Raw genomic sequence first — 57059 nt, forward strand, 5'->3', positions numbered from 1 at the left:
ACCGGCCCCCCCCCCCCGGGGCGCCCCCCCCCCCCCCCCCCGGCCGGCCCCCGGGCCATGGGCTCACCTGGCCATGGGCTCACCTGGCCGGGCGCCGGCCCGGGCCGCCGTGGCGTGGGGCCGGGCGGCTGCCGAGCCTCGCAGCCGCCGGGCCTGCGCCCGGCAGGTTCCTCTCCTCGGCCGGGCCTGCGCCCGGCGGGTTCCTCTCCTCCTTACCTCGGTGGCTGCGGCTGCCAGAGGCACCCGCAGTCCGGATGTCCGCGCAGTCGCAGACGTCGTGGCATCCCTTCGCCGGCCGATACCTCGCACCATCCGTCCACGCTCGGCGGCCGCCCGCCGTCCAGGTGGATCTGGACGTGCAGTGCCGCCAGGCCGGCCACCATCGTGGCCAGGGCCGTGTCGCAGGCCGGGGTGCGCGCCCGGCCGGGCCCGCCGTCCGCCAGCTGGGCCAGGATCCGGGGCCAAGCGGCGTCCTCGTCCTCCCGGCGCAGGACCAGGCAGTGTCCGCAGGCCGACACCCCTGGCAGCACCAGGGGCCCGACCACCCCGAACTCCTCGACCACTCCGACGTACAGGTGCGGCACCCCGGCCCGGAGCAGCAGTCGGGCCTCGTACGTCCCGCCGGCGAACGCCCCGCTCCCGTCCCGGGGCGCGAGCACCACGAGGTCGGGCGGCGGCCCGTCGGGCTTTCGCCGGGGCACGGGCACCAGTGGTCGGCCCGACGCCCGTTGCACGGCCTCCCGGGCGGCCGTCAACCGCAGCCGCCCGACGTCCCCCGGCGGCAGTCCTGCCGGGGAGCAGTCCCCGGGGCGCACCCGGCCGCCGTCCACCACGGTGACCGTGCCCGCCCCGCCGGCCGAGAGCACGGCCGCCACGGCGGCGCCCACCCGGCCCGCGCCGCGGACCTCGATCCGGGCGCCGGCCCGTCGGGCCAGGACCGCCGGTGCGGCGCCGGGGCCGGAGTGGACCAGGGACAGTGAGGCGAGGTCCGGCCCGAGCAGGTCCCGGTGGGGCTGGGGGAAGCGGGCCAGCGCGGTGCCGGTCGCCTCCGCGTCGTCCAGTAACCCGGTCTCCTCCAGGTCGGTCAGCAGTGCGTCGGCGGGCTCCCGGCCCAGGCCGAGCTGCTCGCCGGCCTCCAGCAGTTCGGGGCGCTCCCTGGTCCCGTCGACCAGGCCGAGGAAGTCGCAGAGGGTCTTGTCGGCCTGGCCGAGCACCCCGGCGTAGCGGGTGATGGTCCCGAACTGCAGGGTGTCGGAGTCCCGCCAGCTGCGGGACAGGGCGGGCTTCAGTACGAGGCGCACGGCGATCTCCCTTCCGATCGTTTCCGGACGGCTGACCGCAGCATGCCCCATCGCGCCGACGTCGTGCGCAAAGTTATCCACAGGCTCGGGCTCATGATCACATCATCTGTTCGCAGACCCTGTGGATAACTGCCCATCCGCTCCGGCGCCAGTTTCCGGACACCCGCCGTCGACTTTTCGTTCCCGATCACTCCACGAAAGATTTCGGCCACGGCACCGGACTTCTGTCCGTGGTACCGGGTAACGTCGTGTGCCATGGCAGCCGAGCGGGACTCCCATCCACCGGCGTCGCGTCGGCGTGCCCGTGCAGCGTCCGGGTCGCAAGTGGCGGCGCCCGGCACGCGTGGGCGTCGGGACCAGGATCAGCAGGCGAGGCCCGCGTCGCCGCAGCACCCACCCGCCGCCGCGCCACCGGAGCCGCACGACCGCGGCCGGGTGGAAGTGCGCCGCAGCGCCCGCCGCAGTCGCACCGTCTCGGCCTACCGCGAGGGCGACCGCACGATCGTGCTGATCCCGGCCCGGATGTCGCACGCCGAGGAGCAGCGCTGGGTCGCGCAGATGCTGGAGAAGCTCGCCGCCCAGGAGAGCCGCCGGATCCTCGGCGACGACGCGCTGATGGACCGGGCCCGCGGGCTGTCGGCCGCCTACCTGGGCGATCGCGCCCGGCCCGCCCAGGTCCGCTGGGTCACCAACCAGAACTCGCGCTGGGGCTCGTGCACCCCCAGCGAGGGGACGATCCGCCTCTCCCACCGTCTGCAGGGCATGCCGGAGTACGTCCTCGACTACGTGCTGCTGCACGAGCTCGCCCACCTGCTGGTGCCGGACCACGGCCCGGCGTTCTGGGCCCTGCTGGAGGCCTACCCCCGGACCGAGCGGGCCCGCGGCTACCTGGAGGGCGTGGTCTCGGCGGCCCGGCTGCCGCACATCCCCGGCGCCCGGCACGCCGACCGGGATGCCGATCCGGCCTGTTCCTGCGGCTGACGGCTTGACGCCCGGCCGGTGGGCGCGGGGTATGTGGGGGGCTAGGCTACCGCGGGGGGCACCCAAACGCGGGGGGGCGGGCCGTATCGGCCCGCGCCCCCTCTTCGGGTTTCACCTCAGCTGGTCAGCCGGCGGGCCCGTGCCACCAGGTCCCGCACCGAGTGGTCGGTCAGCTCCGGCAGCCGGTCGTAGTCGAACCAGCGCAGGTCCAGCGACTCCTCGCTGATCAGCGCCTGTGCACCGGCCGGGGCCACCGCGATGTACTGGACGTCCAGGTGGGTGTTCTCCGGCCGGTCCTTGCCGGTGCAGCGGACCAGGTGCCGGTCCAGCTTGGCCGGCACCGGGACGCCGTCCACCTCCAGCAGGGCCAGGTCGGGGATGCCGGACTCCTCGACGGCCTCCCGCAGCGCCGCCGACGCGAGGTCCCGGTCGTCGGGCTCGCAGTGCCCGCCCATCTGCAGCCAGATGCCGACCTTGGGGTGCAGGGTGAGCAGCACCCGCCCGGCCGCCGGGTCGACGACCGCCGCGCTCGCGGTGATGTGCGCGGGCAGGCAGGACCGGTACAGGCCCTCGGGCTGCTCGGCCAGGTGCGCCAGGTAGTCGAGCCGCAGCCGGTCCTGCTCCTCGTCGGCGGGGCGCCACCCGGTCAGGGTGCGCACGGCGTCCGCGTGCAGGGACGTCGCCCCGGTGTCGGTGGCCGTCATGCGGTGGGCTCGCCCTTTCCGTCGGTGCCGTCGCCGTCCTGCTTCGGCTCGTCGCTCTTCGCCGGCCCGTCGTTCTTGGTGAGGTCCGGCTTGGCGGCGGTGCCGCCCGCGGCGGCCTCGCCGAGCAGCTTGTCGATCGCGTCGAAGTCGAGGCCGCCCTCCAGGTCGCCGGTGCCCCGGTGCACGAAGGCGTCCGGGTCGTCCAGGTCGGCGGCGGTGGGCAGCATGTCCGGGTGCTGCCAGAGCGCGTCGCGGCCCTCGACGCCGCGCGCGTCGGCGAGCAGCGCCCACAGCCGGGCGGCGTCGCGCAGTCGGCGCGGGCGCAGCTCCAGGCCGACCAGGGTGGCGAAGGTCTGCTCGGCGGGCCCGCCGGCGGCGCGGCGGCGGCGGACGGTCTCGCGCAGCGCGCCGGCCTGCGGCAGGTGCGGTTCGGCGGCGGCGTGCACGACCGCGTCGACCCAGCCTTCGAGCAGGGCGAGCGCGGTCTCCAGGCGGGCGAGCGCGGCCTTCTGCTCGGGGGTGTCCTCGGGCTGGAGCAGCCCGCCGGCCAGCGCCTCCTGGAGCGCCTCCGGGTTGTTCGGGTCGAGCTGGCCGACGAGCTCCTCCATCCGGGAGGTGTCGACCTTGATGCCGCGGGCGTAGGCCTCGACGGCGCCGAGCAGGTGGGCCCGCAGCCACGGCACGTGGGCGAAGAGCCGCTGGTGGGCGGCCTCGCGCAGGGCGAGGTAGAGCCGGACTTCGTCGGCGGGCACGTTCAGGCCCTCGCCGAACTCGGCGACGTTCTGCGGCAGCAGTGCGGCCTTGCCGGCCGGGGCGAGCGGCAGGCCGACGTCGGCGGAGCCGACCACCTCGCCGGCGAGGGCGCCGAGCGCCTGGCCGATCTGGGTGCCGAACATGGCGCCGCCCATGGAGCGCATCATGCCCATCAGCGGGCCGGCCATGGCCTGCATCTCCTCGGGCAGGACGCCGCCCATGGCGTTGCCGACCCGCTCGGCGACCGGGTCGACGAGGTCCTTCCAGACCGGGAGGGTGGCCTCGATCCACTCGGCGCGGCTCCAGGCGACGGCGGAGGCGGCGCCGGAGGGGAACTCGGTGACGCCGTCGAGCCACAGGTCGGCGAGCCGGACGGCCTCGGCGACGGCGGAGTGCTCGGCGGCGCTGACCGAGCGGTCCTTGCTCTTGCCCTCGGCGGGTTCGGCGACGACGCTCTGGCGGGCGATGTTCTTGGCGAGGTCCCAGTTCACCGGGCCGCCCTCGAACGAGAGCATCTGCCCGAGCTGCTGGAACGCGCTGCCGAGGTCGTTGGGGTTGAGGCCGCCGAACATCGCGGCGAACGGGTTTTCGGCCCCGCCGGGGCCGCCCGGGGCTCCGCCGCCGGGCATGCCGGGCATGCCGAACAGGGCGCCGAACGGGTTGCCGGCGCCGAAGCCGAACGGCTGCGCGCCGCTCTGGTCGGAGCCTGCGGGGCCCTGGTCCTTCTTCTGCTGCTCGTTGTCGGGCTTGGCCTTGCCGTCCTCGGGCTCCTCGGGCGGAACGCCGAATCCGAAGGGAAGGTCGCTCACGGGGTCCTCGATCCGGTCGGCCGTCATACGGGTGTGGCGGGAAGTGCTGCCCGCCCGGGGCACCGGCGGAGTGGGGGACTCGTGGGCGGCTCCAGTGCGGCAGGCCCGCGCCGGGTGCACCGCCGGGCCTTCGCCTCGGGCAGGATGGACGTACGTGACACACGTCCGTACGCACATAAGCTAACCGTGGAGGATGGTCGGTGAGTTCCCCGCCTTCGGACGTTCGCTCTGGGCTGACCGGAGACGAGGACGCCCCGGACATCACGGCGTCGCCGCCTCCAGCCTACGGCGGACGGCCGCTGACCGTGGCCGTCACCGGTGCCGCCGGCGTGATCGGCGAGCGGGTCGCGGCCCGTCTGGTCGCCTCGCCGCACGTGCGCAGGGTGCTGGCGGTGGACGACCGGCGCGGTGAGGTGCCGGGTGTGCAGTGGCGGGTGCTGGACGTGCGGGACCCCGCGGTGGCCGAGCGGTTGTCCGGGGTGGACGTGGTGGTGCACCTGGCGATGGACTTCGGCATGGAGTCGGATCCGCGCGCCCGCAGCGCCTACAACGTGCGCGGCGCGCAGACCGTGCTGACGGCGGCCGCGGCCGCCGGGGTGCACCGGGTGGTGCTCTGCACCTCCGCGATGGTCTACGGCGCGCTGGCCGACAACGAGGTGCCGCTGGCCGAGGACTCCGAGCTGCGGGCGACCGAGGAGGCCTCGCTGGTCGGGGACCTGCTGGAGATCGAGCGCCTGGCCCGCCGGGCGCCGCGCGCCCACCCGGGGCTGCAGGTGACGGTGCTGCGTCCGGCGGTGGTGGTCGGCCCCGGCGTGGACACCGTGCTGACCCGGCACTTCGAGGCGCCGCGGCTGCTGGTGGTGGCCGGTTCCCGCCCGTGCTGGCAGTTCTGCCACGTGGACGACCTGGCGGCGGCGCTGGAGTACGCGGCGCTGGGCCTGGTGGAGGGCGAGGTGACGGTCGGCTGCGACGGCTGGCTGGAGCAGGAGGACGTGGAGCGGCTGTCGGGGATCCGGCGGATGGAGCTGCCGGCCTCGCTGGCGCTGGGCACCGCGGCCCGGCTGCACCGGCTGGGCCTGACCCCGGCCCCGGCGGGGGACCTGGCCTACACGATGTACCCGTGGGTGGTGTCCGGCAGCCGGCTGCACGAGGCGGGCTGGCGTCCGGAGCACAGCAACGAGCAGGTGCTGGCCGAGCTGCTGGGCCAGGTCGCCGGGAAGCACGCGGTGGCCGGGCGCCGGCTGGGCGGCAAGGAGGCCGCGACCAGCCTGGGGGCGGCCGGGGCGACGGTGGCGCTGGTCGGTACGGCCGCGCTGGTGCGCCGGGCCCGCAAGCGGCGCCGCTTCTGAGGCCGGTGGCCCCGAGGGGGGAGCGGATTTTCTCACGATGCGGAATCCCGCCATCGTGATGCGGAACCTGCTTGCCTCAAACCACCCGGGATGGGGAATCATGGGGGCATGCCCGAGAACCAGGACCCCATCCGCCTGCTCGCCGTCCGCGACACCCCGCTCTCGCTGGACGAGGTGTACGAGGCGGTCGGCGACGACGCGGCCGGCGGGACGACCGTCTTCGTCGGGACGGTCCGCGACCACGACGGCGGCAAGTCGGTCACCGCGCTGGAATACAGCTGCCACCCCACCGCCGAGCAGGAGATGCGCCGGATCGCGGAGAAGGTCGTCGCCGACTTCCCGGTGCGGGCGCTGGCCGCGGTGCACCGGGTCGGCCGGCTGGAGATCACCGACAAGGCGGTGATCGTCGCCGTGTCCTGCGCCCACCGGGGCGAGGCCTTCGCGGCCGCCCGGCGGCTGATCGACGACCTCAAGCACGAGGTGCCGATCTGGAAGCACCAGGTCTTCGCCGACGGCGAGGAGGAGTGGGTCGGCGCCGGCAGCTGCTGACCCGGGCGCCCCCTGTGGGCCGGACCGGATCGGACCGGCCGCGACCGGACGGGGCCTTAAGGGGTCCGAGGGGGCCGATCGGCTGCGGAGAGTCGCCATCGGTGCACGGAATGCGACGAGCATGCCGGACGGGCCGGGCTCTCACTCGAACGGGTCCCGGTCAGTGGGCCGAATACTCCCTGGCAGTGAGCCGATCGGCCGTCCCGTAACCCGGACGGCGCCGCCCGCGTTGTCCGCCGGAGTGGTTAATCTGCTCATAGACACGACGAGCTGGGAGTACTGATATGGGTGCGCTCGCCTGGTTGATCATTCCGGTCATCGCCGTCCTGCTCGCCGCCTTGTGGGCGGGCTGGGCCCAACGCGCCCCGAGGGCCACGGGGGACCCGGCCTCGCTCGCCGAGCACCGGCGCTTCATGGCCGCGATGGAACGCACCACCGCCGGGAGCACCGCCTCCGAGGACGGTTCCGGCCGGTAGCCCGGGGGGCGTCCGCTCATCCGCGTCCCGTACTGTCGAGGCATGCCACGCCGCTCCGCGACGATGCTCGCTGCCACCCTGCTGCTCATAGCGCTGCTCTGCGTCTCGGTGCTGATGAAGGTGCCGTACACGGAGATGAGCCCGGGGCCGACGTACAACACGCTCGGCAACCAGGGGGGCAAGTCGGTGATCACCATCACCGGGCGCGACTCGTACCCGACCACCGGGCACCTCAACATGACCACCGTCCAGGTCACCGGGGCCAAGTACGAGCCCAGCCTGGTCAACGCGGTGGTCGGGTGGCTGCGCGACGACGTGATGGTCGTGCCGCACGACAACGTCTACCCGAAGGGGCAGACGGACGCCGACGCCAAGAAACAGAACGCCGAGGAGTTCGCCTCCTCCGAGGACAGCGCCCGCACCGCCGCGCTCAACCAGCTGGGCATCCCGGTCGGCACCGAGCTGATCATCAAATCGGTCACGGCGGGGGCCCCGGCGGAGGGCCGGCTGCACGCGGGCGACCAGATCGTGGCCGTCGACGGCACGTCGGTCGGCACGGTCGAGCAGGTGGTGGCCGCGGTCACCAAGCACAAGCCGGGCGAGTCGGCGGTCTTCACCGTCGTCCCGCGGGTCAAGGACGCGACCGGCAACGGCGGCGCCAACCCGGGGGACCGGACCGACGTCACCGTCCCCACCGTGCGGGCCAAGGACCTCGACCCGAAGGCCTCGGCCGAGCGGGCGGAACTCGCGGTGGTCGGCATCGGCACCACGATCCGGCACACCTACCCGTTCCAGATCGACATCGGCCTCCAGGACGTCGGCGGGCCGAGCGCCGGGCTGATGTTCTCGCTCGGCATCATCGACAAGCTCACCCCCGGCGGCGACCTCACCGGCGGCCGGTTCGTGGCGGGCACCGGCACCATCGACGACGACGGCAAGGTCGGCCCGATCGGCGGGATATCGATGAAGCTGATCGCCGCCCGGGACGCCGGCGCCGAGTACTTCTTCACCCCGTCCTCGAACTGCGCCGAGGCGACCAAGAACGTCCCGTCCGGACTGAACCTGATCAAGACGGACACGCTGGACGGCGCGCTGAAGTCGCTGGAGCAGATCCGCTCCGGGCAGACCTCCGCGCTGCCGTCCTGCGCCGTGAAGTAGTGCCGTGAACTAATGCCGCGGCGTAGTGCCGTGAACGTGGAGTGGTGCGGCCGGGGCGGCCGGGGGGCTACGAGAAGGTCGCCAGCAGCGCCGCGGTCAGGCCGGGCACCAGGTCCGGGCCGGTCAGCACCTCGCGGGCGACGTCCTTGGAGCGCAGCCGCAGCGCGATCTCCTTCTTGCCGTTGCGCAGCACGGCGGCGGTGATCCGCACCTCCTCGCGCTTGGGGTGGTTGGCCACCCACTCGGCGAGCTGGGCGTCGCTGGCGTTGCGCGGGCGGGTCTGCTCGGAGCCCGGCGGCAGCATCAGGCGCTCGACGACCAGGGCGCAGCCGACCACCGCGTCGGGCCAGGCGATGGTGCCGAGGAACTTGTCCAGCTCCATGCCGGCCGGCAGCTCGTCCTGCTCGACCGGGGTGAGGCCGGCCGTGTCGTCGTCGCCGAGGCCGAGCTGGGCGGCGATCTTCGGGTCGGCCTTGCGCAGGGCGGTGCTGTCCACCAGGGCGAACAGCCGGGCCGGGAGGTCCCAGCCGAGCGTGGCGGCGTACTCGTCGATCTCCAGCGCGGCCCGGGTGAGCGGGGTGGCGGCGGGGAGCTTGGAGACGTCGTCGGGGGAGCCGGGGGAGTTGAGTGCATTGGACGCGTCGGACATGCCTCAATCCTCACACGCCGGGCGGGGGCCCGGGCGCCGGGCGCCGCGAGTGGGCCGGGGAACGGCCGGGACGGGGAACGTCGTCGTAACCGTCTGCTAACGGTGGGAACTCGGCCAAAGCCTGGTTAAGTTTCCCTGAAGACCGACTGACTCCAGTGACTCCAGACGACACAGCTGAGGTGCCACCGTGGTATTCCAGATGCCGGAACGCTCAGGGCCGGGTTTCCGGCGCAGGGTAGGGCCGCCCTCCCGGCGGGCGCGGGTGGCCCTGCTGACCCTGGGCGTGCTCGCGGTGCTGTTCCTGCTGTTCGTCATGTTCGCCGGGTTCTGGACGGACTGGCTGTGGTTCAGGTCCGTCCGTTACTCCTCGGTGTTCACCACGCAGCTGTGGACGAAGATCGGCCTGTTCGCGGTGTTCGGCCTGCTGATGGCGGTGATCGTCGGCTTCAACGTCTGGCTGGCGCACCGGCTGCGGCCGCCGCTGTCGGCGATGTCGGTCGAGCAGCAGAGCCTGGACCGCTACCGCTCGGGCCTGGCGCCGTTCAAGCGCTGGGCGCTGATCGGCGTCTCGCTGGTGATCGGCCTGGTGGCGGGCGCCGCGGCGTCCGGCCAGTGGCGGACCTGGCTGATGTGGACGAACGCGACGCCCTTCGGCGAGAAGGACGCCCAGTTCGGCATGGACGTCTCGTTCTACGCCTTCGACCTGCCGTTCTACGAGTTCGTGCTGGGCTTCGCGTTCAGCGCGGTGATCGTCTCGCTGCTGACCTCGGCGCTGGTGCACTACCTGTACGGGGGGCTGCGGCTGCAGGGCCCGGGCCGTCGGGCGAGCGCGGGCGCGCAGGGGCACCTGGCGGTGCTGCTGGGCGTGTTCGTGCTGCTGAAGGCGGTGGCGTACTGGCTGGACCGGTACGCGCTGGCGGTGAAGACCGGCTCCTACAAGGGGGTCTCCGGCTGGACGGGCCTGCGCTACGTGGACGCCAACGCGTTCCTGCCGGCCAAGACGATCCTGTTCTTCGTGGCGATCATCTGCGCGCTGCTGTTCTTCCTGACGCCGGTGCGCCGCACCTGGGCGCCGGCCCTGATCGGGCTGGGGCTGATGGTGCTGTCGGCGGTGCTGATCGGCGGGCTGTACCCGGCGATCGTGCAGCAGTTCCAGGTCAAGCCGAACGAGCAGGCCAAGGAAACGCCGTACATCCAGAAGAACATCGACGCGACGCGGCAGGCGTACGGGATCGCGGACGCGCAGACCACCCAGTACAGCCCGCAGGGGTCGACGACGGCCGAGGCGCTCAAGCCGGACGCGCAGACCATCTCCGACATCCGGCTGCTGGACCCGAACGTCGTCTCGCCGACCTTCCAGTCGATCGAGCAGCAGCGCAACTACTACGCCTTCCCGAACACCCTGGACGTGGACCGCTACGGCTCCGGCACGGACAAGCAGGACACCGTGATCGGTCTGCGCGAGCTGGACCTCAACGGCGTGCAGCGCAACTGGATCAACGACCACTTCAAGTACACCCACGGCTACGGCGCGGTCGTCGCCAAGGGCAACCAGGTCAGCGACAAGGGCGAGCCGGTGTTCACCGAGTCCGGCCTGCCGGCCACCGGTGCGCTGGGCGACTACCAGCAGCGGATCTACTACGGCGAGAAGACGACGTCGTACTCGATCGTCGGCGGCTCGAACAAGGAGATCGACTACACCACCAAGACCGGCGAGAACAAGGAGTACACCTACACCGGCAACAGCGGTGTCTCGCTGGACAACCCGATCACCCGGGCCGCGTACGCGGTGCGCTTCGCCGAGCCGCAGATCCTGTACGCGGGGGCGATCACCGACGGCGCGAAGGTGATCTACAACCGGACGCCGAAGGAGCGGGTGGAGAAGGTCGCCCCGTGGCTGTCCATCGACGCCGACGCGTACCCGGTGGTGCAGGACGGCCGGGTGGTCTGGGTGCTGGACGGCTACACCACCTCGGACGGCTACCCGTTCTCGTCGAAGACGACGCTGGGCACCGCGACCAAGGACTCGCTGACCAACCAGCGCGGTGAGCTGCTGACCGTCGCCAACCAGGTCAACTACATCCGCAACTCGGTCAAGGCCACGGTGGACGCCTACACCGGCGAGGTGAAGCTCTACCAGTGGGACGAGCAGGACCCGGTGCTGAAGACCTGGATGAAGGCGTTCCCCGGCACCGTCGAGCCGAAGGCGGACATCCCGGGCACGCTGCTGCCGCACCTGCGCTACCCGCAGGACATGTTCAAGGTGCAGCGCGACCTGCTCGGCCAGTACCACGTGACCGACGCCAATTCCTTCTTCAACGGCAGCGACATCTGGCAGATCCCGGTCGACCCGACCAGCGACACCAAGCAGGTCCAGCCGCCGTACTACGTGACGGTGCGGATGCCGGACCCGCAGGTCACCTCGGCGAGCTTCTCGCTGACCACGACCTTCGTGCCCAACGGCCGCCCGAACCTGGCCGCGTTCATGGCCGTCAACGCCGATCCGGGGCCGGACTACGGGAAGATCCGCATCCTGAAGATCTCGGGGGACAACAGCGCCCCCGGCCCGGGCCTGGTGCAGTCGACGTTCAACTCCCGGCAGGAGGTGGCCTCGCAGATCTTCGCGCTGAAGAGCGGCGGTGACACCGAGCTGGAGTACGGCAACCTGCTGACCCTGCCGGTCGGCGGCGGGCTGCTCAACGTCGAGCCGGTGTACGTGCGCGGACGCGGTGCCAAGTACCCGACGCTGCAGAAGGTGCTGGCGGTGTACGGGAACGACAACGTGGCGTTCGAGAACACCCTGGAGGACGCGCTGAAGAAGGTGTTCGCCGGGGCGGCCCCGGGGACCACGCCGACCGCGCCGTCCACGCCGAACAACCCGGGGACGCCGACCACTCCGGGGACGGCGACGCCGGGCGGGACGATCTCGCCGGAGCTGCAGAAGGCGCTCGGGGACGCGGAGAAGGCGTACAACGACAGCCAGACCGCGTTCAAGAACGGCGACTGGGTGGCCTACGGCAACGCCCAGAAGGCGCTGGGCGACGCGCTGAAGGCGGCCGAGGCGGCCCGCGGCGGGAGCCCGGTGCAGGCCCCGACGCCGGGCGCGACGCCGGGCGCGACCCCGGGTGCGACGCCGACCGGATCGCCGTCCGGGCAGCCGTAGCCGTAGTCGTGGCCCGCTGAGCTGCGGCAACCGATTCCTGTTCCACCCCGCACCCGTGCTATGGTTCAACTACCGACGCGGGGTGGAGCAGCTCGGTAGCTCGCTGGGCTCATAACCCAGAGGTCGCAGGTTCAAATCCTGTCCCCGCTACTCAGTGGACAGAGGCCCGGAGGATTCTTCCTCCGGGCCTCTGGCGTTTTCCCCCCGAAGCGGTGGGAACCGCTCCGGTACCATCAACCGTCGCCAACGACGACGGCAAGGGGTTTGTGGGGTCCGAGTGTCGGGAAATCGACAAAGCGCCGAAGCAATTTCGTCGGCTTCGGGTCGGCCCCGCCCGAATTCGGCCGGGGCAGGTGTACGCGGGTTGCGGGTGGTGCGACGATGGGACACATGGGGGACGGTGCGCGGCTGCTGACCGGCCGTCGGTTCCGGCGCCTCCCCTGGGGGTCCCCCCGGCCGCGGGCCGGGGCACGATGCCGCGACACTCTGGGGGAGCGGGAGTCGGCATGAGGCTGATCGGCAAGAACGGGTCAGGCACCAAGTCCGCGGCGGCCACCGAGGCGGACACCGACGCCTGGGCGGAGAGCCCCGAGAGCCGCCCCGGAGCCCTGCCCGCCCAGCGCACCAGCGGCCTGTCCGAGCGCCCCCCGGTCGCCGGCTACGGCCCCGACAGCCTGGTCCACGTGTCCACCCGTCAGTTCGCCGACGCCGTCCGCCCGTACGGGCCCGACGGCGCCGCCGCCGACGGCCCGAACGCCGCCGCGCTCGACCCGGCCGGTCTGGACACCACCAGCTTCGAGACCGCGCTGGCCGCCCGCGAGAGCGCCGCGCTGGAGGCCCGCCACCGGCAGGCCGCCGACGACGGCGACCCGGACGCCGCCAGCCGGCTCGGCACCCTGCTGCTGCGCCGCGGCGACCTGGAGGACGCCGAGCCCTACCTGCGCGCCGCCGCGGCCGCCGGGACGCGCGCCGCCGCCAACAACCTCGGCGTGCTGCTGCACCAGCAGGGCCACCGGGCCGAGGCCGCCCAGTGGTGGCGCCATGCCGCGGTGGCCGGCAGCGCCCCCGCCGCGCACGCGCTCGGGCTCCAACTGCGCGACCAGGGCGAGGAGGAGGCCGCCGAGTACTGGCTGCACTTCGCCGCCGACCACGGCCACCCGCTCGGCGCCTACGCGCTGGGCGACCTGATGGAGCACCGGCGCGACGTGCGCGCCGAGCGCTGGTTCAAGGTCTCCGCCGACGCCGGGCACCGGGAGGCCGCCTACCGGCTGGCCCGGATGCGCGAGGCCGCCGGGGACAAGGAGACCGCCGAGGCCTGGTACCGCACCGCCGCCGCCCGCGGCCACGCCCGCGCCGCGCTGCGCCTGGGCGTGCTGCTGGAGGAGCGCGCCGCCACCGACCAGTCGCTGCTGGAGGAGGCCGCCCGCTGGTACCGGCAGTCCGCGCAGAACGGCGAGCCGCGCGCCGCCTGCGCGCTGGGCTTCCTGCTGCGCGACTCCGGGGACCTGGCCGCCGCCGCCGAGTGGTGGCGGGAGGCCGCCGAGGCCGGCGACGGCAACGCCGCCAACGCGCTGGGCGCCCTGCACGCCGGCCGCGGCGAGGCCAAGGAGGCCGAGCGCTGGTACCGCACCGCCCTGGACGCGGGCGACCAGAACGGCGCCTTCAACCTCGGCCTGCTCTGCGTCGCCACCGGCCGCGACCAGCAGGCCGAGCAGTGGTACCGCCGGGCCGCGTACGCCGGGCACCGGGAGGCCTGCAACGCGCTGGCCGTGGTGCTGTTGCAGCGCGGCGAGGAGACCGGTGCCGAGCCGTGGTTCTCCAAGGCGGCCGAGGCCGGCAGCGTGGACGGCGCGTTCAACCTGGGCGTGCTGCACGCCGGGCGCGGCGAGCAGCGGCAGGCCCAGGAGTGGTACGCGCGGGCCGCCGCCGAGGGCCACGGCGAGGCCGCGCTGCAACTGGCCGTCGCCCAGGAGCAGCGGGGCAACCTGGCCGGCGCGCTGGAGCGCTACCGGCAGGCGGCGTCCGGCGGGTCGGCGGAGGGCGCGTTCCGGCTGGCCTCGGTGCTGGACCGGCGCGGTGACGCGGACACCGAGGCCGAGCACTGGTACGCGCTGGCGGCCGATGCCGGGCACCGGCGGGCGCAGGTGCGGATGGGGGTGCGGGCGGCCGAGCGCGGCGCGCTGGAGATCGCCGAGAGCTGGTACCGGCGGGCGGCCGAGGCCGGCAGCCGCAGCGCCGCCTTCAACCTGGGGCTGCTGCTGGCCCGGCAGGACCGCGAGGCGCAGGCGATGCTCTGGTACACCAGGGCGGCCGACGCCGGGCACGGGCGGGCGGCGCTGCGCCTGGCGCTGCTGGCGCTGCGCCGGGGGGAGCCGGTGCAGGCCGAGAACTGGTGCCGCCGGGCGGCCGACTACGGGCCGGCCGAGGTGGCGGAGCGGGCCGGGCGCCTGCTGGGCGCGCTGCACGCGGAGCTGAGCGCGTAGGGCGGGTCCGGCGGTTCCCGCCGGGCGGGCGGGGCCGCGTTACGGCGTGCCCGTGCAGTCCGGGCACAGGCCGCGGTAGGTGACCTCGGCGGTGGTGACGGTGAAGCCGAAGCGTTCGTCGGCCGGGAGGGCGGCGAGCGGGTCGCCGTGCGGGTGGACGTCGCGGATGGCGCCGCAGCCGGAGCAGACCAGGTGCTGGTGGGCGCGGTGGGCGTTGGGGTCGTAGCGCTTGGCGCGCCCGTTGGTGGCGACCTCCAGGACCTCGCCGAGGCCGACCAGTTCGCCGAGGGTGTTGTAGACGGTCGCGCGGCTGATCTCGGGCAGGCGGGCGACGGCGCGGGCGTGCACCTCGTCCGCGGTGAGGTGGACGTGGTCGCCGTCGAGGACCTCGGCCACGACCCGGCGCTGTGAGGTCAGCCGCCAGCCGCGTCCGCGAAGTCGTTCCAGCAGGTCGCTCATGGGAACAGGGTAAGTCACGCTCTCAGATTGGTTCCAGTGTTGACTTGGACAAAGTCCAAGTTAGGATCGAGTCGTCACGACCGGATAACGCGGAGGCCCTCTTATGACGACCCAGGACGAGCTGCGCCCCACCCTCACCACGGAGGCGGGTGCCCCCGTCGCCGACAACCAGAACACCGAGACCGCGGGCCCCGGCGGCCCGGCGCTCATCCAGGACCAGCAGCTCTTCGAGAAGCTCGCGCACTTCAACCGCGAGCGGATCCCGGAGCGCGTGGTGCACGCCCGCGGCGCGGCGGCCTACGGCACCTTCACGGTGACCGCCGACCTGGCGCCCTACACCCGGGCCTCGTTCCTGTCCGAGGTCGGCAAGCAGACCGAGGTCTTCCTGCGGTTCTCCACCGTGGCCGGCAACCTCGGCTCGGCCGACGCGGTGCGCGACCCGCGCGGCTTCGCGCTGAAGTTCTACACCGAGGACGGCAACTACGACCTCGTCGGCAACAACACCCCGGTGTTCTTCATCAAGGACGCCGTGAAGTTCCCCGACTTCATCCACACCCAGAAGCGCGACCCGTACACCGGCTCCCAGGAGGCGGACAACGTCTGGGACTTCTGGGGCCTGTCGCCCGAGGCCACCCACCAGGTGACCTGGCTGTTCGGCGACCGCGGCATCCCGGCCAGCTACCGCCACCTCAACGGCTACGGCTCGCACACCTTCCAGTGGCAGAACGAGGCCGGCGAGCACTTCTGGGTCAAGTACCACTTCAAGACCGACCAGGGCATCAGGAACCTCACCCAGGACGAGGCCAACCGGCTGGCCGGCGAGGACCCGGACAGCCACCAGCGCGACCTGCGCGAGTCGATCGAGCGCGGTGAGTTCCCCAGCTGGACCGTGCAGGTCCAGATCATGCCGGCGGCCGACGCGGCGCAGTACCGCTTCAACCCCTTCGACCTCACCAAGGTCTGGCCGCACGCCGACTACCCGCCGGTCGAGATCGGGCGGCTGGAGCTCAACCGCAACCCCGACAACGTCTTCGCCGAGGTCGAGCAGTCGATCTTCTCCCCGTCGCACTTCGTGCCCGGCATCGGCCCGTCCCCCGACAAGATGCTGCAGGGCCGCCTGTTCGCGTACGCGGACGCCCACCGCTACCGCGTCGGCATCAACGCCGACCACCTGCCGGTGAACCGCCCGCACGCCACCGAGGCGCGCACCAACAGCCGCGACGGCCACCTGTACGACGGCCGCCACGGCCGCCAGAAGAACTACGAGCCGAACAGCTTCGGCGGCCCGGTGCAGACCGGCCGCCCGCTGTGGGCCGCCACCGCGGTCACCGGCGCCACCGGCAACCACGAGGCGCCCTCGCACGCCGAGGACGACGACTTCGTGCAGGCCGGCAACCTGTACCGGCTGTTCTCGGAGGACGAGAAGCAGCGGCTGATCGCCAACCTGGCCGGCTTCATCGCCAAGGTCTCCGCCGACCGCGAGGACATCGTCGAGCGGGCGGTCGACAACTTCCGCAAGGCCGACGCCGACTACGGGCCGGGGGGGGTGGGGGCGGTCGGGTCGGTGGGCTTGCTGTAGCGGGGAGGCCCCCCTTTGGGGGGGGGGCCGGGTCGACCAGAGGACTGGTCGACCGGGCCCGCACCATGTTCGGCCGCGCAAGAGAGCCCTCAGACGCTCAGGCGGCGCAGGGTCTCCTCGTGGAGGATGCCGTTGCTGGCGACGGCGTCGGCGCCGCCGGGGCCGGGCACGCCGTCCAGACCGGTGAAGCGGCCGCCGGCCTCCTCGACGATGACGCAGTTGGCGGCCATGTCCCAGAGCGACAGCTCGGGCTCGGCGGCGATGTCGACCGCGCCCTCGGCCACCATCATGTAGGACCAGAAGTCGCCGTAGGCGCGGGTGCGCCAGCAGGCGCGGGTGAGGTCCAGGAAGGGGTCGAGGCGGCCGCGCTCCTCCCAGCCGGAGAGCGAGGAGTAGGAGAAGGAGGCGTCCTCGATCCGGGAGACGCCGGAGACGTGGATCCGGGAGGCCTTGGTGAGGCTGCGTCCGGCGTAGGCGCCGAGGTCCTTGGCCGCCCACCAGCGGCGCTGCAGCGCGGGGGCGGAGACGATGCCGACCACCGGGCGCTCGACGCCGTCCGGGCCGTCCTCCAGCAGGGCGATCAGGGTGGCCCAGACCGGGACGCCGCGGATGTAGTTCTTGGTGCCGTCGATCGGGTCGATCACCCAGCGGCGCGGGCCGGAGCCCTGGAGGCCGAACTCCTCGCCGAGCACCGCGTCGCGCGGGCGGGCGCGCTGCAGCACGCTGCGGACGAGTTCCTCGGCGGCCTTGTCGGCGTCGCTCACGGGGGTGAGGTCGGGCTTGGTCTCGACCTTCAGGTCGAGGGCGCGGAAGCGCTCCAGGGTGACCGAGTCGGCCGAGTCGGCGAGGACGTGGGCGAGTCGGAGATCGTCGTGGTAATCGGCCATGTCCGAAACCCTAGCGATCCCGCCCGGATCGGGACAGCCGGGCTCGCGGACCGGGACGGGCCTGCCGGCGGCGAGCGGGCGAGCAGCAGGGGTGGGCCGGTGGCAGGGGTGGGCCGGTGACGGTCAGTGCGCCGAGCCGCTGAGCTGGAGGCCGATCACGCCGGCGATCACCAGGGAGATCGAGACCAGCTTCAGCACCGAGGTGGTCTCGTCCAGGAAGACCATGCCGTAGATGGCGGTGCCGGCCGCGCCGATGCCCGTCCACACCGCGTAGGCGGGGCCGACCGGCAGGCTCTTCAGGGACAGCGTGAGCAGGCCGAAGCTGCCCAGGGCGAACACGCAGAAGCTGATGGTGGGCCAGAGCTTGGTGAAGCCCTCGCTGAGCTTGAGGTTGATCGCGAAGCCGGTCTCCAGCAGGCCGGCCAGGACCACCAAGGCCCATGCCATCGCGTGCCCTCCCTGTCGATCGACGGGTCGGACCGCGCTGTGGCCCGACCTTCCTATGATCGCCAGGCCGGCGCGGTCCGACACCTCGAACGGTCGGGAAACCCATGGGACGGTAAAGCCGCCGCCCGGGTCAGTCGCCCTCGCGGGCCTCCTTGCTGGCCAGCAGCCGGCGCAGCGAGTAGAGCCGGGCGCCCTCGGCGTGGCCGTCGGCGACCCAGGCGTCCAGCGCGCAGTCCGGCTCGTCGTGGCTGCAGGCGCGCGGGCAGTCGGCGGTGCCGGGCTCCAGGTCGGGGAAGGCGTGGATGACCCGGGACGGGTCGATGTGCGAGAGGCCGAAGGAGCGGAAGCCCGGGGTGTCGATCACCCAGCCCGGGTCCAGCGCCTTCTTGGAGCCCGGCTTGGCGCCCGGCGGCGGGGGCAGCCGCAGCGCCAGCGCGGACACGGTGGTGTGCCGGCCGCGCCCGGTGACCGCGTTGACCCGGCCGGTCTGCCGCTGGTGGTCCGGGACGAGGGCATTGACCAGGGTGGTCTTGCCGACGCCGGAGTGGCCGATGAACACCGTGGAGAGGCCGCGCAGGTGCGCGCGGACGGCCTCGGCGCCGGCCGTCTCCAGTTCGTCCCGCCGGGTGACCACGTAGTCGATGCCGAGCGGCGCGTACGACTCCAGCAGCGGCCCGGCCGGGGCGAGGTCGGCCTTGGTGAGCACCAGCAGCGGCTCCATGCCCGCGTCGTAGGCGGCCACCAGGCAGCGGTCGATCAGCCGGGGCCGGGGCTCCGGGTCGGCCAGCGCGGTGACGATGGCCAGCTGCTGGGCGTTGGCGACGACGATCCGCTCGTACGGGTCGTCGTCGTCCGCGGTGCGCCGCAGCACCGAGCTGCGCTCCTCGACCCGGACGATCCGGGCGAGCGTGTCGTTGTCCCCGGAGAGGTCGCCGACGATGTTGACCACGTCGCCCACGACGACGCCCTTGCGGCCCAGCTCGCGGGCCTTCATGGCGACGATCTCGCGTTCCTGCTTGGTGCCCGGGTCGATCAGGCAGGTCAGCCGGCCGCGGTCGACGGTCAGTACCATCGCCTCGGCGGCGTCATCGTGTTTGGGCCGGATCCGGGTCCGCGGCCGGGATCCCCGGCGGGCGGGGCGGTTGCGGATGTCGTCCTCGTCGGCGTCCTTGCCGTAGCGGCGCATGTGCTCAGTCTCCGCTCAGGCGTCCGCCACCGCTTCGCCGAGCAGTTCCGCCCACATCTTCGGGAAGTCCGGCAGGGTCTTGGCGGTGGTGGCCACGTTCTCCACCTCGACGCCGGGCACGGCCAGGCCGACCACGGCGGCGGCGGTGGCCAGGCGGTGGTCCTCGTAGGTGTGGAAGACGCCGCCGTGCAGCGGGCGCGGGCGGATGCGCAGGCCGTCCTCGGTCTCGGTGACGTCGCCGCCGAGGTCGTTGATCTCCTTGGCGAGCGCGGCGAGCCGGTCGGTCTCGTGCAGCCGCAGGTGGGCGATGCCGTACAGGTGGGACTCGGAGTCGGCCAGTGCGGCGACGGCGGCGATCACCGGGGTGAGCTCGCCGACGTCGTGCAGGTCCGCCTCGATGCCGTGGATCCGGCCGGTGCCGGTGAACTGCAGGCCCTCGTCGGTGAACTCGCAGGCGCCGCCCATCCGGGTGTAGATCTCGCGCAGCTGGTCGCCGGGCTGGCTGGTGTGCTTGGGCCAGTCGCGGACCGTCACCCGGCCGCCGGTGACCAGGGCGGCGGCGAAGAACGGCGCGGCGTTGGAGAGGTCCGGCTCGACCACCAGGTCGCGGCCGATCAGGGCGCCGGGGGTGACCCGCCAGACGTCCTTCTCGCCGCCGTCCTCGGGGGCGTCGACCTGGACGCCGGCCAGGCGCAGCATCTCGACGGTCATCCGGATGTGCGGCAGCGACGGCACCGGGCCGCCGACGTGCCGGACCTCGACGCCCTGGTTGTAGCGGGCGCCGGAGAGCAGCAGGGCGGAGACGAACTGGGACGAGGAGGAGGCGTCCAGCTCGACCGGGCCGCCGTCGAGCGCGCCGGTGCCGTGCACGGTCAGCGGGAAGGCGCCGCGGCCGCCGTCGTCGATCCGGGCGCCGAGCGCGCGCAGGGCGTTGATCACGCCGTGCTGGGGGCGCTCGTAGCTGCGCGGGTCGCCGTCGAAGTGCACCGGGCCGTCGGCGAGGACGGCGAGCGGGGGCAGGAAGCGCATCACGGTGCCGGCGTTGCCGACGTCGATCGAGGCGGGGCCGCGCAGCGCGGGGGTCGGGATGACCCGCCAGGCCTCGCCGCCGCCGGTGCCGCCGGAGTCGTTGTTGACCTTCTCCTCGATGCCGACGCCCAAGGCACGCAGGCCGTCGGCCATCAGCTGGGAGTCGCGGCTGCGCAGCGGCCGGCGCACCCAGCCGGGCTCGTCGGCGAGCGCCGCCAGCACCAGGGCTCGGTTGGTGACCGACTTGGAGCCGGGGATGGTGACGGTGGCGTCAACGGGGGTGGTCGCGACGGGGGCGGGCCACAGGGTCTCGGTCATGGGGGCAAGTTTAGGGGCCGTACCGGAACGGCCCCTGCGCCAACCGCATGGCGGGACGGGGGAGGCCCGGTGCAGGGGTTGTGGCAGCCCGCCCGTGTCGCGGGGGCGGCTCGGCGCAGGGGCCGGAGCAGCAGGTTCGCGCCGAGGGCGGGGTTCAGTGCAGGGGCTGGAGCAGCCAGGTCGCGCTCAGGGCGAGGCAGGCGAGGGCGGTGAGCAGGAAGACGGTGATCCAGGCGAGGCCGGGGATGTGGGTGAGGCGGGCCAGCTGGTCGGCGTCGGAGTCGCGGGCCCAGCCGATGCGGCGCTGGTGCTGGAGTTCGAGGACCGGGCGGACGGCGCCGAACAGCAGGAACCAGCAGCCGAGGTAGGCGAAGCCGGCCTGGACCTCGGCGCTGCCGAACCAGGAGACCAGGAAGAAGGCGCCGCCGGCGACCAGCACGGTGAACAGGCCGAAGGCGTTGCGGATGCGCACCAGGAGGGCGAGCAGCAGGACGACGGCCAGCCAGAGCAGCAGGGTGATCCGGCCGGTGGAGAGCAGGGCGGCGCAGCCGAGGCCGAGCAGGGCGGGGGCGGTGTAGCCGGCGGCGGCGGTGAGGATCATGCCGGGGCCGGTGGGGCGGCCGTAGGAGAGGGTGAGGCCGGAGGTGTCGGAGTGCAGCCGGATGCCGGCGAGCCGGCGGCCGGTGACGAGGGCGATCAGGCCGTGGCCGCCTTCGTGGGCGATGGTCACGGCGTTGCGGGTGACGTGCCAGAGCGGGCGGGCGAGGACGGCGAGCAGGGCGGCGCCGGCGGTGGCCAGCACCAGCCAGCCGGGCGGCGCGGCCTGGGTGCCGGTGACCTGGCTCCACAGTTCGCCGAGGTTCTGGTCGGTGGGTTGTGCGCTCATCGTCTCGTCTCCGCCTCCGTCCGCTGCGTTGGGCCGTTCGGGGCAGCCTCCCATGCGGGGACGGGCGGGCGGGAGCGGACGGTTCTCCTGGCGGGATGAAGAAGTGGTGAGCGGGGCGGGCATGGCAAGCTGGCCCGCATGTGCGGTCGCTTCGCAGCCAGTGGCAAGCCCGAGGACATCGTCGAGCTGTTCGGCGTCGAGCAGTGGGATCCGGCGGAAACGCTGGCCCCCAACTGGAACGTCGCCCCGACCACCAGCGCCTTCGTGGTGCTGGAGCGGGTGCCGAAGGGCCGGACGCGGCCGGTGCGCCAGCTGAGGGTGCTGCGCTGGGGCCTGGTGCCGCAGTGGTCGCGGTCGGCCGAGACGGCGGTGAAGATGATCAACGCCCGTTCGGACACGGTGCACGAGAAGCCCTCGTACCGGCAGGCGTTCGCCTCGCGGCGGTGCATCCTGCCGGTGGACGGCTACTACGAGTGGCAGACGGTGCCGGGCGAGCGCGGCAAGGCGCGCAAGAAGCCGTTCTTCGTGTCCCGGGCGGACGGCACCCCGCTGGCGCTGGCCGGGCTGTACGAGTTCTGGCGCGACCGGACGGTGCCGGCCGACCATCCGGCGGCCTGGTTGGTGACCTTCACCATCGTCACCACCGACGCCGAGGAGTCGCTGGCGCCGATCCACGAGCGGATGCCGCTGTTCCTCGACCCGGCCTCCTACGGCGAGTGGCTGGACCCGGGGCTGGACGACCCGGACGAGCTGCGCCGGCTGCTGATACCGCCGCCGCCCGGTGCGCTGCTGGCCACTCCGGTCTCGCCGGCGGTCGGCAGCATCCGCAACAACGGCCCGGAGCTGAAGGAGCCGTGGGCCGAGGCGGAGTACGAGACCACCCTGTTCTGATGTCTGAATGTTTGAAGTTCGACGATTGAGTCCTGACAGCTGAGGGAGCCTGAGCCGGTTGGAGCGACCGACGATGACCACCGAACTCGTCCCCACCGAGGTGGGGGACGCCCGGATCAGCTACCACCGGGCCGGTGCGCCGAAGGCGCTGCTGGCGCTCGGTCACGGCGCGGGCGGCGGGATCGAGGCCCGGGACCTGGTGGCGCTGGCCGCGGCGCTGCCGGCGCGCGGGATCACCGTGGCGCTGGTGGAGCAGCCCTGGCGGGTGGCGGGCAAGCGGCTCGCCCCGGCGCCGCGCACGCTGGACCGCGGCTGGACCCCGGTCGCCGGGCGGCTGGCCGGTCAGGGGCTGCCGCTGGTGGTGGGCGGGCGCAGCGCCGGGGCGCGGGTGGCCTGCCGGACCGGGGCGGCGAGCGGGGCGGTGGGGGTGGTGGCGCTGGCGTTCCCGCTGCACCCGCCGGGCCGGCCGGAGAAGAGCCGGGCGCAGGAGCTGCTGGAGTCGGGGGCGGCGACGCTGGTGGTGCAGGGTACGGCGGATCCGTTCGGCGGGCCGCAGGAGTTCCCGGAGCTGCCGCCCGGGCACGAGCTGGTGGCGGTGCCGTACGGCGGGCACGGTTTCGACGTGCCCAAGCGGGCGCCGGTGGGGCAGGACGAGGTGCTGGAGGCGATCTGCCGGGCGGTCGGGGACTGGGTGCTGCGGGTCGTCTGAGGCGGCGGGGGCGGCCGTGAGCGGGGGGTTTCCGCTCGATCACCCGTACGAGCGATTTCGGGGCGGGCGCGGGAATGCGGGCGGGGTCGGGGTGGTTGGCACTCTCGTCAGTACGATTCCCGGTTGAGAGGCAGGGCAGATGGGTTCGATCGCGTGCCCCGAGCGGTCAGAGCAGCGCGAGGCCGCCGCGGCGTTCGGCCCCGCCTGGTCCGACTGGATTGTCGCGGGCGAGAAGCCCGTCAGCCCGATATCCTCCATTTCGGGGCGGCCCGCCGTGGGTCGTGCCCGCCATGCCGAGGAGGTGGGTCCGGTCGTCGGGACCGAGCACGAGGCCGAGCCGGGCCGGGGCCCGGAGGAGGGCCAGCCCACGGGCGAGGCGCTCACCGGTGAGGAGCTGGCCGAGGCGATCGGTGAGGACACCTTCCGGGTGTCGGCACAGGAGAGCGAGGAGGCCCGGCGGGAGCGCTTCGAGCGCGACGCCCTGGGCTACCTGGATCCGATGTACTCGGCGGCGCTGCGCATGACGCGCAACCCCGCGGACGCGGAGGACCTGCTCCAGGAGGCGTTCGCCAAGGCGTACGCGTCCTTCCACCAGTTCCGCGAGGGCACGAACCTCAAGGCCTGGCTGTACCGCATCCTCACCAACACGTTCATCAACTCGTACCGCAAGAAGCAGCGCGAGCCCCAGCGCACGGCGGCGGAGGAGATCGAGGACTGGCAGCTGGCCCGCGCCGAGTCGCACATGTCGACCGGTCTGCGCTCGGCCGAGACCCAGGCGCTCGACCACCTCCCCGACAGCGATGTGAAGGACGCGCTCCAGGCCATTCCGGAGGAATTCCGGATCGCCGTGTACCTCGCGGATGTAGAAGGCTTTGCGTACAAGGAGATCGCGGACATCATGGGTACTCCCATCGGCACGGTGATGTCCCGGCTGCACCGCGGCCGCCGTCAGCTGCGCGGCATGCTGGAGGATTACGCCCGTGAGCGCGGGCTCGTCCCGGCCGGCAGCGGGGCAGGGCAGGAAGCGAAGGGCTCGGGCTCATGAGCTGCGGCGATCCGCACGACACGGAGTGTGGCGAGGTCCTCGACCACCTCTACGAATTCCTCGACAACGAGATGGCCGAGGGCGACTGCGCCAAGCTGCGGGTGCACTTCGAGGAGTGCTCGCCCTGCCTGAAGCAGTACGGGCTGGAGCAGGCGATCAAGGCACTGATCAAGCGTTCCTGCGGCTGCGACGACACCCCGGCTGACCTGCGCAGCAAGGTGCTGGCCAGGATCGACTCGATCCGGGCGGGGCAGCGTTCGGGCGAGCAGGTGGTGGTCGCCGTCGACACCACGGTCGAGTTGCACGTCGAGACGGACCGGTCGGCGCCGGCCGCCGGCGAGGCCCCGGAGGAGCCGACGGTCCGGCCCGGTGCCACCGTCGAGGCGGGCGCCCCGGCGGAGTAGCCGGGCGGCCGTTCAACGGTCGGGCGGTCGTTCAACGGCCGGGCGGAGCAAGCGGACGGGCCCGCCGGCGAGGGCGGGCCGAGCGGTCCGGACACGGAGTCAGACGGCCCCGGGAGCGTGCGCTCCCGGGGCCGCTCCCGTTGTGCTTGCGTGCGCCCCTCACTCGTTCGAGTGAGTTGGCGGTGCGCCAGCAGCGTCGTCGCGCCATCATGCGTCCTTGCGCCCGGGTGGCGGCCTATCCTCCTGACGGACGCTCACCGCCGGTCCGCCCGGCGAGCTGAGGCAACGCGGGCCCGGACGTCGGGGAGGTCGAGATCGCTATCGACGGCGAAGACGCGGCCCTGCCGGAGGGGGCGATGCGCTACCTGGTGGCCGTCCCGGTGGCGGCGCTGTGCTGCCTGCTGCCGTTGCTGCCGACCGGCGTGCCACCCGGGCTCCCGCGCTGGCTCGGCGCCCCGGTGGACTGGCCCAAGGTCGGGCTGTTGGCCTTCCTGCACGGCTGCTGGGAGTCGCTGGCCCAGGGCCTGCCGACGCCCTGCCTGCGGCTGGTCCGCCGGCTGCTGCGCCGACCGACGCCGCCCGAGCGGGCGCTCTCCCGCCCCGGGGTCAACGCCTTCTTCCCGGTGCTGTTCGCCGGCGTGCTGATGCTGCCGCCGGCCGCCGCCGCGCTGGTCGCGGTGCCCGCCGCGGTGCTCGGCGGCCCGGCCGGGCGCGGCTGCCGGACCCGCCAGCTGTGGAACGGCTCCCAGCTCGCGCTGTGCGCCTTCGCCTCCGCGGCGGCCTTCCACCTGCTGCACGGGCCGCAACTGCTGCTCGGCTCCCGCTTCCCGGCCGCGCTGCTGCCCGGCTTCGCCGCCGTCGTCACGTTCTGCCTGGTCAACGGGGTGCTGGTGGGCGCGATGCTGATGCTCGCGGAGGACCGCCGGCCCGTCGTGCTGCTGCGCGGGGCCGTCGCGGTGTGCGGGCTGCCGGTGCTGGTGCACGCGGCCGGCGGCCTGATGGTGGCCGTGCTCTGGCAGGGCCCGTACGGGGCGTTCGCGGCGCTGCTGGCGCTGCTGCCGCTGTCGATCTCGGCCTGGGTGTTCGCCCAGGGCCAGCGCGAGCGGGACGCCCACCAGGCCACCGTGCAGTCGCTGGTGCAGGCCGTGGAGATCAAGGACTCGTACACCCGCGGGCACAGCGAACGGGTCGGCCGGGCCTCGGTGCTGATCGCCGGTCAGCTCGGCATGGAGGCCGAGCGGCTGCGCACCCTGCGCTTCGCGGGGATCCTGCACGACGTCGGCAAGCTGGGCGTGGCCACCGAGTTGCTGCGCAGAAACGGTCCCCTCAGCGAGGCGGAGCGGCGGGCCGTCGAGATCCACCCGGTGTACGGGTACGAGCTGGTGCGCGGGATCGCCTTCCTCGGCGAGGCGCACGCCGGGATCCTGCACCACCACGAACGGATGGACGGCCGGGGCTACCCGAGCGGGCTGGTCGGCGAGCAGATCCCCGAGTTCGCCCGGATCATCTCGGTCGCCGACGCCTTCGACTCGATGACCTCCACCCGCTCCTACCGGCGCGGCCGCCCGGTCGCCGAGGCCGTGGCGGAGCTGGAGCGCTGCTCGGGCAGCCAGTTCGACCCGGTGATGGTCCGGGCCCTGATCGACGCGCTGGCCGGGCACGACTGGCAGCCGGTGCTGCCGCCGCCCGGGGACGGCATCCGGGCCGTCCCCGACATTCCGCTCGGGGTGCCCGAGCCGGCGCGGGCGGCGCCGGGCCGGGTGCCCGCGCAGGGCGGGAGCGTCCCCACGGCCGGGCAGCCGTGACCGCGGCCGGCCGGGAGGCCCGCGTGGTGCACGCGGCGGCGGCCGCGCTGCTGGTGTTCGCGGTGGGCGCGGTCGCGGTGCGCGGGGTGGCCGGGGCGAGGGTCGCGCTGGCGTTCACGGCGCTGATCGCGCTCGGCGAGTGCGTCCGGATCACCCTTCCGGGCGACCGCGAGCAGGCGCCGATCGGTGCGGCCGGCGCGCTGGCGTACGCCCTGCTCGGGCCGCTGCGCGGGGTGCCCACCGCGCACGGGATGCTCCAGGTGGTCGCGGTGACCGGCGTCGGCCTGCTGCTGGCCTGGCTGCCCGGCCTCGCACTGCCCTGGCTCAGGGCGTGCCGCCCGGGCCGGGGCCGGCCGGGCCTGACCCAGCGGGCCCGCCCCGGCCGCCCGCACCGGCGCCCGCCCTGGGCCGACCCGGCCCGGCGGGACAGCGCCGCCCGTCGGCTGCTCGGGGTCGGCTTCGCCGCCGCCGTCTTCCAGCCGCTCTACAACGGCGGACTGGTCGACCGCTTCTCGCCCGAGGGCCCGGCGTACGGGGTGTTCCTGACCGCCGTCGCCGCGCTGGCCGCGCTCTGCGACGCGACCCTGGCGGCGCTGCTGCGCCGGTCGGCGGCCGGCCTGGAGGGCGGGCTGAGGTTCCCGGCGGCGCTGGAGGACGAACTGCGCTCGCTGTTCGGGATCGGCTCGGCGATCGTCGCCACCGGGATGCTGGTCAGCCTGGCGGCCGGCGAGGTCGGGCTGTGGGCGCTGCCGCTGTTCTGCACCCCGCTGCTGCTCGCCCAGGTGTCCTTCCGGCGGGCCGCGGCGGTGCGGGCCACCACCGGGCAGACCATCGCCAGCCTGGCCCGGGCCACCGAGGTGGCCGGCTACACCCCGCACGGGCACGCCCGCCGGGTCGCGGACACGGCGTGCGCGCTGGGGCGCGAGCTGGGGCTGGGCACCCGGGAACTCGCCCTGCTGGAGTACGCGGCGCTGATGCACGACGTGGGCCAGCTGTCGCTGGTCGAGCCGGTGCCGGACGGCGCGACCGCGCTGCTGCCCTGCGCCGAGCAGCAGCGGATCGCCCGGCTGGGCAGCGAGGTGATCCGCCGCACCGGGGTGCCCCGGCAGGTCGCCGAGCAGGTCGCCCGGCTGGCCGATCCGGTGCTCGGCACGGCCGGCGGGGACGGCGCGGTGCCGCTGGCGGCCCGGATCATCCGGGTGGCCAACGCCCACGACGACCTGCTGACGGCGGCCCGCGGCCGCGGGGTCGGCGAGGCGGTGGGCCGGCTGGAGGCGCTGGAGGTGCTGCGGCTGGGGCGCGGCCGGGTGTACGACGCCCGGGTGGTGGACGCGCTGGCCCGGGTGGGCGGCTAAGGCCTGTCCAGGCGGGCTTGGACGCGGGCTTGGATGCGGGCTTGAGTTCGGCGGCTGACCCGGGCCCCGGCGGGGCGCCGCGGGGCGGACCGGCGGAGCGCCGCGGACCGGCGGGCCTGCGCCGGGGTTGAGGCGGGGCGGCCGGGCGGGCAGGCTGGGTAGGGGCGGCCCCAACCTCGCCGGTGGGGAGCGCGGGCGGGGGCGGGCGTGGTTGGATGCGGTCGTAGCGTGGAACACCGACCCGGGGCACCGTGCCCCGGACCCCCGCGGAAGTGGATCCGGACGCGGCGGTACGGGACTTGAGCGGACGACGACGGCAGGGACGAACGTGAGGATCTTCCACCGGGCACGGCACCGGCCGTCCGCCACCTGGCGGCAGACGACCGACCGGGCCTTCACGCTGATCGGCGACGGCCGCTACGAGGACGCCGGCGCGCTGCTGGTGATGGCCGCCGACCTGGAGCCCTGGCTGTCCGACTCCTGGTTCAACCTCGCCCTGCTGCACAAGTTCCGCCGGGACTGGGAGCAGGCCCGCTCGGCCGGGCTGCGGGCCGTCGCCCTGCTGGACCGCGAGCACGGCGCCCCCGACTGGTGGAACCTCGGCATCACCGCGACCGCCTTGCAGGACTGGCCGCTGGCCCGCCGCGCCTGGCAGGCGTACGGGCTGAAGCTGCCCGGCGGCCCGGGCGGGCAGCCGGACGGCCCGGTCAGCCTGGACCTCGGCACCACCCCGGTGCGGCTCTCCCCGGACGGCGAGTCCGAGGTGGTGTGGGGCCGCCGGCTGGACCCGGCCCGGATCGAGGTGCTGTCCATCCCGCTGCCCTCCTCCGGCCGCCGCTGGGGCGAGGTGGTGCTGCACGACGGTGCCCCGCACGGCGAGCGGGTCACCGACGGGGTCGCCTATCCGGTGTTCGACGAGATCGAGCTGTGGGCGCCGTCCCCGGTGCCGACCTACGTGGTGCTGCTCCAGGCCGCCACGGCGGGGGACCGGGACGCGCTGGAGCGGGTCGTCGCGGACGCCGGCTACGCGGCGGAGGACTGGACGTCCTCGGTGCGGCTGCTCTGCCGGGCCTGCTCGGAGAGCCGGATGGCTACGGACGACGGGCACACCGCCCACCACGACCCGCACGACGACGGCGACGCCGCGCACCCCGGACACCTCAGCCACCTCAGCCAGGGCGGGGAGGCCGGCATGTCCTGGCTGGTGGAGCGCGAGTGCGGGATCGCCGCGCCCGCCCTGCTGGTCCGCTCGCTGCTGGACCGCTGGGCCGCGGCCTCGCCCGGCACGCGGGCGTACCGCGATCTGGAGGAAGTCTGTTGAGCGCGCCGCTTACCCTTGAGCGGTGTACCCGGCGAGAGCCGAATACCTGGACCATTCTCGGAAGCGGAAGCGGATAAGCAGCGATGGCGGAGCAGCACGACCACCAGCACGACCACGACCACGACCAGGAGTCGGCGGCCGACGAGGCCCCGCTGAAGGTGGTCGGCGAGCAGCCGGACCTCTCCAAGGGCACCGCGCGTCCGATCACCGTGGTGGGCAACCCGGTCCTGCACCGCGAGGTCAAGGACGTCACCGCGTTCGACGGTGAGCTGTCCGCGTTGATCGACGACATGTTCCAGTCGATGTACGCGGCCGAGGGCGTGGGCCTGGCGGCCAATCAGATCGGCGTGGACCTGAAGGTCTTCGTCTACGACTGCCCGGACGACGAGGGCGTGCGCCACATCGGCCACGTGATCAACCCGAAGCTGGAGGAGTACCCGGCGGACCGCCGGCGGGTGCTGGACGACAGCAACGAGGGCTGCCTGTCGGTGCCGGGCGCGTACGCCGAGCTGCCCCGCCCGGAGTACGCGGCGGTGACCGGTGTGGACAAGGACGGCCGGCCGATCCGGGTCGAGGGCACCGGCTTCTTCGCCCGCTGCCTGCAGCACGAGACCGACCACCTGTTCGGCACCCTCTACATCGACAAGCTGTCGAAGCGGGACCGCAAGGACGCGCTGAAGCAGATGGCCGAGGGCACCGCGCGGTACGCGACCGTGGCGAACGACTGACGAACCGTCAAGGGCCGGGGCGCGACGGGCGTCCCGGCCCTTTGCGTTTCCGCTCTTGGCGTTCCCGCTCTTGACGCCTCCAGCGCTACCTGGCCCAGGGCCTGACCGCCGGGTCGGTCAAGGGGTGATCGGTGGCGGGTGCGGCGGGGGGTTCGTCGGCGGGTTTGTATCCGCCGGGTATCAGGGAGCGCGCGGCCTGACGTCGATGTGGGTGAGGAGGCCGGGGCGTCCGATATCTGCCGTATCGTGCCCTTGTCCGCCGCTGCCCGTCACCCGCCGCCGTCCGCCGCCGTTTGTCGCTGTCCGAGCAGGAGCCGTCCGCCCGTGTCCTCGCCCACGCCGCCCCCGCACCCCGTCCGCGTGCTGCTGGTCGAGGACGACGAGCTGATGCGCCGCTCCTTCACCGTCGCGCTGGAACGCTACGGCTACGGGATGCGCGCCGCGGCGGACGGCCTCACGGCGCTGGAGCTGTTCCGGGACGAGCAGTTCGACCTGCTGATCCTGGACGTGATGCTGCCCGGCCTGGACGGGATCGGCCTGTGCCGCAAGGTCCGGGAGACCAGCCTGGTGCCCGTCCTGATGATGTCCGCGCGCGGCGACGGCCTCGACGTCGTCGCCGGCCTGGAGGCCGGGGCGGACGACTACGTGGTCAAGCCCGTGGACACGTACGTGCTGGTGGCGCGCATCCGCTCGCTGCTGCGGCGGGCGACGTACGCGCCACCCGTCCCGGCGCCCTCGCCCGGAGCCGCCGACGGGGACGTCCTGGTGTTCGGGGACCTCACCGTCGACACCGCCGGAATGGAGGTGTCCGTCGGCGGGGCGCCGGTGGCACTGACCCCGACCGAGCTGAAGCTGCTGCTGGAGTTCGCCGCCCACCCCGGCGTCGTGCTGGAGCGGCACACCCTGCTGCGCAACGTCTGGGAGTACGGCTGGGACGGCGACAGCCGGGTCGTGGACCTGTGCGTGCAGCGGCTGCGCCGCAAGCTCGGCCGGGAGCGGATCGAGACGGTCCGCGGCTTCGGCTACAAGCTCAGGCGCTGAGAGCGGTGCACACGACTCCCCGGCCCGCCCGCGCGCCCCTGCGCTGGAAGATCGCCGCGCTGGCCGCCGCCACCGCCTGCCTCGTCGCGGCGGCGGTCGGGGTGCTGGTGCACCTGTGGACCGCGCACGACATCCGCAGCCGGGCCGAGGCGCAGGCCTTCAACGCCGTCTACTCGGCCATGGACGTCTACCGGCGCACCGGATCGCTGGCGGACGGCGCCGAACTCGACCCCGTAGACCTGCCCGCCGCCCTGCGCCACCCGGCCGACGGCGAACGGCACACGGCCTACGACGGGCACGCCGAAGGGAACTCGGGCCCGAGCTACTGGGCCGCCCAGCGCACCGGCGGGCCCGGCAGCCCAGTCCTCGCCATCCAGGTCAACCTGGCACCGCAGCTCTCCGACCTGCCCCGGCTGGACGCGGCGATGGCGGTGGCCTCGCTGGTCGCGCTCGCGGCGGCCACGCCGGCCGCGGTCTACGGGGCCGGACTGCTCGCCCGCCGGCTGCGGCGGGTCGCCGAGACGGCGGGACGGATCTCCGCCGGGGACCTCGACGCCCGGACCGGGCCCACCAAGGGCGGCGACGAAGTCGCCGACATCGCGGCGACGGTGGATCTGATGGCCGACAGCCTCGGCCGACGACTGCGCTCCGAACGGCAGTTCACCGCGGACGTGGCGCACGAGCTGCGCACACCGGTCGGCGGACTGCTGGCCGCCGTCGACCTGCTGCCGGCCGGCGAGACCGAGGACCTGATCCGGGCGCGGGTGCGGGACCTGCGCGGGCTGGTCGAGGACCTGCTGGAGATCTCGCGGCTGGACGCCGGGGCGGAGGAGGTGGCGCGGGCCCGGGTGCCGCTCGCGGCCGTCGTCCGGGAGGCCGTGCTGCGCACCGGGTTCGAGGCCGAGATCGCCGTGGCGGCGGAGCGGACGGTGGAGACCGACCCGCGGCGGCTGGAACGGATCGTCGGCAACCTCGTCGTCAACGCGCACCGGCACGGGGCCGCCCCCGTCCTGGTCACCGTCCAGGACCGTACGGTCGTCGTGCGCGACCACGGCCCCGGCTTCCCGCCGGACCTGCTGCGCCAAGGCCCGCGCCGCTTCCACACCGGCGCCGCCGAGCGTGGCACGGGCCACGGGCTGGGGCTCACCATCGCGCTGGGGCAGGCCCGGCTGCTCGGGGCGGAGCTGCGCTTCGACAACGCGGAGGACGGCGGCGCGGTGGCGACGCTGCGGCTGCCGGGCTGACCGCGGCAGTTGCTACGGGACTGCTGCGAAGCGGCGCGGGGACTGATACACGGCGGCGCAGGGGCCTGATACGTGCCCCGGACACCCTTCGAAGTGCACCGACTCGCACCTTGACCCGCACCTCGACTCGCGCCTTCGGACAGGAGCCACCCGTGATCGCCAACCCCCTTGCCCTGCAAGCGACCCCCGGGGTCGCGGCCGCCGTCGTCGACCTGACGAAGACCTACGGCGGCGGCGACACCCGGGTCACCGCCCTGGACCGGGTCAGCGTGGCCTTCCGGGAGGGCGAGTTCACCGCGATCATGGGCCCGTCCGGCTGCGGCAAGTCCACCCTGATGCACTGCGCGGCCGGGCTCGACACCCCCACGTCGGGGTCGGTGCGGATCGGCACGACGGAGCTGGGCGGCCTGGGCGACCGGCAGCTCACCCGGCTGCGGCGGGACCGGGTCGGCTTCATCTTCCAGGCGTTCAACCTGCTGCCCACCCTGACCGCGCTGGAGAACATCACGCTCCCGCTGTCGCTGGCCGGGCGCACGCCGGACCGGCAGTGGCTGGACCGGGTGGTGTCGATGGTCGGGCTCTCCCAGCGCCTCGACCACCGGCCGGCCGAACTGTCCGGCGGGCAGCAGCAACGCGTCGCGGTCGCCCGGGCGCTGGTCGCGCGGCCCTCGATCGTGTTCGGCGACGAGCCGACCGGCAACCTCGACTCCCGGGCCGGGGGCGAGGTGCTCGGCTTCCTGCGCGGCTCCGTCAGGGAGTTGGGGCAGACAGTGGTCATGGTGACCCACGACCCGGTGGCCGCCGGGTACGCGGACCGGGTGGTGTTCCTGGCCGACGGGCGGCTGGTCGACGAGATGGCGCACCCGACGCCGGACCGGGTGCTGGACGTCATGAAGTCCTTCGCCGGCTGACCCCGCACCCGCCACTTCCGAAAGCTGATCATGCTGACCACAGCCCTGCGCAACGTCCTGGCGCACAAGGCCCGGCTGCTCATGACCGTCCTCGCGGTCTGCCTCGGCGTCGCCTTCGTCTCCGGCACCCTCGTCTTCGCGGACTCGACCGCCGCCGTCCAGCGGGCGGCCGCGTCCCGCACCTTCGCCGACGTCGCGGTCAGCGTCACCGCGAAGGAGCCCGCCGCCACTCCTGACCAGCCGGGCGTGTTGACCGACGCGCTGGCGCGCAGGCTCGCGGACGTGCCCGGCGTCGCGGCGGTACGGCCGTCGGTCGACGGGAGCGCCACCTTGAACGCGGCCGACGGCAGGCCGCTGCGGGTCAAGCGGGGCACGAACCTCGCGGCTGCCTACGTCCCGGGGCGCGACGGCAAGGACGCCCGCTACCCCGTGGTCGAGGGGCGGGCCCCCGCCGGTGCCGACGAGATCGCCGTCGACCGGGGCACCGCGGCGGCCGGCCGGTACCGGGTGGGCGACACGATCACGCTCGCCACGGACGGCCCGGCCCTCACCGCGCGCCTGGTCGGCACCGTCACCACCGGGGACACCCGGGTCACGGCCGGCGGCACGCTCACCCTGTTCGACCGGGCCACCGCACAGCGGCTGTTCGCAACTCCCGGGAACTACACCAGCCTTGAAGTCTCCGCCGGACCGGGCGCCGGCCAGTACGAGCTGGCGGCGCGGATCGCCGCCACCCTGCCGCCCGGCGCGGCCGAGGTCACCACCGGACAGGCGCAGGCGGACCAACAGGCCCTCTACGTCGGCACGTTGACCCGGGGCTACCAGAAGCTGCCGATGGTCTTCGCCGGGGTGTCGCTGTTCATCGGCTCGTTCCTCGTGGTCAACACCTTCACCATGCTCGTCGCCCGGCGCACCCGGGAGATTGCCCTGCTGCGGGCGGTGGGCGCGACACGGCGCCAGGTGGTGCGCTCACTGCTGGCCGAAGCGGCGCTGGTCGGCGTCGTCGCGTCGATGGCGGGGTTCGCCCTCGGGCTCGGCATCGCGACCGTGCTGCCCGGACTGCTGAGCGGTGACGGGAACCAGGTGCCGAAGGGCCCGCTCGTCATCGGGCCCCGGCCGGTGGCGGCGGCCCTGTTCGTCGGGGTCGGCGTGACGGTGTCGGCCGCCTGGCTGCCGTCGCGCAGGGCGGCGCGGATCGCGCCGATCGAGGCGCTGCGGGCGGCGGCCGCGCCGCCCGGCGGGCGCTCACGGCTGCGTCCGATCGCCGGGGTGGGGCTGCTCGTGCTCGGCGCCGGCCTGCTGGCCGCGCTCGCGCGTTCGGCCGAGGACGCCTCCGAGGAGAACCTGCGCAACGCGATGCTCGGCTGCGGGGTCCTGGTCGTCGCCCTGATCGTGCTGGCGCCGACTCTCGCCGTCCCGGTGATCCGGCTGACGGGCCGCCTCACCCGGCGGTTCGGCGTCGCCGGCCTCCTGGCCCGGCAGAACGCGCTGCGCGACCCCCGGCGCACGGCGGCGACCGCCGCCACGCTGCTGATCAGCACGGCACTGGTCAGCGGGCTCGCCACCATCGGCCACTCCACCGGGCAGGCCCTCGACCGGCAGACGGCGGACGGGCTCGCGGCCGACTACGTGATCAGCACCGGCGACACCATGACCGGCATCGACCCGGCCGCCGTCCAGCGGGTGGCCGGCGCCCCCGGGGTGCGCGGCGCGAGCGCGGTCGCCGACTCCACGGCGGTCATCGGCGGCAAGGTACGCGAGATCTCCGGCATCGACCCGGCCGACGTAGAGCCGGACGGCGTCGGCCAGGTGCTGAAGCTCGACTTCGTGAGCGGCTCCGCGCAGGACCTCGGGCCCGGCCGGATCGCCCTCTCCAGCAGCGTCGCCCGGGAGACCGGAGTCAGCACGGGAGGCCAGGTCAACGCCCGCCTCGGCCGGAGCGAGGAGTTCACGCGGTACACCGTCGTCGGCATCTACCAGGACAACCCCACCGCCCACGGCGCGGTCGGCGCCCGGGCCGACGTGCAGAAGCACAGCTTCAAGCCCGGCTCCGTCCAGCGGATCCTCGTCCGGGGCGACGGCGTATCGGGGGAGGGGCTGCGGGCGGCGGTCGGCAACAACCCGCTCCTGAAGGTGCAGGACCGGGCCGAACTGGTGCGCGAAGCGGCGGGGACGATGGGCGACCTGCTGACGCTGATGTACGGGCTCCTCGGCATCGGCGTTGTTATCTCCGCCCTCGGCATCGTCAACACCCTGGCCATGTCCGTCACCGAACGGACGCGCGAGATCGGCGTCCTGCGCGCCATCGGCATGGAGCGTGGGGGCATCCGTCGGATGATCCGCCTGGAAGCCGTGACGGTCGCGGCGTTCGGCACCCTGCTCGGCCTGGCCGGCGGCCTGTTCGGCGCCTGGGCCGTCGGCGCGCTGGCCGGCGGCGCGGTCAAGCAGTACACGCTGGCCGTGCCCTGGGGGACCCTGGCCCTCCTCTGCCTCGCCTCCCTCACCATCGGAGCCCTCGCCGCCACCCTCCCCGCCCGCCGGGCAGCCACCCTCAGCCCGTTGGAGGCGGTCGGGGCGGCGTGAGCGACCGTCAGTGCTGGGTCGGACACCGGCTGTCCTGCCAGACCTGATCGGGGCACACGATCATGCGGTGGCCGGACCGGCGGCTATCGGACAAGGTTGCTCACTGGGCCCCGAGACGGCGCAGGACTGCGGACGCGGGGGTGCCCGGGGCGGTGCCGGCCTGGATGGCGGCGTGGATGCGGTCACCTTCCGGATCGCGGTAGAGCTGGGCTCGCAGCCACCAGCGCCGCAGGACGCCGCCGATCGTCGAGTCGTCAGCCTCGCCCATCTCCCGGTAGAACTCCATCCGTTGCGCCGACGGGAGCGCGGTGGCGACTGCGTTCTGGGTCCGCGGGATCGGCTGCTGGTCGTCGTGGTGGCCGTGCAGGGACGCTGCGCTCACCGTTCCTCCGGAAGTCTCGTGCGGGCGGGACCGGTGCCAGTGTCCTCCCTAGCCGGCCCGGCCGGTACCGGGGGCGTCACGAGAGTCCTGAGCTGGCGTTCCTTCCCGGCGAAGATTGACCGGTCTCGCCGAACGTGTTCCGGGGCCCGCCAGAAACTCCGGCGGGCCCCGGAGGCGGGGCGGCAGCGTCAGCCCGAGACCGGTGGTCGAGCGGTGTGCCGGGTCGGGCAAGGGATGTCCGGCCAGATCCTGTGGGGGCACGCGATCACGTAGTGGCCCGACCAGCGGCTGTCGGACACCCAGCGGGACCACACCACGTCTGCGGCACCCTCCAATTGCTCGATCGCGCAGAGTCGCCGTGCCTCGGTGGGAAGCCACGGATCGCCGCCCGGTGTGTGCTCCTCGTACCGTGCCGCAAGCCAGTCGGCTGCGTCGGCCGCCGTCTCCCAGGTGCCCCGGATCTGGGCGGTGGGCCGCAGCAGCCACCAGCCGGTCATCATCGGCGGGAGTTCCGAGAGGCCGAACCGTGCGGCCTCGATCGGGCGACGCTCCGGCTCCTTCGCCAGCAGTCGGCCGTCACCGGCCCACTCGTAGCCGTGGAAGTGCAACTGTGCTTCTCCTCGGAGCCGTTGAAGCCCCGGCCGCCCGCACGGGACTGCGGGCGGCCGGGGCTGTTCGGGGGGCTCAGACGGACAGGCCGAACCGGGCCGGGTCGATCCCGGCGTTGGTCAACTCCTCGGCGGTGAACAGCAACGGCTCGCGGTCAGGACGCTTGCTGTCGCCCAGGGCGTAGACGCCCCGCTCGACCAGGCCGAGGGTCACGCACGACTCGCCGTCATCGCCCCCGCCCTGGTTTCCGCCGCACGCGCGGTTGAACTCGACCCGGGAGAGGTCGAGTTCGTACAGGTTGTGGTCAGTCATCGCCTGCACCTTCCGGTATCGCTTCGGGGCAGCACGCAACGGCCCCGCCCCGCCCAGGACTTGGGCGGAAGACTCAAGGGGAGGGCCGGTCCGTCAACGCCACAGGTTGATGCGGGTGGTGAGCTGGTCGGCCGGCACCTGGCGCGGTGGGGTGTCCGGTTCGAACAGCGGCCGGACCAGCGCCCGGCCGTCCTGGGCGCCCACGATTTCGACCAGGCACCCGGTTGTCAGGTCCTTCCGGACTGGGTTGTTGTCGATCCGCTCCATGAGTTCCGCGTGTGTACGGCGGCGTGTGGTGCCGGGCGGCTGTGCGGAACCGTCAGTGGGCATGGAGCGCTCCTGTGGCTCTCGAATCATTTCGGCGAGTCACCAAAATACCGGGGCGTTGGGGTTATTCCTGCATGCTTTCCTGTTCCCTAGAGAACTCTTCACGGCCCATTTCAGGTGGCCGCTCCGGATGCGTGTGCAGGAAGTCGGACTGGCCGACTTCCTGCGCCGCGAAGGTCCGCTGGGGTCATTCCTGCCGGGTGGCTCGGCTATTGGCAGAGACCCTGCGGTGTCTGCCGCTCAAGTTTCTTGGCGATGACCTTCGAGTGATCACCGGGGATGTGGGCCAGACTGGCGTTGACGTACTCCGGCGTCGAGAGCAGTCCGGTGATCATGGTCGGCAGGAAGTAGCGGAGTTCCGTCGAGGTCCGCTCAAGGGTTGCCAGCTCAACCTGCTTCTTTTCTGCGCCGTTTCGGCGGAGGGTTCTGGCGTCCTGCCACTCTGGGCCCGCGATCCGCGCTGAATCCGATCTGTTGTCCATTGCGGCTTCCTTTGGGTTCTTATTCTTGAAGGAACTCGTCTCGGATCCCTTCGGCCAGTGCGCGCATGTCGTCTCCGTGTAGTGCTACGGCATCGAATTCGGAGAATTTTGACAGATAGACGCCGACATCTCGTGGATCGTGAGTGGTGATCTCTGAATGGAACGTCTCCACGATGACCAGGCGATCGTCATACATGCTGAAGCATGTCATTGGAAAGTCCGGCATTCGTCTGGCGAGAGGAATGGTCCCGATGGTTACGTTGGGAAGCCGGGACAGTGACACCAGGCGATCGAGCTGCGTAGCCATGACAGCAGGAGGGCAGATCCGCCAACGTAGTACATGTTCACAGATGAGGAAGTGGAACTGCCGCTGGCGGTCGTACAACACGGCCTGGCGCTCCAGTCGAGCTGCGATCGTCTTCGTCTTCGCCTCATCTGGCAGCTCCGGGTGCAAGGCGAAGACGGCTGAGACGTATTCGGCGCTCTGAAGCAAGCCAGGAATCAGCTGTCCCTGGAAGAGCCGGAGAAGGCACGTTCGGGCTTCGATGGCGTGCTGATGCTTCCAGTGGCCCATCCGGCGGAGTTCCCGCCGGGCGACCTCTTCGGTGGCCGCGCCACGGGCTGCTTCCAGGAACTCGGCCTTGGCCTCATCCGATATGCCGAGCGCGGTCAGGATGAGGTCCACGTCCTGCACGCTCGGCAGGGTCTTGCCGTTTTCGATCTTCGAAAGCTTGGCTGGAGACATGGAAGCCCTACGGGCGACGGTCTCGGCTGTCTTGGCCGATGCTCCCGGCTCTCTGGGCGCAGGGTCAAGAACCCGATCTTTCCAGAGCGGGAAAGTGGTTGGGCCGCCCCCGCCCGGCGTGAACGATGGCTGGGGGCGGGGGAGTTCAGAGGTGAGGTCGGTACAGACAGAGGTGCCCCGCGCGGCGGTGAGCCGGGCGGGGCACCTCTGGTGTGTCTGAGTGCTTTAGAAGTCGTCGTCGAAGGCGACGGAGCCTTCGACGGCGACCTGGTACGCGGAGACGCGGCGCTCGAAGAAGTTGGTCAGCTCCTGGACGTTCTGGAGCTCCATGAAGCCGAACGGGTTGGTGGACCCGTAGCGGATCGGCAGGCCGAGGCGGGCGAGGCGCTGGTCGGCCACGGCCTCCAGGTACTGGCGCATGGAGTCGGTGTTCATGCCGGCGAGGCCGTCGCCGCACAGGTCCTGGGCGAACTGGAGCTCGGCCTCGACGGCCTCTTCCAGCATCTCCGTGACCTGCTTGGCCATCTCGTCGTCGAAGAGGTCGGGCTCCTCCTCGCGGACCGTGTCGACGACCGACATCGCGAAGTCCATGTGCATGGACTCGTCGCGGAACACCCAGTTGGTGCCGGTGGCCAGGCCGTGCAGCAGGCCGCGCGAGCGGAACCAGTACACGTACGCGAACGCGCCGTAGAAGAACAGGCCCTCGACGCACGCCGCGAAGCAGATCAGGTTCAGGAGGAACGCGCGGCGGTCCTCCTTGGTCTGCAGCGAGTCGATGTGGTCGACGGCGTTCATGTACTTGAAGCAGAACTGCGCCTTCTGGCGGATGGAGGGGATGTTCTCCACCGCGGCGAAGGCCGCGTTGCGGTCCTCGGGGTCGGGCAGGTAGGTGTCGAGCAGCGTCAGGTAGAACTGGACGTGCACGGCCTCCTCGAACAGCTGGCGCGACAGGTACAGCCGCGCCTCCGGGGAGTTGATGTGCTTGTAGAGGCTCAGCACCACGTTGTTGGAGACGATCGAGTCCCCGGTGGCGAAGAAGGCGACCAGGCGGCCGATGAGGTGGCGCTCGCCCTCGCTGAGCTTGGCCAGGTCGGCGACGTCGGAGTGCAGGTCCACCTCCTCGACGGTCCAGGTGTTCTTGATCGCGTCCCGGTACCGGTCGTAGAACGACGGGTAGCGCATCGGGCGCAGGGTCAGCTCGAAGCCGGGGTCGAGCAGCATCTTCTCGCGGTCGGGGGTGCTCACTGGCAGGCCTCGCAGGACTCGGGGTTCTCCAGGGAGCAGGCCAGCGCGGCCTCCTCCTCCGGGGTGAGGGTCGGGGTGTTCACCGGCACGGGCGCGGACGCGGGCGCGGCGGCGCGGGCGGCACCGGAGGCGGCCTGGGCGATCCGGGTCGCCGGGCGCGAGCGCAGGTAGTAGGTGGTCTTGAGACCGACCTTCCACGCGTAGGCGTACATCGAGCTGAGCTTGCCGATGGTCGGCGCCGCCATGAACAGGTTCAGCGACTGGCTCTGGTCGAGGTACGGCATGCGGGCCGCGGCCAGGTCGATCAGCGCGCGCTGGGGCAGCTCCCAGGCGGTGCGGTAGAGCGAGCGGACCTCGGCGGGCAGCCAGCCCAGTTCCTGGATGGAGCCGTTGGCCTCGCGCAGGGCGTCGCGGGTCTGCTGGTCCCAGACGCCGAGCTCCTTGAGCTCGCGCACCAGGTACGGGTTGACCTGGAGGAACTCGCCGGACAGCGTCTCGCGCTTGAACAGGTTGGAGACCTGCGGCTCGATGCACTCGTAGACGCCGGCGATGGACGCGATGGTCGCGGTCGGCGCGATGGCCAGCAGCAGCGAGTTGCGCAGGCCGGTCTCGGCGATGCGGGCGCGCAGCGCGGTCCAGCGGTCGGCCCACTGCGGGGCGGCCGTCGGGAAGTGGTCGATGTGCAGTTCGCCGCGGGCGGCGCGGGTCTCGCCGTAGGCCTCGTGGCGGCCCAGCTGCTCGGCCAGGTCGGCGGAGCGCTCGTACGCGGTGAGCATGATGCGCTCGGCGATGAGGGTGGAGAGCCGCGCGGCCTCGGCGGAGTCGAAGTCGATCCGCAGCTTGAAGAAGACGTCCTGGAGGCCCATCACGCCGAGGCCGACCGGGCGCCAGCGGGAGTTGGAGGTGCCGGCCTCGGTGGTCGGGTAGAAGTTGATGTCCACCACGCGGTCGAGGAACGTCACGGCGGTGCGGACGGTGGCGTCGAGGCGCTCCCAGTCCATGGCGCCGAGCAGGTCGTCGACGGAGGCCCCGGGGGCGACGTGGGCGCCGAGGTTGACCGAGCCGAGGTTGCAGACGGCGGTCTCGGAGTCGTCCGTGACCTCCAGGATCTCGGTGCACAGGTTCGAGGAGTGCACCGTGCGGCCGGGCAGCGCGGTCTGGTTGGCGGCGCGGTTGGAGGCGTCCTTGAAGGTCATCCAGCCGTTGCCGGTCTGCGCCAGGGTGCGCATCATCCGGGCGTACAGGGTCTGCGCGGGGATGGAGCGCACGGCCTTGCCGGCCAGCTCGGCCTTGCGGTAGGCCTCGTCGAAGTCGGAGCCCCACAGGTCGACGAGCTCGGGCACGTCGGCGGGGGAGAAGAGCGACCAGTCCTCGTTGGCGTTGACCCGGCGCATGAACTCGTCCGGGATCCAGTGCGCCAGGTTGAGGTTGTGGGTGCGCCGCGCCTCTTCGCCGGTGTTGTCGCGGAGCTCCAGGAACTCCTCGATGTCGGCGTGCCAGGTCTCCAGGTAGACGCAGGCCGCGCCCTTGCGGCGGCCGCCCTGGTTGACGGCGGCGACCGAGGAGTCGAGGGTGCGCAGGAACGGGACGATGCCGTTGGACTTGCCGTTGGTGCCGCGGATCAGGCTGCCGCGCGAGCGGATGCGCGAGTAGGACAGGCCGATGCCGCCGGCGTGCTTGGACAGCCGGGCGATCTGCGCGTAGCGGTTGTAGATCGAGTCCAGGTTGTCCAGCGGGGAGTCGAGCAGGTAGCAGCTCGACATCTGCGGGTGCCGGGTGCCGGAGTTGAACAGGGTCGGCGAGGAGGTCAGGTACTCCAGCCGGCTCATCAGGCCGTACAGCTCGGCGACCTCGCGCACGGACTGCTCGCTGTCGCCGACCGCCAGGCCGCAGGCGACGCGGAGCAGGAAGTGCTGCGGGGTCTCGATGACCTTGCGGGTGATCGGGTGGCGCAGCAGGTAGCGGGACTGCACGGTGCGCAGGCCGAAGTACTCGAAGCGGTCGTCGCCGTGTACGTCGATCAGCGCGTCCAGGGCGGCGGCGTGCTTGGCGACGAAGGCGGCGGTGGTGTCGCCGATCAGGCCCTCGTCGTGGCCGACGGCGATCGAGGCGGCGAAGGAGCGCGAGCCCTGGCTGTTCGCCTCGTCGACGATCTCCAGGGCGAGCAGCCGGGCGGCCAGCTTCGAGTACTGGGGGTCCTCGGCGATCATCGACGCGGCGGCGTCCACGGCCAGCCCGCGCAGCTCGGCGAAGTCCGAGCCGGCGTGGCGGCCGCGCAGCGCGGCGGCGGCGACATGGCCGGGGTCCACCTGGGGGAGATCGACGCTGCGGTCGGTGAGCAGCCGAAGGAGCGCGCCGCCGGGGTCGGAGACCGTCGGGTCGGTGGGGGCGGGGCCGGTGCCCTGGGCGGGCAGGGTGGCTGAGGCAGCGGTGGTCAAGGCGCTCTCTCCTGGCGGCGATCGGCGGCGGTGATCGGGGGGTACCGGGCCGTTCGGGGCAGGGGAGCACGGCACGTACGCAGGAAGCGTCGCGCGACAGTGGCGTCCCCGGCCCGCCCGCGAGGCCCGGAAGGTAGTTCTCGTGCTGGCGCGGCCTCTGCGGGAGGGCCCGTGCGCACACCGTCGGCAGGTACTCGGACTCGCGGTGCGGCTGCTGGAGCCGCCCGCTCACCGCTGCGGGGCAGTCCCGGATTCGCACCGGGTTCCCCTGCATCGACAGCAGGATTGAGCATACATCTTGTGGTGTCTCTCTGATGCGACCCCACATGTAGTACGGCGCGGTGTGTCGGCGCGATAACCGGGGGTGCTGGGAGGGGGCGGGCCGTGGCCTTGGGGCGCCTCGGATCCGGGCTCCCGGGGCCTTGGTTCCGGGCTCCGGCGTCCTGGTTTCGATACGGAACGGTCACCGGGCGGACCGGCTGGCGGGGGCATGCCCTACGATCTGGGCGCATGAGCGAGCGAAGCGCCGAGGGGCGCGTTTCGCGAAGCGATCATCGAGCGAAGCGAGGGGGCGCGTGAGCGACGGAACTGGCGCACCCGGGCAGGGTCCGCAGGGAACGCCTCCCACCGGGCCGGGGGACGCGCACGGTCAGCAGCCGCCGGTGGTGCCCGGTCCGGTGTTGCCGCCGAGCGGGGGCTTCGGGCCGCCGCCGGCCTCGTACGGGCCTCCGGTGCCGCCCGCGCAGCCGGTGGCGCAGCCCGGCCCGCCGGGGCAGCCTCCGCTGCCGCAGCCGGGCCAACCGGGGCAGCAGCTGCCGCCGCAGTGGCAGCCGAACCCCCAGCCGCATCCCCAGACGCATCCCCAAGGACACCCGCAGGCGCACCCGCAGCCGTACCCGCAGCCCCAGGCGCCGCAGCGCGCCGAGCCGAACTGGCAGGCGCTGGCGGACCGCAACGCGGCGGACGACAAGCGCCGCCGCCGGCTGCGGGCCCTCGGCGTGGCGGTCGCGGTCGTCCTGGTCGGCGGCCTGGTCGCGGGCGGTGCGGTGCTGCTGACGAAGGGCGACGGCGACAAGCCGACCGCCGGGCCGACCGCCTCGGCCTCCAACCGGCCGTCCTCCGCCGCACCGAGTGCCGCGCCGAATGCCGCCGGAACCCCGGGCGGGAACCCGTCCGGCACCCCGGGCGGCGCGCCGGACGACCCGTCGAAGCCGATCTGGGAGGCCGCCACCGACCCGGCGCCGCAGGACGCGGGGGCGCTGTTCTCCGCACTCCAGGTGACGGTCAACGGCGCCACCTGGAACCGGACCTTCGTCTCGCTGGACTCGCCCTGCTGGGACGGGAACTCGACGACCGGCGGGCTCGGCAAGGTCCTCGGTGACCAGGGCTGCCAGAAGGTGCTCCGGGCGACCTACGTCTCCGGCGACAGCGCGGTGACCGTCGGCGTCGCGGTCTTCGACCACAAGATCCAGGCCGAGACCTCGATGAAGAGCTACACCGGCCACCTCAAGGGCGCCGTCGCGCCGGGCGCGCCGGCCTTCTGCGCCACGCCGGGCTGCACCAACACGCACAACACCCTGGGCCGGTACGCCTACTTCACGGTCGAGGGCTCGGCGAAGGGCGGCAACACCGCCGACGCCGCCGCCACCGCGGCGGCCGCCGGCTTCGGCGAGCACGTGAAGGGCCAGCTGCTCCAGCGCGCCAAGGCCGCGTCCGCGCCGGGTGCGCCGGGGGCCGCCGCGGCCGGCTGATCCGCCGTGACACCCCGGCCCCGGCGGGTTCGCTCGCCGGGGCCGGGGGAGTGTGGCAGGCTCTCGGGGCAGTCATTCGCACGAGTGTTCCGGTTGTGTCCGCCTGGGCCGGTGCCGGCGAGCAACCGGAGGAGCGGTCCGTGGCCCTGCCCAGAGCCCTGCGCGGCAAGCCCGCCGTCCTGGCCGCGGCCGGGGTCGTGGTGGCCGCGGGCGCCGTGGCGCTGTTGCAGCGCGACGGCCGGGCCGACGGCGAACAGCCCGCCCGCGTCCCGGTGGCGGTCGGTTTCTCCGGCCGCACCCTGCCGCCGGAGGTCGGCCGGGACCTGCTCGCCCGGGACCCGCAGGCCTCGCCGAACGCCCGGGCCGTCCAGCAACTGCTCGCCGACCTGGAGGGGCAGGCCCGCACCGGGCAGAGCGGCGGGACGGTGATCGGCCAGCACGTCGAGGCGCACAACGAGCGCAACAACCCCGAGTACGGCGACTACCGCGGCACCAAGCAGGTCGGCTACTACTACAAGAAGGCCGCCGACCTCACCGGCAAGCTGCCCGGCTTCGTCGAGACCGACCTCGGCCCCGGCTACGGCCAGACCGGTTGGGGTGTCGGCGACCCGCGCTCCTACTCGGCCGGCCGGTGGCCCACCTGCCGGGCCGGCTGGCAGTACACCGACGACGCCGTCGACCTGCTCTCCGCCGTCTGGTCCGGCCACCCGCGCGCCGACGACGGCAGCTACGGCACGGCCGGTGTCCAGCACAACTGCGACGGCACCACCACCGAACTGCCCGACAACGGCGGGGGGCCGGCCGGGATCGTCGGCATGTCCTTCCACCAGCCCTACCCCGGTTCGGACGTCAAGTCCTTCGAGCAGGTGCTCTGTTCGAACTCCCCGGCCGCGAAGGACAAGGGCTGGTTCGGCCGCGTCGTCGACAGCGCGCACGACACCCCCGAGTACCGCGCGCTGATGACCGACCTGTCCTACCTGGCCGACCACCTGGAGTACCTGGCCGCCCACGACGTGCCGGTGCTGCTGCGCCCGTACCACGAGATGAACGTGCAGGACTGCGCCCGCAGGTTCTGGTGGTCGGGCCAGAAGCCGGCCGACTACCAGGCGCTGTGGCGGATCACCTACCGCTACCTGGTGGAGACCAGGGGCCTGCACAACCTGCTGTTCGTCTGGACGCCGGTGTCCTGGGACGGAGCCCCCGGCGCGGACCCGTGGGACTACTACCCGGGCTCCCAGTACGTCGACGTGGTCGGGGTGGACGACTACAGCGGCAGCCCCGCGCACCCGATCGGCACCGGCGAGGTGTGGACCAAGCGGTACTACGACGGGCTCGCCGCCTACGGCAAGCCGCGGATCCTGGCCGAGTCCTTCGCCGTCCCGGTCAACTCCCGCCAGCCGGACACGCTGCGGCGCACGCCCTGGACGATCTGGACGGTCTGGGGGCAGTCGCTCACCTCGGACAACCTGACGCCGGACCAGCCGCGCAACTCCGGCGCGGACGTCAACGCCACCTACCACAGCCCGCTGGCGCTCACCGGCGGCGCAGGCCCGTTCGGCGCGAACGTCGACTGGGGCGGCCTGCACGTCCGTTGAGCCGCCCCGCGCGTTCGTCGAGCCGCCCCGTGCGTCCGCCGAGCCGGTCGCCGCGAGGTGTGCTACACCACTGAATTCCGTTGAACGGCCGGAATACCGTGTCCGTTGTGCCGTGTGGCATCCTGTGGCGGCGAAGCCGAGGGGCTGACGCCGGGACGGGCCCGGCGGGGCGGGGGTGCGGGATGGGACAGGCGCGTGCGATGCGCGCGGCCGGCGGCATCGCCGTCGGCTGGGGCGTGGTGCTGCTCGGCTGGGCGGCGTACAACTGCTTCGGCCAGGTCGGGTTCGCGACCTACGTCAAAGGCATCTTCTACTACGGCGGCACCTCGGTGGACGCCGAGACCGGCAGCCTCAACTACGGCCTGATCTACCTGGTTTCGGGAATCCTGCTGCTGCGCGGGCGCACCTGGGCGCTCGGGGTGGCGGCCGGCGTCGCACTGGTCGAGGGGTACAACCGGGTGCGCAGCCTGACCGGCGCACTCCTGGACAAGCCGCAGCGGGAGTGGTTCACCAGCACCACCGAGGGCGGCCTCAAGCTCGCGACCTTCGCGCTCGGCGTGGTCGTCACCGCGGCGCTGATCCTGCTGCTGGCCCGGCTGAAGTGGCGGGAGCGGGGGGCGTCGGAAGCCGCCGCGGCGTCGGGCGGACAGCTGCACTGGTCGCTGCTGCAGACGATCCCGGCCGAGCCGGCCCCGGGCCCGCAGCCGTTCCAGCACCAGCCCGCCTGGCCGCAACAGCAGCAACAGCCGCTGCAGCCGCAGGCCGCCTGGCCACCGCAGCCGCCGTTCCAGCAGCAGCCGCAGCCCGCGTGGCCGCAGCAGCCCCCGGCGCCGCAGTCGCAGCCCGCGGCCTGGCCGCAGCCGGCGCCGGTCCAGCCGTCGCAGCCGGTGCCGTACGCGCAGCAGCCCACCCAGCCGGCCCCGCACCCGTCGACGCTCGCCCAGCAGCCGTGGCCCGCCGCGCCGCCGGTGACGCCCGGTCCGGTCGCCCCGGGCCCGGTCGCGCCCCCGGCCGACCGCCCGCCGACGGACCGCCCGCCGACGGACCGCCCGCCGCAGGCCTGAACCGCCGCAACCCCGGACCGCCGCAGCCCTGAACCGCCGCGGGCCTGGACCGCCGCGGGCCTGGACCGCCGCAACCCCGGACCGCCCACGAACGACCCGGCTCCCGCAGGGGATCGGCCCGCCAGCAGACGAGGAGCGACTTTCGCCATGCCATCGACAGCCCCCGCACGGACGGTGCTCACCACGTCCCGCGAGGCCGCCCGGCTCGCCGAGCGACAGATGTCGTGGAAGCCCCGGGTCCTCCCGTTCTACTTCTCCTTCACGGTCATCTTCGCCTTCTCGGTCTGGGCCTACGTGCCCAACCCCACCCCGCTCGGCTGGACGATCACCATTTTGTGGGGGATGCCGGTGTTCGGCGTCCTGATCGGCTTCCAGGGCGTGCTGATGGTCCGCCGCCGGCTGCGCCAGGTGAGCCGGATGACGCCGGCCGTGCCGGTCGAGGACGACTTCCTGATCGTGCTGGTGCCGACCATCGGCCGCCACGACACCTATCCGGCGCTGGAGCGCTCGGTGCTCTCGTACGTCGAGCACCTGCCGGCCTACTTCCCGTGGATGCGGGTGGACGTCCTCACCGAGGAGGGCTGCGCGGCCGCCGAGAAGATCGACGGGCTGGCCGCCCGCAATCCGCTGATCCGGGTGGTGACCGTGCCGAAGGCCTACGAGACGGCCAACGGCACCAAGTTCAAGGCCCGCGCCAACCACTACTCGCACGAGCTGCGGATCGAGGAGGGCGAGGCCGAGGACGACGTCTGGGTGCTGCACATGGACGACGACACCGGCGTCGGCCCGGACACCGCCGCCGCCGTCGCGCAGTTCGTCAACCGGCAGCGCCGGGCCGGGGACGACGCCAAGCACATGGCGCAGGGCATCCTGACGTACCCGCGGGAGAACGCCGTCTCCACCTTCACCTGGCTCGCCGACGCGATCCGCCCGGCCGACGACATCGCCCGCTTCCGCGCGATGACCGGCACCGGCACCCCGATCGCCGGCGTGCACGGCGAACTGCTCCTGATGCGCTCCTCGGTGGAGGCCACCATCGGCTGGGACTTCGGCCCGAAGACCATCGTCGAGGACGCCCAGATGGCGCTGAACTTCTGCCAGCGCTACCCGGGCCGCAGCGACTGGTTCAACGGGCGCTGCTACGGCGCCTCGCCGGCCGGGGTCAAGGACTTCCTCAAGCAGCGCGAGCGCTGGGCCTGGGGCCTGGTCGCGCTCTGCTTCAACAGGACGATCCCGTTGCGGTACCGGCTGTTCATCGGGATGGGCATGGTCAGCTGGGTGCTCGGCCCGCTCCAGCACGTCGGCCTGGTGCTGCTGGTCGCCTGGTTCACCGGCACCTGGAACACCTCCCCGGTCACCCAGTCCGTGGTGCTGGTCTGGTCGATCAACTTCGCCTACGTCATCTGGACGTACTGGGAGGGCCTGCGCCTGAACGTCGTCGCCTCGGCGAACCACCGGCGCAAGTGGTGGGAGCCGATCGTCGTGGTGGCGGCCATCCCGCTGTTCTCGTTCCTGGAGGGCTGGGGCGGCCTGCGCGGGCTGATCAAGTTCCTCAAGGGCGAGGAGAACAAGTTCGTCGTCATCGCCAAGCCGGCCTGATCGGAGGTCACCGCTGTGAAGCGCCCCGTCATCTTCATCCTGCCGACCGTGGTGGTCGCCATCACCGTCGGCGTCCCGGTGGTCTGGGGGGACCACCCGCTCAAGTTCGTCCACCAGCGCCCGACCGCCGTGCACTGGGCCGGCTCCGCGACCGAGCAGGGCCGGGTCTGGGGCTTCGGCAAGGACGCGCCGCCGGCCGAGGACACCGGCCCCAAGGTGGCCCGCCCGTGGGCCGAGGGCAGCCCCGAGTGGGGCGTGCAGGTGTACTGGCTGGACGATCCGGCGGACCCGGACAACTTCGTCCAGGGCAAGGTCGACCGCATCGTCAAGTACGTGGTCGGGCTGAACGCCAACTCCCTGTCGGTGACCTTCCCGTACTACACGACGGGCACCAGGTCGAACGCCGTCGCCGCCCGGCCGACCACCCCCACCCCGGAGCGGCTGGCCCTGCTGCTGGACGCCGCCCACCGGGCGGGCCTGCGCACCACCATCCGTCCGATCATGGACGAGGACGTCTTCGACTACCTCAACACCCTCAAGTGGCGCGGCAACATCGCGCCGACCGACCGGGACGCCTGGTTCGCCAGCTACGCCGCCTTCCTGACGCCCTACCTGAAGACCGCCCAGGAGCACTCCGCGGCCGAGGTCACCATCGGCACCGAGTTCAACTCGCTGGAGGGCGACCCGCGGTGGCCCGGTCTCATCGACCAGGCGCGGAAGACCTTCCACGGCGAGCTGGTGTACGACGCGAACTTCGACAACTGGTCCAAGGGCCCGATAGCGGTCCCGGCGGACGGCACGGGCGTGGACGCCTACCCGCCGGCCAAGTCGTCCGGTGACGACGCCCCGGTCGCCGACCTGAAGGCCAGCTGGAACGCCTGGCTCGACAAGCGCGGCAGCGGGCCGCAGCCGACCACCAAGCTCACCGAGGTGGGCATCCCCGCGCAGAAGGGCGCCTACAAGACACCCGGCGAGTACTACAAGAAGACCGAGCTGAACGAGGCCGTCCAGGCGACCTGGTTCACCGCGGTCTGCCAGGTGGCGCAGGAGCGCAAGCTGCGCGGGCTGTACTTCTGGTCGCTGTACTTCGGCATCGACCCGAACCTGCCGACCAACAAGGACACCCCGCGGATGGACTACGCCGGGCGCCCGGCCTCCGAGCAGGCGATCCGCGACTGCTTCGCGCAGACCTACGAACTGCCGCCGTCCTAGGCTCCGGCTAGGGCGTGGCCCGGCTGGGCTTGGCCGAACTCGGTTGGCCCGTCGGCTTGGTGGCCGCCGGCGTAGGGGTCGGTGCGGATGTGGGCATCGGTGTCGAGGTCGGCGTCGGGGCGGCCGTGGGCGGCCCCGACGGCGGCCCGGTCAGTCCGTCCGCGATCTGCTGCTCCAGCCACGGCGTCACGAACCGCATGCCGGCCGGAGTGAGGTGCACCCCGTCGTTGGCGGGGGTGACCCAGTGGCCGTCGCGGTCCTTCCACGCGCAGGTCTCGTACGGGCAGAAGAAGGTGTTGAGGTCGACCAGCCGGACGGCGCCGGCGGTGGCCTTCACGTAGGCGGCGACCTGCTGGTCGTAGCAGGTGCCCCAGCCCTTGTTGATGGCGCCGTTCTCGACCCGTTCGTTCATCAGCAGCACCCGGGCGCCGGGCGCGCGGCGACGGACCTGGTCCACGGCCTGGGTGAGCTGGGCGGTGTAGCGGCTCCTGTAGTCCTCCTCGCAGGGGCTGAGCCAGCTGCCGTCGAGGTACTGCTCGGCGGCGTCCCAGCCGAGGTGGATCACGACGGCCTGCGGGGCGGAGCCGGCGAGCTGCCGGTCCCACGCGGCGGCCCGGTCGCGGCACTCCCGGCTGGTGTCGAACTCCTCGCCGGAGGTGGTGCGGACCTTGTCCGGGTCGAACACGCCGCAGCCGCTGATCCCGCCGTCGACCACCCGGTAGCGGTCGCCGTGCCGGTAGAGGCCGGTGGCGAGGTCCTGGGCGAAGGAGTCGCCGAGGACGAGGACCGAGGGCTTGCCGCTCGGCCCGGACCGCATGTCGTACTGGACCCAGGCGGGCAGGTACCAGGCGCCGGTGGTGGCCACCGCCGTGGCGACGGCCAGCAGCGGGACGGCCGGGAAGGCCCGCCAGCGCAGCACCCGCAGCTTCTCGGTGCCGGTGTGCATCAGCCAGGCCAGCACCCAGGAGAGCGGTGCGCCGATGGCGAGCAGCAGTTGCGGCGAGATGTCGTCGACGTAGTGCTGGAGCAGCCAGTACACCGGCAGGTGGAGCAGGTAGAGGCTGTAGGAGATGGTGCCGGTGAGCCGCAGCGGGGGCAGTGACAGCAGCCGGACCAGCGGGCCCCGGTCGTGGCAGAGCGAGGCGGCCAGGACGGCGGCCAGCGTCGCGACCACGGCCAGCCCGCCCTGGTAGAGCAATGGTTCGTGGTAGCCGCTGACGGACAGGCTGGCCCAGACCAGGCCGCCGAGGGCCGCGGTCCCGAGCAGGGCGGGTGCCAGGGTGCCGGCCGCCGCGGAGCGGTCGAGCAGGCGCCGCCGGGAGCGGGTGGCGCCGTCGTCGTCGGGGGCCGCCGCGCGGACCTGGCGGCGCAGCCGCAGGTAGACCGCGAAGGCGGCGGTGGCGCCGGCCGCGAAGCCGACCGCGCGGGTCTCGGTGCCGAGGTAGAGGCGGTCGCTGTTGTCGCCGTTCCACATCAGCGGGGCGACGAGCGCGGCGGCGACGAACAGCCCGGCGGTGACGACGCCGGTCGCGCGCAGCGAGCGGCGGCAGAGGCCGAAGACCGCGAGCAGCAGCAGCGGCCAGAGCGCGTAGAACTGCTCGGTGATGCTGAGCGACCACATGGCCGCGAGCGGGTCGATGGAGGCGAAGTGCTGCCAGTAGGCGTCGCCGCGGGCCAGTTGGGCCCAGTTGGCGACCTGGCCGAGCGCGGCGAGCGCCTGCGGGCGGAGGTCCTTGACGTCCCGCAGCGGGCTGACCAGTGCGGACAGCGCGACGACGAGGAGGACGGTGGCGAGCAGCCCGGGCAGCAGCCGCTTGGCCCGGCGGCGGTAGAAGACGCCGAGCCGGATGCCGTCGGTGCGGTCCAGTTCACGGATCAGCACCAGGGTCACCAGGAAGCCGGAGAGGACGAAGAAGACGTCCACGCCGAACAGGCCGTTCTGGAACCAGTTGGTGTGGTAGAGCAGGACGGAGGCGATGGCGAGGCCGCGCAGCCCGTCGACCGCCGGGAAGCGGACGGAGGGTGGCAGCGGCCCGCGCGGCCGGGGCGTCGGTGCAGGGATCGCGTAGCGGCTGGTGGCCGGGGGCTCGATGCCCCGGGACGTGCGCATGTCCTGGAGCGTGGGGCCGCTCGCGGGCGTGCCGAGGCCGGGCCCGTCGTCCATGTGGTGCGTCCCCCCGGGATCGGTCGGCTGCCGCGACGTGGCATCAGACGTGATCTGTGGTTTATATCAAAAGACGTCCGTTGATCGTCTGTCGGTCACCGGGGAGGGGTAGGGCCGACGACGCCCCGGCCTGGCTCAGAACGCCAGGCTGTAGACCATCAGGTCCATGCCCGGGTACGGGGACCAGTCGCGCTCGGGGGTGCGGCGGAAGCCGGTGCGCTCGTAGACGCGGTGGGCGGCGGTCATCTGCGGGCGGGTGGAGAACGCCATGCCGTCCAGGCCGAGTGCGCGGCTGCGGGCGATGGTGGCGCGGACCAGGGCCTCGCCGACGCCCCGGCCGCGGGCGGCCGCGGCGGTGGCGAGCATCCGGATCTCGCCCTCGCGGGGGCCGGCGATGTCGGCCCACTCGGTGCCGCCGACGGCGTAGGTCACGCAGCCGAGGACCCGTCCTTCGGCCTGGTCGACCGCGACCAGGAGCTCGGCCTCCCGGGCCCGGCGGGCGGCGTCGCGCAGGAGCTCGACGTAGCTGCTCTCGGGCGAGGTGTGGCCGTCGCCGACGAAGGCCTCGACGGTGATGCGGCCGGCGTCGTCGAGGTCCTCCGGAAGGGCCTGGCGGATGAGGATGTCCATCCCGTCAGTGTGCCGGAGCCGTCCGGGGTGATGATCTCCGGGGTGGCCCGGACCGGGAGGGTGGCCGGGTCGGCGGAGGGGCGCAGCGAGGCGGCGGGCATGGTGCCGTACAGCCGGTCCAGGCGTTCCGGGCCGGCCGGGTAGCCGCCCGGGCGGTGCCAGTTGTCGCGGCCGGCGGCGGCGCCGCGGGCGACCTCCCGGCCGATCAGGGTGCCGAGCAGGCCGAAGCCTCCGACGGCCCCGACCAGGGCGATTGCGCTTGCGAGAGTGCCGGTGTCCATGGCTCCACTCTGGTCGGGCGGGGCGGCGGCCACGAGTGGCAGGAATGACTGATCTCATCGAAAAACTGCCACCCGGGCCTGCCCCGGCCTTCCGTCGCCGGTGCTGGCCGGGGCATCCTGGGCGGCATGCTGAAGAACGTGGTCGCGGTGGTGCTGGAGGAGATCCACCCCTTCGAGCTCGGTGTCGCCTGCGAGGTCTTCGGCCTCGACCGCACGGCCGACGGCCTGCCCGGGTACGACTTCGCGATCGCCGGCGCCCGCCCCGGACCGCACACGACGCACTCCGGGTTCGCGGTGGACGTCCCGCACGGCCCCGAGCGGCTGGCCGGGGCCGACCTGGTGGTGGTCACCGCGACGACGATCCGCCCGGAGTACCCGGAGCCGCTGCTGGCGGGGCTGCGCTCGGTGGTGGCGGACGGCGGCAGGGTGCTGTCCATCTGCAGCGGCGCCTTCGTGCTCGGCGCCGCCGGGCTGCTGGACGACCGCCGCTCCACCACCCACTGGCGGCACAGCGAGGACCTGGCCCGGCGCTTCCCGCGGACCGCCGTCGAGCCGGACGTGCTGTACGTGGACGACGACCCGGTGATCACCTCGGCCGGGACGGCCGCCGGCATCGACGCCTGCCTGCACCTGGTGCGCAAGGCGCAGGGCGCCGAGGTGGCCCGGGGGATCGCCCGCCGGATGGTGGTGGCGCCGCACCGGGAGGGCGGGCAGGCCCAGTTCGTGAGCCGCCCGCTGCCCGGCGGCGACGGCGACTCGCTGGCGCCGCTGCTCGACTGGATGCGCCACCACCTGGACCGGGACTGCACCGTCGAGCAGTTGGCCGCCAGGGTCCACATGTCCCCGCGCACCTTCGCCCGCCGCTTCCAGCAGGAGACCGGCACCACGCCGCACCGCTGGCTGACCGGGCAGCGGGTGCTGCTCGCCCAGCGGCTGCTGGAGTCCACCGCCGAACCGGTGGACGCGATCGCCGCCCGCTGCGGCTTCGGCAACGCGGCCGCGCTGCGGCACCACTTCGGGCGCCGGCTGGGGACCACGCCGCTGGCCTACCGGCGCTGCTTCGCCGGCCCGGACGACGAGGCGTGACCGGACGAGCAGGCGTGACCGGGCGACGAGGCGTGACCGGACGAGGAGGCGTGACCGGACGAGGAGGCGTGACCGGCGGTCAGTTCTCCAGGGCGAGGTGGTCGACGCTGTTCCAGCGGTCCGGGTGCAGCCGCCCGTCCTGGGCGCGCCACAGGCTGGTGGAACAGTTGCGCACGGGCGCGAGCGCGGTGAGCCGTTCCTCGGTGAGCCGCTCCAGCACGTAGCGCAGCATCAGCACCGTGCAGTCGTGCGCGACCAGCAGGACGGGCCGCCCGGCCTCCTCCTCGCAGAGGTCCCGCAGCAGGCTGCGCACCCGCAGCGCGACGTCGGCCCAGGACTCGCCGCCGGGCGGCCGGTAGTACAGCTCGCCCATCTTGCGCCGCCGGGCGGACTCCTCCGGGTGCTTGGCCTCGATCGCGGCCCGGGTCAGCATCTCCAGGACGCCCAGCTCGCGGTCGCGCAGCCGCTCGTCGTGGCGCACGGCGAGGGTGACCGGGACGGCGCCGAGCCCGGCGGCCTGGGCGAGCGCGATCCGGGCGGTCTCGGTGGTGCGTACGTAGGGCGAGCACCAGACGCTGCGCGGGCGGTCGGCGCTGGGCAGGGCGGCCCACCAGCGGCCGAGTGCCTGGGCCTGCTGCTGGCCGTGCAGCGACAGCGGGATGTCGGCGTCCCGGCAGCTGATCGGGACGCTGAGCGCGCCGGCGGCCTCGGCCAGCTGGAACTCGACGTTGGCGGTGGACTCGCCGTGCCGGGTGGCGATCAGCACGGACGGCAGCCGGGTGGCCGACGCCGGGCGGTGGGTGGTGAGGTGGTGCGGGCTCTGGGTGGACTGGTGCTGGCCGTTGAGGGTGGTGCCGAGTTCTGCCATGGCCGCGTGCTCCCCGTGGGTCGATCAGTTGCCGGCCGGTCGCCGGTCCGGTCTGGTGGTGCCCTGCGAAGGCGGCTGTTCATACATATGATCGCGCCGCCTTCTCCAGTGTTCACGGAGAGGGCGGCGCGATCACAGGGCGCGTGCGGCGCGAATCAGTGCGCCGCTACGGGCTCCGGCGCGTTCTTCGGCTCCTCGTCGCCGGCCTCGGCGCTGTAGTCGGCGGGCCTGGTCTCGTCCGGGCCCTCGGGCGCCTTGACGGCGCGCAGCACCAGGGTGAGCGCCACCGCGACGATCAGGTTGAGCGCGAAGGCGGTCAGGCCGATGTAGCCGATCTCGCCGATGCCGGGGATCGCGGCCGCGTTGCCGCCGAAGTGCTTGGTGGCGGGGCTCGCGATGCCGTAGGCCTTCCAGGTGCCGTAGGCCATGCCGGCCGCCCAGCCGGCGAACAGCGCCCAGTGGTGGAACCAGCGGGTGAACAGGCCGCCGACGATCGCCACGAAGGTCTGCAGGATCCACAGGCCGCCGAGCAGCTGGAGGTTGATCGCGGCCTGCTTGTCCATGCCGAGCACGAAGACCAGCGCACCGACCTTCACCAGCAGCGAGACCAGCTTGGCGATCCGGGTCTCGTCCGCCGGGGTGGCGGCGGGCTTCAGCCACTCCTTGTAGACGTTGCGGGTGAACAGGTTGGCCGCCGCGATCGACATGATGGCGGCCGGCACCAGCGCGCCGATCCCGATCGCCGCGAAGGCCACGCCGGTGAACCAGTCCGGGAACATGTCGGCGAACAGCTGCGGTACGGACAGCTGGGCGTTGAACTTCTTGTCGCCCTTGCCGACGCCCGCCGCGATGGCCATGAAGCCGAGCAGCGCCAGCAGGCCCAGCATCAGCGAGTACGCGGGCATGATCGCCATGTTGCGGCGCACCGTGCCGCGGGACTTGGAGGCCAGCACGCCGGTCACCGAGTGCGGGTACATGAACAGCGCCATCGCCGAGCCCAGCGCCAGCGTCGCGTACGTCCACTGCTTGTCGCCCGGGAGGGTCAGCGAGCCGGGGGACTTGGGGGCGCTGAACTTGTGCGCGGCCGCGTCGAAGATGTGCCCGTAGCCGCCGAGCCGGATCGGGATGTAGATCACCGCGACGATGATCACGATGTAGATCAGGGCGTCCTTGACGAAGGCGATCAGCGCCGGGGCGCGCAGCCCGGAGGAGTAGGTGTACGCGGCCAGCACGCCGAAGGCGAGGAACAGCGGCAGGTCCTTGACGAACCAGTTGGCGTTCTCGCCGCCGCCGACGCCCAGCACGTCCAGCACCGCCTGGATGCCGACGAGTTGGAGCGCGATGTACGGCATGGTGGCCAGGATCCCGGTCAGCGCGACGACCAGGGAGAGCGGCCGCGAGCCGTACCGGCCGCGGACGAAGTCGGCCGGGGTGACGTACCCGTGCACCCGGGAGACCGACCAGAGCCGGGGCAGGAAGAGGAAGACCAGCGGGTAGGCGACGATCGTGTACGGCACCGCGAAGAAGCCCGCCGCACCGGTCGCGTAGACCGCCGCCGGGACGGCGACGAAGGTGTACGCGGTGTAGAGGTCGCCGCCGAGCAGGAACCAGGTGACCCAGGTCCCGAAGCTGCGGCCGCCCAGGCCCCACTCGTCCAGGTGCGCCGCGTCGTCCGCGCGGCGCCAGCGGGAGGCGAGGAAGCCCATCACGGTGACCAGGGCGAAGAACAGCACGAAGACGGTGAGGGCCGTGACGTTGACGTGGCTCATCGCGCGCCACCGGCCTTCCGCGCCGCCTTGCGGGCCTTCTCGTCCCGGTTGATCAGCAGGTACGCGGCCACGGTGAACACCGCGGACACCGGCACCCAGAGCAGTTGGTACCAGTAGAAGAACGGCACCCCGCCGACGCCCGGGTCGGTCTTGTCGTACGAGGACACCCACAGCATCGCGACGATCGGCACGAGCAGGGCGAGCCCGGCCAGCACCCGTTCGGGGGTCACCGCGGGCACCCGGTCCCCGGGTGGCTCGGGCATGACAGGTTCGACGGTATCGGGATCAGACGGCATCTTCGGCTCCGCTCCGGAGGGTTCTCCCCGTCGGCGCCGCAGCCCGCGGGGCACCGCACGCCCCCGCGAACCCGCCGAGCAGCACCATCGGTGATCGACAGTCAGTACGGCTGCGCAATCTAGGGCATGGAGTGATCCATGTCACCGGGGTCGGTGCAACTTCCCGCCATCCGGACGGCTACCGGTCGTATTCGACCGGTACTGCCCCTCCCGTGACGCGAACGGGCACCGGCGCGCGCGGGTCGCGCGCGCCGGTGCCCGTGGTGCGAGGGGGGAGTGCTCCGCCCGAACTGCTCCGCCCGAACTGCTCCGCCCGAACTGCTCCGCCCGGACTACTCCGCCCGGACTACTCCGGGCGCTTGAGCCGGGTGATGAACTTGTAGCGGTCGCCGCGGTAGATCGAGCGGACCCACTCCACCGGGTCGCCGTCGGCGTCGAAGGAGTGCCGGGAGAGCTGGAGCATCGGCAGCCCGAGGTCGGAGCCGAGCAGGCCGGCCTCGCGCGGGTTGGCGAGGGTGGTCTCGATGGTCTCCTCGGCCTCGGCCACGGTGACCCCGTACACCTCGCGCAGCGCCGCGTACAGCGAGTTGTGCTTGGCGAGGTTGCGCCGCAGCGCGGGGAAGCGCTTGGCGGACAGGTGGGCGACCTCGATGGCCATCGGGTCGCCGTTGGCCAGTCGCAGGCGCTCGATCCGCAGCACCCGGCCGCCGGGCTTGATGTCGAGCAGCGGGGCGAGCCGGTCGTCGGCGGTGATGTAGCCGATCTCGATCAGCCGCGAGGCGGGCTCCAGGCCCTGGGCCCGCATGTCCTCGGTGTAGGAGGTGAGCTGGAGGGCCTGGGCGACCTTGGGCTTGGCGACGAAGGTGCCCTTGCCCTGGATGCGCTCCAGCCGGCCCTCGACGACCAGTTCCTGCAGCGCCTGGCGCACGGTGGTGCGGGAGGTGTCGAACTGGGCGGCCAGCGCGCGCTCGGGCGGGACCGGGGTGCCGGCGGGCTGGGTC

At 73.1% G+C, this 57059-nt stretch carries 50 protein-coding genes, 1 tRNA gene, 1 pseudogene and 1 riboswitch (1 of these 53 running past the window's edge); of the genes and pseudogenes, 27 read left to right on the top strand and 25 right to left on the bottom strand.

Translation table 11 applies throughout. The annotated features are described in order from the left end of the window. Positions 1–212: 212 nt before the first annotated feature. Positions 213–1301 (bottom strand): ThiF family adenylyltransferase, encoded by a 1089-nt coding sequence (locus ACFWPT_RS32055; RefSeq protein WP_380342849.1) that lies wholly within the window; start codon positions 1299–1301, stop codon positions 213–215. A gap of 435 nt (positions 1302–1736) precedes the next feature. On the opposite strand from ACFWPT_RS32055, the gene ACFWPT_RS32060 reads away from it, so the two are divergent. After that, a complete protein-coding gene (locus tag ACFWPT_RS32060; protein ID WP_244293373.1) occupies positions 1737–2282 on the top strand; it encodes a M48 family metallopeptidase in 546 nt (181 codons plus the stop codon). Positions 2283–2398: 116 nt separating this feature from the next. Here the strand turns inward: ACFWPT_RS32060 and ACFWPT_RS32065 are convergent, their stop codons facing one another. Together ACFWPT_RS32065 and ACFWPT_RS32070 are read right to left on the bottom strand one after the other, a co-directional pair. After that, positions 2399–2986, bottom strand: a complete 588-nt coding sequence (locus ACFWPT_RS32065; RefSeq protein ID WP_380486045.1) for an NUDIX hydrolase — start codon at positions 2984–2986, stop codon at positions 2399–2401. Further along, entirely contained in the window at positions 2983–4548 is a 1566-nt protein-coding gene (locus ACFWPT_RS32070; RefSeq protein ID WP_380486047.1) for a zinc-dependent metalloprotease, read from the bottom strand. Before ACFWPT_RS32070 ends, ACFWPT_RS32065 begins: the two co-directional genes overlap by 4 nt. Before the next feature lie 200 nt (positions 4549–4748). Between ACFWPT_RS32070 and ACFWPT_RS32075 the strand changes: the two genes are divergently transcribed. From ACFWPT_RS32075 to ACFWPT_RS32090, 4 genes are all read left to right on the top strand, one after another. Further along, positions 4749–5897 carry an NAD-dependent epimerase/dehydratase family protein gene (locus ACFWPT_RS32075; RefSeq protein WP_107452871.1) on the top strand — a complete coding sequence of 383 codons (1149 nt, stop codon included), beginning with the start codon at positions 4749–4751 and terminating at the stop codon, positions 5895–5897. Between the two features lie 108 nt (positions 5898–6005). After that, positions 6006–6446: a molybdenum cofactor biosynthesis protein MoaE gene (locus ACFWPT_RS32080; RefSeq protein ID WP_363377185.1), complete on the top strand. Its 441-nt coding sequence runs from the start codon at positions 6006–6008 to the stop codon at positions 6444–6446. Between the two features lie 284 nt (positions 6447–6730). After that, positions 6731–6922, top strand: coding sequence for a hypothetical protein (locus ACFWPT_RS32085; RefSeq protein ID WP_063347895.1), 192 nt, complete (start codon positions 6731–6733; stop codon positions 6920–6922). A 42-nt stretch (positions 6923–6964) separates the two neighbouring features. After that, complete coding sequence (locus tag ACFWPT_RS32090; RefSeq protein ID WP_380486049.1) at positions 6965–8080, top strand: PDZ domain-containing protein; 1116 nt, start codon at positions 6965–6967, stop codon at positions 8078–8080. Positions 8081–8147: 67 nt separating this feature from the next. Here ACFWPT_RS32090 and ACFWPT_RS32095 read toward each other — a convergent pair whose 3' ends face one another. Further along, positions 8148–8729, bottom strand: coding sequence for a PPA1309 family protein (locus tag ACFWPT_RS32095; protein ID WP_063347893.1), 582 nt, complete (start codon positions 8727–8729; stop codon positions 8148–8150). A gap of 199 nt (positions 8730–8928) precedes the next feature. Between ACFWPT_RS32095 and ACFWPT_RS32100 the strand changes: the two genes are divergently transcribed. The 3 genes from ACFWPT_RS32100 to ACFWPT_RS32110 all read left to right on the top strand — a co-directional run bounded on the left by ACFWPT_RS32100 (position 8929) and on the right by ACFWPT_RS32110 (position 14375). Continuing rightward, positions 8929–11892: a UPF0182 family protein gene (locus ACFWPT_RS32100; RefSeq protein ID WP_380486052.1), complete on the top strand. Its 2964-nt coding sequence runs from the start codon at positions 8929–8931 to the stop codon at positions 11890–11892. 76 nt (positions 11893–11968) lie between these two features. Continuing rightward, positions 11969–12042 (top strand) — tRNA-Met (locus ACFWPT_RS32105). A gap of 356 nt (positions 12043–12398) precedes the next feature. Next, positions 12399–14375 (top strand): tetratricopeptide repeat protein, encoded by a 1977-nt coding sequence (locus ACFWPT_RS32110; RefSeq protein WP_380380228.1) that lies wholly within the window; start codon positions 12399–12401, stop codon positions 14373–14375. Between the two features lie 39 nt (positions 14376–14414). Here the strand turns inward: ACFWPT_RS32110 and ACFWPT_RS32115 are convergent, their stop codons facing one another. Beyond that, positions 14415–14834: a Fur family transcriptional regulator gene (locus tag ACFWPT_RS32115; RefSeq protein WP_380342835.1), complete on the bottom strand. Its 420-nt coding sequence runs from the start codon at positions 14832–14834 to the stop codon at positions 14415–14417. Between the two features lie 103 nt (positions 14835–14937). On the opposite strand from ACFWPT_RS32115, the gene ACFWPT_RS32120 reads away from it, so the two are divergent. Continuing rightward, a complete protein-coding gene (locus tag ACFWPT_RS32120; RefSeq protein ID WP_380486054.1) occupies positions 14938–16413 on the top strand; it encodes a catalase in 1476 nt (491 codons plus the stop codon). An 89-nt stretch (positions 16414–16502) separates the two neighbouring features. Here the strand turns inward: ACFWPT_RS32120 and hisN are convergent, their stop codons facing one another. From hisN to ACFWPT_RS32145, 5 genes are all read right to left on the bottom strand, one after another. Further along, positions 16503–17300, bottom strand: a complete 798-nt coding sequence (hisN, locus tag ACFWPT_RS32125) for a histidinol-phosphatase (protein WP_063347890.1) — start codon at positions 17298–17300, stop codon at positions 16503–16505. Positions 17301–17423: 123 nt separating this feature from the next. Next, a complete protein-coding gene (locus ACFWPT_RS32130) occupies positions 17424–17747 on the bottom strand; it encodes a multidrug efflux SMR transporter (RefSeq protein WP_063347889.1) in 324 nt (107 codons plus the stop codon). Positions 17748–17877: 130 nt separating this feature from the next. Beyond that, positions 17878–18933 carry a ribosome small subunit-dependent GTPase A gene (gene rsgA / locus ACFWPT_RS32135; protein ID WP_380486057.1) on the bottom strand — a complete coding sequence of 352 codons (1056 nt, stop codon included), beginning with the start codon at positions 18931–18933 and terminating at the stop codon, positions 17878–17880. Positions 18934–18948: 15 nt separating this feature from the next. Then, positions 18949–20280, bottom strand: coding sequence for a 3-phosphoshikimate 1-carboxyvinyltransferase (aroA, locus tag ACFWPT_RS32140; RefSeq protein WP_063347887.1), 1332 nt, complete (start codon positions 20278–20280; stop codon positions 18949–18951). Between the two features lie 154 nt (positions 20281–20434). Beyond that, positions 20435–21166 carry a M50 family metallopeptidase gene (locus ACFWPT_RS32145; RefSeq protein ID WP_380486060.1) on the bottom strand — a complete coding sequence of 244 codons (732 nt, stop codon included), beginning with the start codon at positions 21164–21166 and terminating at the stop codon, positions 20435–20437. Positions 21167–21304: 138 nt separating this feature from the next. Here ACFWPT_RS32145 and ACFWPT_RS32150 point away from each other — a divergent pair, with 138 nt between their 5' ends. The 12 genes from ACFWPT_RS32150 (at position 21305) to ACFWPT_RS32205 (ending at position 35203) form a co-directional block, all read left to right on the top strand. Further along, entirely contained in the window at positions 21305–22057 is a 753-nt protein-coding gene (locus ACFWPT_RS32150) for an SOS response-associated peptidase (protein WP_380486062.1), read from the top strand. A 73-nt stretch (positions 22058–22130) separates the two neighbouring features. Further along, on the top strand, positions 22131–22766 hold the full coding sequence (locus ACFWPT_RS32155) for an alpha/beta family hydrolase (protein WP_063347884.1): 636 nt from the start codon (positions 22131–22133) through the stop codon (positions 22764–22766). A 301-nt stretch (positions 22767–23067) separates the two neighbouring features. Continuing rightward, positions 23068–23811, top strand: coding sequence for a sigma-70 family RNA polymerase sigma factor (locus ACFWPT_RS32160; protein WP_063351149.1), 744 nt, complete (start codon positions 23068–23070; stop codon positions 23809–23811). Beyond that, entirely contained in the window at positions 23808–24215 is a 408-nt protein-coding gene (gene rsrA / locus ACFWPT_RS32165; RefSeq protein WP_380379553.1) for a mycothiol system anti-sigma-R factor, read from the top strand. Before ACFWPT_RS32160 ends, rsrA begins: the two co-directional genes overlap by 4 nt. A 356-nt stretch (positions 24216–24571) precedes the next feature. Further along, positions 24572–26020 carry an HD-GYP domain-containing protein gene (locus ACFWPT_RS32170; RefSeq protein WP_380486064.1) on the top strand — a complete coding sequence of 483 codons (1449 nt, stop codon included), beginning with the start codon at positions 24572–24574 and terminating at the stop codon, positions 26018–26020. Positions 26021–26043: 23 nt separating this feature from the next. Continuing rightward, positions 26044–27375: an HD-GYP domain-containing protein gene (locus ACFWPT_RS32175; protein ID WP_244293371.1), complete on the top strand. Its 1332-nt coding sequence runs from the start codon at positions 26044–26046 to the stop codon at positions 27373–27375. 328 nt (positions 27376–27703) lie between these two features. Beyond that, complete coding sequence (locus ACFWPT_RS32180; protein ID WP_063347881.1) at positions 27704–28696, top strand: hypothetical protein; 993 nt, start codon at positions 27704–27706, stop codon at positions 28694–28696. 83 nt (positions 28697–28779) lie between these two features. Further along, positions 28780–29424 (top strand): peptide deformylase, encoded by a 645-nt coding sequence (gene def, locus ACFWPT_RS32185; RefSeq protein ID WP_079135633.1) that lies wholly within the window; start codon positions 28780–28782, stop codon positions 29422–29424. A 324-nt stretch (positions 29425–29748) separates the two neighbouring features. Continuing rightward, positions 29749–30465, top strand: coding sequence for a two-component system response regulator CseB (cseB, locus tag ACFWPT_RS32190; RefSeq protein WP_363377176.1), 717 nt, complete (start codon positions 29749–29751; stop codon positions 30463–30465). A 5-nt stretch (positions 30466–30470) separates the two neighbouring features. After that, the gene (locus tag ACFWPT_RS32195; protein ID WP_380486067.1) at positions 30471–31709 is read left to right on the top strand and encodes a sensor histidine kinase; all 1239 of its coding nucleotides are present in this window, start codon (positions 30471–30473) and stop codon (positions 31707–31709) included. Positions 31710–31864: 155 nt separating this feature from the next. Further along, positions 31865–32620, top strand: coding sequence for an ABC transporter ATP-binding protein (locus ACFWPT_RS32200; RefSeq protein WP_380342858.1), 756 nt, complete (start codon positions 31865–31867; stop codon positions 32618–32620). Positions 32621–32650: 30 nt separating this feature from the next. Next, positions 32651–35203, top strand: coding sequence for an ABC transporter permease (locus ACFWPT_RS32205; RefSeq protein ID WP_380486070.1), 2553 nt, complete (start codon positions 32651–32653; stop codon positions 35201–35203). 100 nt (positions 35204–35303) lie between these two features. Here the strand turns inward: ACFWPT_RS32205 and ACFWPT_RS32210 are convergent, their stop codons facing one another. The 9 genes and pseudogenes from ACFWPT_RS32210 to ACFWPT_RS32250 all read right to left on the bottom strand — a co-directional run bounded on the left by ACFWPT_RS32210 (position 35304) and on the right by ACFWPT_RS32250 (position 41719). After that, positions 35304–35585: a hypothetical protein gene (locus ACFWPT_RS32210; protein WP_380379541.1), complete on the bottom strand. Its 282-nt coding sequence runs from the start codon at positions 35583–35585 to the stop codon at positions 35304–35306. A gap of 188 nt (positions 35586–35773) precedes the next feature. Then, a complete protein-coding gene (locus ACFWPT_RS32215) occupies positions 35774–36193 on the bottom strand; it encodes a hypothetical protein (protein ID WP_380379539.1) in 420 nt (139 codons plus the stop codon). A 76-nt stretch (positions 36194–36269) separates the two neighbouring features. Next, positions 36270–36506, bottom strand: coding sequence for a DUF397 domain-containing protein (locus ACFWPT_RS32220; protein ID WP_380381083.1), 237 nt, complete (start codon positions 36504–36506; stop codon positions 36270–36272). 93 nt (positions 36507–36599) lie between these two features. Next, positions 36600–36836, bottom strand: coding sequence for a hypothetical protein (locus tag ACFWPT_RS32225; protein ID WP_380381081.1), 237 nt, complete (start codon positions 36834–36836; stop codon positions 36600–36602). 206 nt (positions 36837–37042) lie between these two features. Beyond that, positions 37043–37315: a Scr1 family TA system antitoxin-like transcriptional regulator gene (locus tag ACFWPT_RS32230; RefSeq protein ID WP_380381079.1), complete on the bottom strand. Its 273-nt coding sequence runs from the start codon at positions 37313–37315 to the stop codon at positions 37043–37045. A 19-nt stretch (positions 37316–37334) separates the two neighbouring features. Further along, a complete protein-coding gene (locus ACFWPT_RS32235; RefSeq protein WP_380381085.1) occupies positions 37335–37889 on the bottom strand; it encodes a DUF5753 domain-containing protein in 555 nt (184 codons plus the stop codon). A 72-nt stretch (positions 37890–37961) separates the two neighbouring features. Further along, positions 37962–38090 (bottom strand): annotated as a pseudogene (locus ACFWPT_RS32240) (helix-turn-helix domain-containing protein); the annotation flags it as partial. A gap of 195 nt (positions 38091–38285) precedes the next feature. Continuing rightward, on the bottom strand, positions 38286–39281 hold the full coding sequence (locus ACFWPT_RS32245; protein ID WP_079136257.1) for a ribonucleotide-diphosphate reductase subunit beta: 996 nt from the start codon (positions 39279–39281) through the stop codon (positions 38286–38288). Positions 39282–39301: 20 nt separating this feature from the next. Then, positions 39302–41719: a ribonucleoside-diphosphate reductase subunit alpha gene (locus ACFWPT_RS32250; RefSeq protein WP_380486084.1), complete on the bottom strand. Its 2418-nt coding sequence runs from the start codon at positions 41717–41719 to the stop codon at positions 39302–39304. A 191-nt stretch (positions 41720–41910) separates the two neighbouring features. Continuing rightward, positions 41911–42053, bottom strand: a riboswitch (cobalamin riboswitch). Positions 42054–42474: 421 nt separating this feature from the next. On the opposite strand from ACFWPT_RS32250, the gene ACFWPT_RS32255 reads away from it, so the two are divergent. From ACFWPT_RS32255 to ACFWPT_RS32275, 5 genes are all read left to right on the top strand, one after another. Further along, the gene (locus ACFWPT_RS32255) at positions 42475–43494 is read left to right on the top strand and encodes a hypothetical protein (RefSeq protein WP_380486072.1); all 1020 of its coding nucleotides are present in this window, start codon (positions 42475–42477) and stop codon (positions 43492–43494) included. Between the two features lie 140 nt (positions 43495–43634). After that, positions 43635–45089, top strand: a complete 1455-nt coding sequence (locus ACFWPT_RS32260; RefSeq protein WP_159398436.1) for a glycoside hydrolase family 26 protein — start codon at positions 43635–43637, stop codon at positions 45087–45089. Positions 45090–45271: 182 nt separating this feature from the next. After that, positions 45272–46153, top strand: a complete 882-nt coding sequence (locus ACFWPT_RS32265) for a hypothetical protein (protein WP_380486075.1) — start codon at positions 45272–45274, stop codon at positions 46151–46153. A gap of 147 nt (positions 46154–46300) precedes the next feature. After that, positions 46301–47752: a glycosyltransferase family 2 protein gene (locus tag ACFWPT_RS32270; RefSeq protein ID WP_063347871.1), complete on the top strand. Its 1452-nt coding sequence runs from the start codon at positions 46301–46303 to the stop codon at positions 47750–47752. A 15-nt stretch (positions 47753–47767) separates the two neighbouring features. Further along, positions 47768–48964, top strand: a complete 1197-nt coding sequence (locus ACFWPT_RS32275; protein WP_380486077.1) for a glycoside hydrolase family 113 — start codon at positions 47768–47770, stop codon at positions 48962–48964. Positions 48965–48971: 7 nt separating this feature from the next. Here ACFWPT_RS32275 and ACFWPT_RS32280 read toward each other — a convergent pair whose 3' ends face one another. Further along, positions 48972–51128: an acyltransferase family protein gene (locus ACFWPT_RS32280; protein WP_380486079.1), complete on the bottom strand. Its 2157-nt coding sequence runs from the start codon at positions 51126–51128 to the stop codon at positions 48972–48974. 135 nt (positions 51129–51263) lie between these two features. Further along, entirely contained in the window at positions 51264–51758 is a 495-nt protein-coding gene (locus ACFWPT_RS32285; RefSeq protein WP_380342789.1) for a GNAT family N-acetyltransferase, read from the bottom strand. A 407-nt stretch (positions 51759–52165) separates the two neighbouring features. Here ACFWPT_RS32285 and ACFWPT_RS32290 point away from each other — a divergent pair, with 407 nt between their 5' ends. Then, the gene (locus tag ACFWPT_RS32290) at positions 52166–53125 is read left to right on the top strand and encodes a helix-turn-helix domain-containing protein (RefSeq protein ID WP_380379452.1); all 960 of its coding nucleotides are present in this window, start codon (positions 52166–52168) and stop codon (positions 53123–53125) included. Positions 53126–53204: 79 nt separating this feature from the next. On the opposite strand, the gene ACFWPT_RS32295 is transcribed toward ACFWPT_RS32290, so the two are convergent. From ACFWPT_RS32295 to ACFWPT_RS32310, 4 genes are all read right to left on the bottom strand, one after another. Continuing rightward, complete coding sequence (locus ACFWPT_RS32295) at positions 53205–53993, bottom strand: histidine phosphatase family protein (RefSeq protein ID WP_380342784.1); 789 nt, start codon at positions 53991–53993, stop codon at positions 53205–53207. Between the two features lie 155 nt (positions 53994–54148). Continuing rightward, positions 54149–55762 (bottom strand): monocarboxylate uptake permease MctP, encoded by a 1614-nt coding sequence (mctP, locus tag ACFWPT_RS32300; RefSeq protein ID WP_380486082.1) that lies wholly within the window; start codon positions 55760–55762, stop codon positions 54149–54151. Further along, positions 55759–56025, bottom strand: a complete 267-nt coding sequence (locus ACFWPT_RS32305) for a DUF3311 domain-containing protein (RefSeq protein WP_350879663.1) — start codon at positions 56023–56025, stop codon at positions 55759–55761. Before ACFWPT_RS32305 ends, mctP begins: the two co-directional genes overlap by 4 nt. A 379-nt stretch (positions 56026–56404) precedes the next feature. Continuing rightward, positions 56405–57059, bottom strand: partial view of a GntR family transcriptional regulator gene (locus ACFWPT_RS32310; RefSeq protein WP_244293370.1) — the 3' portion only. The gene runs 137 nt beyond the window's last position; only the last 655 of its 792 coding nucleotides appear in the window; its start codon lies off the right edge, out of view; it ends in the stop codon at positions 56405–56407.

The sequence above is a fragment of the Kitasatospora sp. NPDC058478 genome (genome assembly GCF_042720345.1).
GTDB lineage: Bacteria > Actinomycetota > Actinomycetes > Streptomycetales > Streptomycetaceae > Kitasatospora.

Bases quoted from the DNA above. Each gene is read 5' to 3' on its own strand.
- ACFWPT_RS32065 (WP_380486045.1), bottom strand. From the start codon at position 2,986: ATGACGGCCACCGACACCGGGGCGACGTCCCTGCACGCGGACGCCGTG.
- ACFWPT_RS32080 (WP_363377185.1), top strand. From the start codon at position 6,006: ATGCCCGAGAACCAGGACCCCATCCGCCTGCTCGCCGTCCGCGACACC.
- ACFWPT_RS32085 (WP_063347895.1), top strand. From the start codon at position 6,731: ATGGGTGCGCTCGCCTGGTTGATCATTCCGGTCATCGCCGTCCTGCTC.
- ACFWPT_RS32090 (WP_380486049.1), top strand. From the start codon at position 6,965: ATGCCACGCCGCTCCGCGACGATGCTCGCTGCCACCCTGCTGCTCATA.
- ACFWPT_RS32095 (WP_063347893.1), bottom strand. From the start codon at position 8,729: ATGTCCGACGCGTCCAATGCACTCAACTCCCCCGGCTCCCCCGACGAC.
- ACFWPT_RS32100 (WP_380486052.1), top strand. From the start codon at position 8,929: ATGCCGGAACGCTCAGGGCCGGGTTTCCGGCGCAGGGTAGGGCCGCCC.
- ACFWPT_RS32110 (WP_380380228.1), top strand. From the start codon at position 12,399: ATGAGGCTGATCGGCAAGAACGGGTCAGGCACCAAGTCCGCGGCGGCC.
- ACFWPT_RS32115 (WP_380342835.1), bottom strand. From the start codon at position 14,834: ATGAGCGACCTGCTGGAACGACTTCGCGGACGCGGCTGGCGGCTGACC.
- ACFWPT_RS32120 (WP_380486054.1), top strand. From the start codon at position 14,938: ATGACGACCCAGGACGAGCTGCGCCCCACCCTCACCACGGAGGCGGGT.
- hisN (WP_063347890.1), bottom strand. From the start codon at position 17,300: ATGGCCGATTACCACGACGATCTCCGACTCGCCCACGTCCTCGCCGAC.
- ACFWPT_RS32130 (WP_063347889.1), bottom strand. From the start codon at position 17,747: ATGGCATGGGCCTTGGTGGTCCTGGCCGGCCTGCTGGAGACCGGCTTC.
- rsgA (WP_380486057.1), bottom strand. From the start codon at position 18,933: ATGCGCCGCTACGGCAAGGACGCCGACGAGGACGACATCCGCAACCGC.
- aroA (WP_063347887.1), bottom strand. From the start codon at position 20,280: ATGACCGAGACCCTGTGGCCCGCCCCCGTCGCGACCACCCCCGTTGAC.
- ACFWPT_RS32145 (WP_380486060.1), bottom strand. From the start codon at position 21,166: ATGAGCGCACAACCCACCGACCAGAACCTCGGCGAACTGTGGAGCCAG.
- ACFWPT_RS32150 (WP_380486062.1), top strand. From the start codon at position 21,305: ATGTGCGGTCGCTTCGCAGCCAGTGGCAAGCCCGAGGACATCGTCGAG.
- ACFWPT_RS32155 (WP_063347884.1), top strand. From the start codon at position 22,131: ATGACCACCGAACTCGTCCCCACCGAGGTGGGGGACGCCCGGATCAGC.
- rsrA (WP_380379553.1), top strand. From the start codon at position 23,808: ATGAGCTGCGGCGATCCGCACGACACGGAGTGTGGCGAGGTCCTCGAC.
- ACFWPT_RS32170 (WP_380486064.1), top strand. From the start codon at position 24,572: ATGCGCTACCTGGTGGCCGTCCCGGTGGCGGCGCTGTGCTGCCTGCTG.
- def (WP_079135633.1), top strand. From the start codon at position 28,780: ATGGCGGAGCAGCACGACCACCAGCACGACCACGACCACGACCAGGAG.
- ACFWPT_RS32205 (WP_380486070.1), top strand. From the start codon at position 32,651: ATGCTGACCACAGCCCTGCGCAACGTCCTGGCGCACAAGGCCCGGCTG.
- ACFWPT_RS32220 (WP_380381083.1), bottom strand. From the start codon at position 36,506: ATGACTGACCACAACCTGTACGAACTCGACCTCTCCCGGGTCGAGTTC.
- ACFWPT_RS32225 (WP_380381081.1), bottom strand. From the start codon at position 36,836: ATGCCCACTGACGGTTCCGCACAGCCGCCCGGCACCACACGCCGCCGT.
- ACFWPT_RS32230 (WP_380381079.1), bottom strand. From the start codon at position 37,315: ATGGACAACAGATCGGATTCAGCGCGGATCGCGGGCCCAGAGTGGCAG.
- ACFWPT_RS32235 (WP_380381085.1), bottom strand. From the start codon at position 37,889: ATGGGCCACTGGAAGCATCAGCACGCCATCGAAGCCCGAACGTGCCTT.
- ACFWPT_RS32245 (WP_079136257.1), bottom strand. From the start codon at position 39,281: ATGCTGCTCGACCCCGGCTTCGAGCTGACCCTGCGCCCGATGCGCTAC.
- ACFWPT_RS32265 (WP_380486075.1), top strand. From the start codon at position 45,272: ATGGGACAGGCGCGTGCGATGCGCGCGGCCGGCGGCATCGCCGTCGGC.
- ACFWPT_RS32270 (WP_063347871.1), top strand. From the start codon at position 46,301: ATGCCATCGACAGCCCCCGCACGGACGGTGCTCACCACGTCCCGCGAG.
- ACFWPT_RS32280 (WP_380486079.1), bottom strand. From the start codon at position 51,128: ATGGACGACGGGCCCGGCCTCGGCACGCCCGCGAGCGGCCCCACGCTC.
- ACFWPT_RS32285 (WP_380342789.1), bottom strand. From the start codon at position 51,758: ATGGACATCCTCATCCGCCAGGCCCTTCCGGAGGACCTCGACGACGCC.
- ACFWPT_RS32290 (WP_380379452.1), top strand. From the start codon at position 52,166: ATGCTGAAGAACGTGGTCGCGGTGGTGCTGGAGGAGATCCACCCCTTC.
- ACFWPT_RS32295 (WP_380342784.1), bottom strand. From the start codon at position 53,993: ATGGCAGAACTCGGCACCACCCTCAACGGCCAGCACCAGTCCACCCAG.
- mctP (WP_380486082.1), bottom strand. From the start codon at position 55,762: ATGAGCCACGTCAACGTCACGGCCCTCACCGTCTTCGTGCTGTTCTTC.
- ACFWPT_RS32305 (WP_350879663.1), bottom strand. From the start codon at position 56,025: ATGCCCGAGCCACCCGGGGACCGGGTGCCCGCGGTGACCCCCGAACGG.